This window comes from Rothia nasimurium, assembly GCF_928391935.1.
In the GTDB taxonomy this organism is placed as follows: domain Bacteria; phylum Actinomycetota; class Actinomycetes; order Actinomycetales; family Micrococcaceae; genus Rothia; species Rothia nasimurium_D.
In genome coordinates this window covers 1-56,521 of the sequence record NZ_CAKMTD010000010.1, presented here as the reverse complement: position 1 = coordinate 56,521, position 56,521 = coordinate 1, and the positions used below count along the sequence as shown (strand labels likewise).

General features: G+C 59.8%; 55 protein-coding genes, 3 tRNA genes, 2 rRNA genes and 1 pseudogene (1 of these 61 cut by a window edge). 37 read left to right on the top strand and 24 right to left on the bottom strand.

Annotated elements, in window-relative coordinates; all coding sequences use genetic code 11:
* Both trxB and trxA read left to right on the top strand, forming a co-directional pair.
* Positions 1-447 carry the end of a thioredoxin-disulfide reductase gene (gene trxB / locus L7A15_RS09495; protein ID WP_237208991.1) on the top strand. It extends 588 nt beyond the left edge of the window, so only the last 447 of its 1,035 coding nucleotides appear in the window; its start codon lies beyond the left edge, outside the window; its stop codon occupies positions 445-447.
* Positions 448-478: 31 nt separating this feature from the next.
* Entirely contained in the window at positions 479-799 is a 321-nt protein-coding gene (gene trxA, locus L7A15_RS09490) for a thioredoxin (protein WP_237189728.1), read from the top strand.
* A gap of 819 nt (positions 800-1,618) precedes the next feature.
* On the opposite strand, the gene L7A15_RS10710 is transcribed toward trxA, so the two are convergent.
* Together L7A15_RS10710 and L7A15_RS09485 are read right to left on the bottom strand one after the other, a co-directional pair.
* Positions 1,619-1,750 (bottom strand): hypothetical protein, encoded by a 132-nt coding sequence (locus tag L7A15_RS10710; RefSeq protein ID WP_272878636.1) that lies wholly within the window; start codon positions 1,748-1,750, stop codon positions 1,619-1,621.
* Positions 1,751-1,931: 181 nt separating this feature from the next.
* Entirely contained in the window at positions 1,932-2,243 is a 312-nt protein-coding gene (locus L7A15_RS09485; protein ID WP_237212465.1) for a hypothetical protein, read from the bottom strand.
* A gap of 984 nt (positions 2,244-3,227) precedes the next feature.
* Here L7A15_RS09485 and L7A15_RS09480 point away from each other — a divergent pair.
* Positions 3,228-4,682: a glycoside hydrolase family 16 protein gene (locus L7A15_RS09480; protein WP_237208989.1), complete on the top strand. Its 1,455-nt coding sequence runs from the start codon at positions 3,228-3,230 to the stop codon at positions 4,680-4,682.
* Positions 4,683-5,005: 323 nt separating this feature from the next.
* Here L7A15_RS09480 and L7A15_RS09475 read toward each other — a convergent pair whose 3' ends face one another.
* Complete coding sequence (locus L7A15_RS09475; RefSeq protein ID WP_237189731.1) at positions 5,006-6,088, bottom strand: ParB/RepB/Spo0J family partition protein; 1,083 nt, start codon at positions 6,086-6,088, stop codon at positions 5,006-5,008.
* Between the two features lie 152 nt (positions 6,089-6,240).
* Positions 6,241-7,239, bottom strand: coding sequence for a ParA family protein (locus L7A15_RS09470; RefSeq protein ID WP_272878638.1), 999 nt, complete (start codon positions 7,237-7,239; stop codon positions 6,241-6,243).
* 161 nt (positions 7,240-7,400) lie between these two features.
* On the opposite strand from L7A15_RS09470, the gene L7A15_RS09465 reads away from it, so the two are divergent.
* Positions 7,401-7,916: a GNAT family N-acetyltransferase gene (locus L7A15_RS09465; protein ID WP_237208988.1), complete on the top strand. Its 516-nt coding sequence runs from the start codon at positions 7,401-7,403 to the stop codon at positions 7,914-7,916.
* A gap of 68 nt (positions 7,917-7,984) precedes the next feature.
* Here L7A15_RS09465 and rsmG read toward each other — a convergent pair whose 3' ends face one another.
* The 6 genes from rsmG to rpmH form a co-directional block, all read right to left on the bottom strand.
* Positions 7,985-8,614 (bottom strand): 16S rRNA (guanine(527)-N(7))-methyltransferase RsmG, encoded by a 630-nt coding sequence (gene rsmG / locus L7A15_RS09460; protein ID WP_423817293.1) that lies wholly within the window; start codon positions 8,612-8,614, stop codon positions 7,985-7,987.
* 24 nt (positions 8,615-8,638) lie between these two features.
* Positions 8,639-9,151, bottom strand: a complete 513-nt coding sequence (locus L7A15_RS09455; RefSeq protein WP_237208986.1) for a protein jag — start codon at positions 9,149-9,151, stop codon at positions 8,639-8,641.
* Between the two features lie 21 nt (positions 9,152-9,172).
* Entirely contained in the window at positions 9,173-10,144 is a 972-nt protein-coding gene (gene yidC / locus L7A15_RS09450; RefSeq protein ID WP_237208985.1) for a membrane protein insertase YidC, read from the bottom strand.
* 60 nt (positions 10,145-10,204) lie between these two features.
* On the bottom strand, positions 10,205-10,600 hold the full coding sequence (yidD, locus tag L7A15_RS09445) for a membrane protein insertion efficiency factor YidD (protein ID WP_237208984.1): 396 nt from the start codon (positions 10,598-10,600) through the stop codon (positions 10,205-10,207).
* 4 nt (positions 10,601-10,604) lie between these two features.
* Positions 10,605-10,988: a ribonuclease P protein component gene (gene rnpA, locus L7A15_RS09440; RefSeq protein WP_237208983.1), complete on the bottom strand. Its 384-nt coding sequence runs from the start codon at positions 10,986-10,988 to the stop codon at positions 10,605-10,607.
* Between the two features lie 91 nt (positions 10,989-11,079).
* Entirely contained in the window at positions 11,080-11,217 is a 138-nt protein-coding gene (rpmH, locus tag L7A15_RS09435; RefSeq protein WP_083091541.1) for a 50S ribosomal protein L34, read from the bottom strand.
* A 531-nt stretch (positions 11,218-11,748) separates the two neighbouring features.
* Between rpmH and dnaA the strand changes: the two genes are divergently transcribed.
* The 18 genes from dnaA to L7A15_RS09350 all read left to right on the top strand — a co-directional run bounded on the left by dnaA (position 11,749) and on the right by L7A15_RS09350 (position 29,654).
* The gene (gene dnaA, locus L7A15_RS09430; RefSeq protein ID WP_237189643.1) at positions 11,749-13,251 is read left to right on the top strand and encodes a chromosomal replication initiator protein DnaA; all 1,503 of its coding nucleotides are present in this window, start codon (positions 11,749-11,751) and stop codon (positions 13,249-13,251) included.
* A 497-nt stretch (positions 13,252-13,748) separates the two neighbouring features.
* A complete protein-coding gene (gene dnaN / locus L7A15_RS09425) occupies positions 13,749-14,876 on the top strand; it encodes a DNA polymerase III subunit beta (protein ID WP_237189634.1) in 1,128 nt (375 codons plus the stop codon).
* A 38-nt stretch (positions 14,877-14,914) separates the two neighbouring features.
* Positions 14,915-16,105 carry a DNA replication/repair protein RecF gene (gene recF, locus L7A15_RS09420; RefSeq protein ID WP_237209009.1) on the top strand — a complete coding sequence of 397 codons (1,191 nt, stop codon included), beginning with the start codon at positions 14,915-14,917 and terminating at the stop codon, positions 16,103-16,105.
* A complete protein-coding gene (locus tag L7A15_RS09415) occupies positions 16,106-16,717 on the top strand; it encodes a DUF721 domain-containing protein (RefSeq protein WP_237189635.1) in 612 nt (203 codons plus the stop codon). It abuts the gene before it with no gap.
* A 325-nt stretch (positions 16,718-17,042) separates the two neighbouring features.
* Complete coding sequence (gene gyrB / locus L7A15_RS09410; protein WP_237189636.1) at positions 17,043-19,070, top strand: DNA topoisomerase (ATP-hydrolyzing) subunit B; 2,028 nt, start codon at positions 17,043-17,045, stop codon at positions 19,068-19,070.
* Positions 19,071-19,145: 75 nt separating this feature from the next.
* Entirely contained in the window at positions 19,146-21,797 is a 2,652-nt protein-coding gene (gyrA, locus tag L7A15_RS09405) for a DNA gyrase subunit A (RefSeq protein ID WP_237208982.1), read from the top strand.
* A complete protein-coding gene (locus tag L7A15_RS09400; RefSeq protein ID WP_237189638.1) occupies positions 21,787-22,299 on the top strand; it encodes a DUF3566 domain-containing protein in 513 nt (170 codons plus the stop codon). Before gyrA ends, L7A15_RS09400 begins: the two co-directional genes overlap by 11 nt.
* Positions 22,300-22,459: 160 nt before the next feature.
* Positions 22,460-22,536, top strand: a tRNA-Ile gene (locus L7A15_RS09395).
* A gap of 31 nt (positions 22,537-22,567) precedes the next feature.
* On the top strand, positions 22,568-22,675 hold the full coding sequence (locus tag L7A15_RS10705; RefSeq protein ID WP_237189639.1) for a hypothetical protein: 108 nt from the start codon (positions 22,568-22,570) through the stop codon (positions 22,673-22,675).
* A 12-nt stretch (positions 22,676-22,687) separates the two neighbouring features.
* Positions 22,688-22,760 (top strand) — tRNA-Ala (locus L7A15_RS09390).
* Between the two features lie 3 nt (positions 22,761-22,763).
* Positions 22,764-22,880, top strand: a 5S ribosomal RNA gene (rrf, locus tag L7A15_RS09385).
* Positions 22,881-23,511: 631 nt separating this feature from the next.
* Complete coding sequence (locus L7A15_RS09380) at positions 23,512-24,276, top strand: IS6-like element IS6100 family transposase (RefSeq protein ID WP_001389365.1); 765 nt, start codon at positions 23,512-23,514, stop codon at positions 24,274-24,276.
* Positions 24,277-24,882: 606 nt separating this feature from the next.
* Positions 24,883-26,079, top strand: a complete 1,197-nt coding sequence (locus L7A15_RS09375) for an inorganic phosphate transporter (protein ID WP_237201094.1) — start codon at positions 24,883-24,885, stop codon at positions 26,077-26,079.
* Positions 26,079-26,363 carry a hypothetical protein gene (locus tag L7A15_RS09370; protein ID WP_237201095.1) on the top strand — a complete coding sequence of 95 codons (285 nt, stop codon included), beginning with the start codon at positions 26,079-26,081 and terminating at the stop codon, positions 26,361-26,363. Before L7A15_RS09375 ends, L7A15_RS09370 begins: the two co-directional genes overlap by 1 nt.
* 128 nt (positions 26,364-26,491) lie before the next feature.
* Positions 26,492-27,226, top strand: coding sequence for an ATP-binding cassette domain-containing protein (locus L7A15_RS09365; protein WP_237208981.1), 735 nt, complete (start codon positions 26,492-26,494; stop codon positions 27,224-27,226).
* Positions 27,227-27,349: 123 nt separating this feature from the next.
* A tRNA-Ala gene (locus L7A15_RS09360) sits at positions 27,350-27,422 on the top strand.
* Positions 27,423-27,425: 3 nt separating this feature from the next.
* Positions 27,426-27,542: ribosomal RNA gene (gene rrf / locus L7A15_RS09355) — 5S ribosomal RNA — on the top strand.
* 1,065 nt (positions 27,543-28,607) lie between these two features.
* The gene (locus tag L7A15_RS09350; protein WP_237209055.1) at positions 28,608-29,654 is read left to right on the top strand and encodes a hypothetical protein; all 1,047 of its coding nucleotides are present in this window, start codon (positions 28,608-28,610) and stop codon (positions 29,652-29,654) included.
* 141 nt (positions 29,655-29,795) lie between these two features.
* Here L7A15_RS09350 and L7A15_RS09345 read toward each other — a convergent pair whose 3' ends face one another.
* Positions 29,796-30,341, bottom strand: a complete 546-nt coding sequence (locus tag L7A15_RS09345; protein WP_237201098.1) for a hypothetical protein — start codon at positions 30,339-30,341, stop codon at positions 29,796-29,798.
* 226 nt (positions 30,342-30,567) lie between these two features.
* Positions 30,568-31,170, bottom strand: a complete 603-nt coding sequence (locus L7A15_RS09340) for a class I SAM-dependent methyltransferase (RefSeq protein WP_237209054.1) — start codon at positions 31,168-31,170, stop codon at positions 30,568-30,570.
* Positions 31,171-31,397: 227 nt separating this feature from the next.
* Here L7A15_RS09340 and L7A15_RS09335 point away from each other — a divergent pair, with 227 nt between their 5' ends.
* The 3 genes from L7A15_RS09335 (at position 31,398) to L7A15_RS09325 (ending at position 34,108) form a co-directional block, all read left to right on the top strand.
* Positions 31,398-32,588, top strand: a complete 1,191-nt coding sequence (locus L7A15_RS09335; RefSeq protein ID WP_237209053.1) for an ATP-binding protein — start codon at positions 31,398-31,400, stop codon at positions 32,586-32,588.
* A gap of 89 nt (positions 32,589-32,677) precedes the next feature.
* Positions 32,678-33,202: a peptidylprolyl isomerase gene (locus tag L7A15_RS09330; RefSeq protein WP_237209052.1), complete on the top strand. Its 525-nt coding sequence runs from the start codon at positions 32,678-32,680 to the stop codon at positions 33,200-33,202.
* Positions 33,203-33,316: 114 nt separating this feature from the next.
* Positions 33,317-34,108: a rhomboid family intramembrane serine protease gene (locus L7A15_RS09325; protein WP_237209051.1), complete on the top strand. Its 792-nt coding sequence runs from the start codon at positions 33,317-33,319 to the stop codon at positions 34,106-34,108.
* A gap of 391 nt (positions 34,109-34,499) precedes the next feature.
* Here L7A15_RS09325 and L7A15_RS09320 read toward each other — a convergent pair whose 3' ends face one another.
* The 3 genes from L7A15_RS09320 to L7A15_RS09310 form a co-directional block, all read right to left on the bottom strand.
* Positions 34,500-34,667: a ribosome recycling factor gene (locus L7A15_RS09320; protein WP_237209050.1), complete on the bottom strand. Its 168-nt coding sequence runs from the start codon at positions 34,665-34,667 to the stop codon at positions 34,500-34,502.
* Between the two features lie 130 nt (positions 34,668-34,797).
* Positions 34,798-36,171, bottom strand: coding sequence for a galactokinase (locus L7A15_RS09315; protein WP_237209049.1), 1,374 nt, complete (start codon positions 36,169-36,171; stop codon positions 34,798-34,800).
* A gap of 10 nt (positions 36,172-36,181) precedes the next feature.
* Positions 36,182-36,757, bottom strand: a complete 576-nt coding sequence (locus L7A15_RS09310) for a TetR/AcrR family transcriptional regulator (protein ID WP_237209048.1) — start codon at positions 36,755-36,757, stop codon at positions 36,182-36,184.
* An 81-nt stretch (positions 36,758-36,838) separates the two neighbouring features.
* On the opposite strand from L7A15_RS09310, the gene L7A15_RS09305 reads away from it, so the two are divergent.
* From L7A15_RS09305 to L7A15_RS09285, 5 genes are all read left to right on the top strand, one after another.
* On the top strand, positions 36,839-37,525 hold the full coding sequence (locus tag L7A15_RS09305; RefSeq protein ID WP_237209047.1) for a hypothetical protein: 687 nt from the start codon (positions 36,839-36,841) through the stop codon (positions 37,523-37,525).
* Positions 37,526-37,662: 137 nt separating this feature from the next.
* On the top strand, positions 37,663-38,868 hold the full coding sequence (gene bioB, locus L7A15_RS09300) for a biotin synthase BioB (RefSeq protein ID WP_237209046.1): 1,206 nt from the start codon (positions 37,663-37,665) through the stop codon (positions 38,866-38,868).
* A gap of 94 nt (positions 38,869-38,962) precedes the next feature.
* Positions 38,963-40,729: a cation:proton antiporter gene (locus L7A15_RS09295; protein WP_237209045.1), complete on the top strand. Its 1,767-nt coding sequence runs from the start codon at positions 38,963-38,965 to the stop codon at positions 40,727-40,729.
* A gap of 182 nt (positions 40,730-40,911) precedes the next feature.
* On the top strand, positions 40,912-41,289 hold the full coding sequence (locus tag L7A15_RS09290; RefSeq protein ID WP_237209044.1) for a hypothetical protein: 378 nt from the start codon (positions 40,912-40,914) through the stop codon (positions 41,287-41,289).
* A 22-nt stretch (positions 41,290-41,311) separates the two neighbouring features.
* Positions 41,312-41,554 (top strand): hypothetical protein, encoded by a 243-nt coding sequence (locus L7A15_RS09285; protein WP_237188345.1) that lies wholly within the window; start codon positions 41,312-41,314, stop codon positions 41,552-41,554.
* Between the two features lie 80 nt (positions 41,555-41,634).
* Here the strand turns inward: L7A15_RS09285 and L7A15_RS09280 are convergent, their stop codons facing one another.
* The 3 genes from L7A15_RS09280 to L7A15_RS09270 all read right to left on the bottom strand — a co-directional run bounded on the left by L7A15_RS09280 (position 41,635) and on the right by L7A15_RS09270 (position 44,322).
* Positions 41,635-42,114 carry a MarR family winged helix-turn-helix transcriptional regulator gene (locus L7A15_RS09280; protein WP_237209043.1) on the bottom strand — a complete coding sequence of 160 codons (480 nt, stop codon included), beginning with the start codon at positions 42,112-42,114 and terminating at the stop codon, positions 41,635-41,637.
* 321 nt (positions 42,115-42,435) lie between these two features.
* Positions 42,436-43,224 (bottom strand): CE1759 family FMN reductase, encoded by a 789-nt coding sequence (locus L7A15_RS09275; RefSeq protein ID WP_237188347.1) that lies wholly within the window; start codon positions 43,222-43,224, stop codon positions 42,436-42,438.
* A gap of 12 nt (positions 43,225-43,236) precedes the next feature.
* On the bottom strand, positions 43,237-44,322 hold the full coding sequence (locus L7A15_RS09270) for an LLM class flavin-dependent oxidoreductase (protein ID WP_237209042.1): 1,086 nt from the start codon (positions 44,320-44,322) through the stop codon (positions 43,237-43,239).
* Between the two features lie 438 nt (positions 44,323-44,760).
* Between L7A15_RS09270 and L7A15_RS09265 the strand changes: the two genes are divergently transcribed.
* Complete coding sequence (locus L7A15_RS09265) at positions 44,761-45,615, top strand: hypothetical protein (RefSeq protein ID WP_237209041.1); 855 nt, start codon at positions 44,761-44,763, stop codon at positions 45,613-45,615.
* A 98-nt stretch (positions 45,616-45,713) separates the two neighbouring features.
* Here L7A15_RS09265 and L7A15_RS09260 read toward each other — a convergent pair whose 3' ends face one another.
* Positions 45,714-46,568, bottom strand: coding sequence for a PRD domain-containing protein (locus L7A15_RS09260; protein WP_237209040.1), 855 nt, complete (start codon positions 46,566-46,568; stop codon positions 45,714-45,716).
* A gap of 145 nt (positions 46,569-46,713) precedes the next feature.
* On the opposite strand from L7A15_RS09260, the gene brnQ reads away from it, so the two are divergent.
* From brnQ to L7A15_RS09235, 6 genes and pseudogenes are all read left to right on the top strand, one after another.
* The gene (gene brnQ, locus L7A15_RS09255; protein WP_237188355.1) at positions 46,714-48,060 is read left to right on the top strand and encodes a branched-chain amino acid transport system II carrier protein; all 1,347 of its coding nucleotides are present in this window, start codon (positions 46,714-46,716) and stop codon (positions 48,058-48,060) included.
* 450 nt (positions 48,061-48,510) lie between these two features.
* Positions 48,511-48,687, top strand: a pseudogene (locus L7A15_RS09250) (DNA-binding response regulator); the annotation flags it as partial.
* Positions 48,688-48,691: 4 nt separating this feature from the next.
* Positions 48,692-48,814, top strand: coding sequence for a hypothetical protein (locus L7A15_RS10700; protein ID WP_272878637.1), 123 nt, complete (start codon positions 48,692-48,694; stop codon positions 48,812-48,814).
* Positions 48,815-48,838: 24 nt separating this feature from the next.
* A complete protein-coding gene (locus tag L7A15_RS09245; RefSeq protein WP_237188356.1) occupies positions 48,839-49,240 on the top strand; it encodes a fluoride efflux transporter FluC in 402 nt (133 codons plus the stop codon).
* Positions 49,237-49,617: a fluoride efflux transporter FluC gene (locus L7A15_RS09240; protein WP_237209039.1), complete on the top strand. Its 381-nt coding sequence runs from the start codon at positions 49,237-49,239 to the stop codon at positions 49,615-49,617. Before L7A15_RS09245 ends, L7A15_RS09240 begins: the two co-directional genes overlap by 4 nt.
* A gap of 232 nt (positions 49,618-49,849) precedes the next feature.
* Positions 49,850-50,812, top strand: a complete 963-nt coding sequence (locus tag L7A15_RS09235) for an MIP/aquaporin family protein (protein WP_237188360.1) — start codon at positions 49,850-49,852, stop codon at positions 50,810-50,812.
* A gap of 4 nt (positions 50,813-50,816) precedes the next feature.
* On the opposite strand, the gene L7A15_RS09230 is transcribed toward L7A15_RS09235, so the two are convergent.
* From L7A15_RS09230 to L7A15_RS09210, 5 genes are all read right to left on the bottom strand, one after another.
* Entirely contained in the window at positions 50,817-52,142 is a 1,326-nt protein-coding gene (locus L7A15_RS09230) for a hypothetical protein (protein WP_237212464.1), read from the bottom strand.
* Between the two features lie 34 nt (positions 52,143-52,176).
* Positions 52,177-52,536 carry a hypothetical protein gene (locus tag L7A15_RS09225; RefSeq protein WP_237188364.1) on the bottom strand — a complete coding sequence of 120 codons (360 nt, stop codon included), beginning with the start codon at positions 52,534-52,536 and terminating at the stop codon, positions 52,177-52,179.
* Positions 52,536-53,777, bottom strand: a complete 1,242-nt coding sequence (locus tag L7A15_RS09220; RefSeq protein WP_237188366.1) for an acetylornithine deacetylase — start codon at positions 53,775-53,777, stop codon at positions 52,536-52,538. The genes L7A15_RS09225 and L7A15_RS09220 overlap by 1 nt, the downstream gene beginning before the upstream one ends.
* A 149-nt stretch (positions 53,778-53,926) precedes the next feature.
* Positions 53,927-54,448: a flavin reductase family protein gene (locus L7A15_RS09215; protein WP_237209038.1), complete on the bottom strand. Its 522-nt coding sequence runs from the start codon at positions 54,446-54,448 to the stop codon at positions 53,927-53,929.
* A 217-nt stretch (positions 54,449-54,665) separates the two neighbouring features.
* Entirely contained in the window at positions 54,666-56,330 is a 1,665-nt protein-coding gene (locus L7A15_RS09210; protein ID WP_237209036.1) for an alpha-keto acid decarboxylase family protein, read from the bottom strand.
* Positions 56,331-56,521 lie beyond the last annotated feature (191 nt).

Below are 56,521 nucleotides of genomic sequence, written 5' to 3'. Positions count from 1 at the left end.
GCCCTGTTCTTGACCTCCTTTGCCTCCAAGGTCTACCTGGTTCACCGCCGCGACTCCTTCCGCGCCTCAGAAATCATGGCCCAGCGGGCCCTGGCCCACGAGAAGATTGAGGTCATCTGGGATTCCGTCGTTAAGACCATTGACGGCGACGACAAGGTCTCAGGCCTGACCCTGACCAACGTCAAAACCGGCGAAGAGTCTGTGCTGGACGTTGAAGGCGTCTTCGTTGCTATCGGCTCAGACCCCCGCACCGCCCTAGTCGAGGGCAAGCTGGAGCTCACCGAAGCCGGCACCATCGCCGTCGACGGCCGCTCCTCCCGCACCTCCGTCCCCGGCGTATTTGCCGCCGGCGACGTCATCGACCCCACCTACCGCCAGGCTATTACCGCCGCCGGGTCAGGCTGCGTCGCCGCTATCGACGCCCAGCACTACCTGGAATCCCTCTAAATTTTTCACCCCCGAGAAAAGGAAAATCATTATGGCAGCTCAGGTTACTGACGCTACTTTCGCTGACGAAGTTCTCAAGTCAGACAAGCCCGTTATCGTTGATTTCTGGGCAGAATGGTGCGGCCCCTGCCGCATGGTTGGCCCCATCATCGACCAGCTGGGCGAAGAGTACGGCGACAAGGTCAAGGTTCTCAAGCTGGACGTTGAGAACAACCCCGCCACCGCCATGAAGTACGGCATTACCTCCATCCCTGCGATTTACGTCTTCAAGGACGGCGAGGTTGCCAAGCAGACCGTCGGCGCCAAGCCCAAGGCTGCCCTGGAACAGGAATTCGCAGAGTTCCTCAAGTAGGCCCCGAGCCCCTATGAGGGCCTAGCCCCACGGGAAGCGGGTTCTTATCTAGAAACCGACCATAAAGCCCCTCAGAGCAATCTGAGGGGCTTGTGTGCATTCCGCTCCTCTAGGGCTTATGCCAGGCCGTAAGGCTAGGGGCAGGAGGACAGGTGACGTTTCACGTGAAACAGGAGAAGGTGACCACTAATAATGTTGCGCACACGCAACAGGTGGTGCATGCGTGCAACAGTTTTCTCAATTTAACACCACGCACCACCCTACCTACACCCACCCATAGATAAAGCTAGAATATAGAATTTTATTCAGAGAGAACCTGGCAAATGCAAAATAATAAATACATTTCAAAACCTTGATGGGTTATATAGAATTAGCTAGACTCAATTAGCATTCCTGTATTTTCCTTAAAATACCATGTTTATTTATTTTAAATTCTTGCCATCCACCCAAATTAGCTATCCTGCAAGGTACCCAACTCAAAGAATTTTCTATTCCTATACCCAAAAGGTGACACCCCATATCCAGACTCTCAAACCCCAAACATTCACCTAAACACCAAGATATCTCAGCCACAAGACACTATGAGAAACCTTGGCCACCAGTCCGAGAAAGGTTCGAAAAAACGCTCAAGGGGTTGATTTTGCATACTAATCACCATTTTTACACCCCTTCGAGCTACCCCCTTAAATGTGCATTATTAGAGGCAATTTATACTGCTAATCACTGATTTCCAATTTATTTCTTAGAACAAAATTATTTTTCCTTTCTTCAATGATTTTTTATACATCAATTTTTCTTATTGCCAATTATTCTCACATCTCACCCTCCACCCTTGAGTCGTTTCCCCACGCCACTTTTTCCACCCACTTCCCCTCCCCTTATAAAGACAAGAAGAATATACTTAACATCTTTTTGTAAGATAAAAATAAACTCCCCGAGGGGAGTATTCATTTAATTTCTTTGCTTTATTCTAGTATTTAGCACTTGCCTTTCTGGAATTCTCTAAACCCTGAACAGAAGGCAGAAACGCAGAGGAACAGAAGCCCACGCCCCTAGCAAACTAGGGGCATGTTTCACGTGAAACAGGGGAGCCAGGGGGCCTATAAGTGATGGGGAAGCCCCCAGGGCTTACCTATGGGAGGGGATCTTCTTGATTCGGTTCATGCACCAGGGAGGTCGATCTTGAGCTATCTACCGGCTTTTCATAGGACGCAGACCGCCCAGGAGCAACAACAGAACCAAAAGGTTGCAGAGACTCCCCCAAACCGTCAGCAGATTGCCCTATCGAGGCCCGTCCGCCAACCTTATCCCCCTTCCTAGAGCTCACCAGAACCCTTTTCTTCACAACAAGAGCCCAAAGACCCCAGGGAATCAGCAGGAGGAAGACACCAAAGCTCCATCCAAAAATCTCAATAAACACCGGATCCATGGCCTGCAGGGACATCACTATAACCTCCTCTTGTACTGGTTTACCCCAGTCTAACGGCAGGGCCCACAAGCGCCCCGCAAGAGCAAAATCCCCCAGGGCAGCTCACACCTGCTAAGAGCCACAAAGCTCACCCCACCTGGCATCCTATACGGTATTTTTATACATATTTTGCGTCCCGCCCCTAAAAATCGCCCCCACAGAAGCCCCTCTCCGGGCCAAACAAGCCCCTCCTGAAGTATTTACCCACTCCCGTCCTATTCGGCCCGCAGAAAGCCGCCTGGGGCTTTTTCCACCTTCCACCCCCATCAAAAACCAAGCCCTCATCCGGGAACCCAACCAGCTTTAGGGGACAAAAGGGGGACATATAGGGGGACAAACCCCCACAGGCCCACCAGGACCCCCAGGGGACCACAGAAAGGATAGGTAAAGCTGAAAAACAGGGGGACAACACACCCCCAGGAAGTAAAAATGGGGGACAAGGCGGGGCCGAAAGGGGGCAAATAACCTAGTCAGCAACTTTTAGGGGACAAATATCCCAACCATTTGCCTCACTGTCCCCCACCAGGGGAGTCAAAACCACCCCAAACCCTGTCCCCACATCCACCCAGGTAACTCTTTTATCTGTTCATTGTTGCGTATTTTGTCCAAATAATGCACTTTAGGGGACAAGATTCAAAAAATCTTCAAAAAATTTTTCCACCAGATAACAATGGCTTGACATGGTAAAACATTTTAACTTTCGCGTGAAAGTATCAATTTTGTCCCCCATTTGACTTGTCTTGTCCCCCAAACGTCCGTAAAGTTATCTACCGAAGCACGACGGGGCAAACCCCAAAGCCCCGAGGCTCCCACCCAGGAGCCAGCACCAAGAACTCCCCAAGTTCTTGAGACCCCTCCCCAAGGGGTCACCCCGGAAGCCTCCCCAAGGCAACCACCCAACACCCCAAAAGGTTCCACCCAGAACCTCCCACCCAAACAACTGAAAGCGAAACCCAAACCATGATCTCCGTATCACGTCGCAACTTCCTCTCCCTGACCGCCGCAACCGCAGTAGCAGTCGCACTGACCACCCAGTCAGCCCAAGCAGCCACCGTCGCAACCCCCCTCAACGGTGCCAACCTCAAGTCAGGAACCATGCGTGTAGTCCCCCTGGCAGACGTCAACTACACCTCCCCCTTCGCCCAGGCCTTCACCAACGCAGCAACCTTCACCGCTGCAGGCCTCAAGGCATCAGACGCTCTAGTGGAAGCCACCTTCACCACCTCCCGTCCTGCAACCGGCGCCATCTACACCCGTGTCCACGCCCGCCGCACCACCGACGGCCGCAACAACTACGCAGCTCTCATCGAGCTCAACAATGCCGGACGCCTGCGCCTCATCATCGAGCGCACCATGGCAGGACGCACCACCGTCCTGGCCCAGAAGATTCTGGCCGCCAAGGCACCCGCCGGCACCTTCTCCTTCGACCTGGCCCTCTCCGTCCGCGCAACCCGCCTCGTTGCCCAGGCCATCGTCAATGGTGTAGCAGAAAACCTGATTTTCGACGATAACAACGTCCCATTCACCTCCACCCCCGCAGGCGTCGGCACCGCTGCCTCCGTCTACGCAGGCAAGACCGCTCCCGCAACCCACGCCATTGAGCTGACCGCCGCTAAGGCTGACAACTGGGGCGAGCACCGCGGCTCCCTGACCGCCGCTGGCTGGGGCAAGATGATCTTCGAAGACGACTTCAACAACGGTGCCATCGACGGCACCAAGTGGAACGTCCGCGATAAGAAGTACCTGAACTACGACTCCGGCGTCAACCTCAAGGAAGCCGTCACCATGGGCGATTCCTCAGCCAAGATCTGGCTCAAGAAGCTGGCTACCCCCGTCACCTACAAGGACGGCAAGCTGCGCGAATGGGGCACCGGCTACATCGACACCATGGGCAAGTTCTCCTCCGAGTACTTCCGCCTGGAATACCGCGCCAAGCAGCCTGCTTCCACCGTTGAGCACATCGGTGCCTGGGGCGGCATCTGGATGCGCCCCGACAAGACCTCCCTCCTGGGCGAGATCGACATCTCCGAGTCCTACGGCTACACCTCCGGCAAGCAGAAGGTTGACATCTCCAACCGCTCAGAAGGCACCGTCCACTACGGCCAGCAGCAGGGCAACACCGCTAAGAAGTCAGCGATGATCCCCGTCCTCGGCCAGAACCTGGCAGACGAATACCACACCTGGGCTATCGAGAAGACCCCTGCTGGTATCAAGTTCTTCTTCGACGGTGTTGAGTACCTCTTCGTCTCCTCTGAAGACCCCCGCTACCAGGCAGCCCTGCCCAAGGGCGAGAAGTTCAACATCCGCCTCTGCATGCAGGCAGGCAACGCCTACTGGGGCGGCCTGGCCTCCACCACCGCTGACTGCGCCGTTGAGGTTGACTACGTCCGCGTCTGGGAATACACCGGCAAGTAAGCCGCATAGATTTCAAATCCCCTGGGAAGGATTTGTTACAGGCAGATTCGGGGCCTAAGCCCCCTGCTTGAAGAGCTCACCGAGCTCATCTGGGAATGAGAGCCTACCGCTGTTTGGGTGCGGTAGGCTCTCGCTTTATGTAGGCACTGCAGCGCCTAATGTTTCACGTGAAACAAGGACGACGCCCACCGACTTTCGCACCCCAGGCAGGGTATGGGGACGTCCGCACAGCAGGGGTAGACTCCCCAACCACGACCAAGAAAAAGCGGCCCCCACCGATCAAGGTGGGGGCCGCGTCGTCCTGGTCGAGGGAAGCGGTGAGGCTACTTCTTAAGGCTGGGGTTGACGAGATCAATAATCCGGTTGAGGTCTTCAACCGAGGCAAATTCTATGGTCACCTTGCCCTTGCGGGCACCCAGGTTAATCTTGACGTTGGTATCGAGGTAGTCACCCAGGGCATCAGCGAGGTAATCTAACCGTTCAGTGTGGCTCTGGACCTTAGGGGCCGTGCGGGTCTTGGCAGGGCCAGCGTCAGGAGTCTGCGCCACCAGCTCTTCTACCGCACGCACCGAGAGGCCTTCATTGACGATCTTCTGGGCCAGGGTCTCAATATCAGCTGCCTTCTTCAAACCCAGCAGGGCACGGGCATGGCCAGCAGACAGGGTACCTGCAGCAACACGCCGCTGCACCAGGGCAGGCAGCTTAAGCAAACGGATAGTATTGGAAATCTGAGGACGGGAACGGCCAATCCGCTGGGCTAGCTGCTCCTGGGTGGTACCGAATTCCTCAAGAAGCTGCTGATAGGCGGCAGCTTCTTCGATGGGGTTGAGCTGGGAGCGGTGCAGGTTTTCCAGGAGGGCATCGCGCAGCAGATCTTCGTCCTGGGTGTCACGGATAATGGCGGGAATGGTGGTGAGTCCGGCCCGCTGGGTTGCTCGCCAACGACGCTCACCCATAATCAGTTCGTATTTCTGCTCCCCGTCTTCACGGCTGGGGCGCACCACGATCGGCTGCAGAATGCCGATTTCCTTGATGGAATGGACGAGCTCCTGCATGTCGTGCTCGTCAAAGTCAGTTCGGGGCTGCTTGCGGTTGGGGTGAATGTCGGTGACGTTGAGGGTGGCGAAATCTGCACCGGGAACGGGCACCAGGCCATCACCAGCTGCGGCGGTCTCGTCGCCAAAGAAGAAATCAACTGGACGGCGGGAGGCGGTGGTAGAGCGCAGGGCGGCACCCATATCTGCCCGCTTCTTCTTTGATGTTTCACGTGAAACCGGCTTCTTGACGCCCCTCTTTACTGCGGGAGCCTCAACGCCCAGGTCCAGCTCGTCCTGAGGCTGAGCCAGGGTGCTTTCCGGAATAAGGGCCCCCAAGCCGCGTCCGAGTCCTCGCTTTTTTTCTGCCATGGCTTCCTCCATCGTCGTGTAGTCCTCCCCCAGTTTAGTAGAGAAAACCTTGAAACCCGAACAAAAATTCCGTCCCCGGCGCTGTGCTGGGAACGGAATTTTTCTGGGCCCTTTATGGGGAAATATCGAGAAGAACTACCTTTATCTACTGTTTATGCTTTTTCTGCGATCTCAATTGCGGCCTTGAGGTAGGCGATGGCACCGGGTGAGGCAGGGTCATAGCTAATGACGGTCTGCTGGTAGCTGGGCGCCTCAGAGATACGCACCGAGCGCGGGATGGAGGTTGAGAGGACCTGATGGGGGAAGTGCTCACGCACTTCGTCAGCGACCTGCGATGACAGGTTGGTGCGGCCGTCGTACATGGTCAGAAGGATCGTGCTGATGACCAGGTGGGGGTTCAGGTGCTTCTGGATCATGGTGATATTTTTGAGCAGCTGGCTCAGGCCCTCTAGGGCGTAGTACTCGCACTGGATTGGAATGAGGACCTCGCGGGCGGCACAGAAGGCGTTGATAGTCAGCAGCCCGAGGGAGGGAGGGCAATCAATGAAGATGTAGTCCAGGCGGGGCTGGCCGGCAGCTTCCCGGGCTGCGGCGTAGTCCGCGATTGCTGTAGCAAGTCGGCTTTCACGCGCCATCATGGAGACCAGCTCAATTTCTGCACCGGCGAGGTCAATGTTGGCGGGGGCGCACCAGAGGTTTTCTAGGTCGGGGCAGGGCTTGACGATATCGGCGAGCGGGGTGTCGTTGATGAGCACATCGTAGGTCGAGGGGACGTCTACACCGTGTTCGATGCCTAAGGCAGTTGAGGCGTTCCCCTGGGGGTCGTTATCAATGACGAGGACGTTCATGCCCCGGCTTGCGAGTGCTGCTGCCAGGTTGACGGCGGTGGAGGTTTTACCGACCCCGCCCTTTTGGTTGGAGATTGTAAAGATGCGGGTTTCGCGGGGACGACTCAGGGTTCGATTGGTTAGTTCGTTGAGCTGTTTGCGGGCGCTGGCGACCTGCTGGCCCAGGGGGCTTTCAGACAGGGCTGCGGCATCTGAGCGGCCCAGTTTTTCTAGCGTTTCACGTGAAACGGCAGAGCCTTTATCTGGCTTACTGGATGCGGCAAGCGGTTCGGGTGGGAGTCCAAAATCAGGAATGGTAGGCATAGTGGGCACGGGCTTCTCCCCTGGGGTTTGCTCAGATTGCTGTTCCCTACAAGACTACCCGTTCCCCTGCTTCACACCAACCATCTACAGATAAACAATGCATGTAGAATGTTTATAAAATGTTTCACGTGAAACACGGCGGCCGACTATAATCACGAATCATGACAACCATTCGCCCTGCCACTCCCGCCGACGCCGCCGAACTGGCCGTCCTGTCTGCTGAGACCTTCTCTGAAACCTTCACCTACTACCCGCCTGAAGATTTAGCCGCCTACCTTGCCGAGGCGTATACAGAAGAAGGCTATACCCATGAGATCACCAGCTCCGACTATGGCATCTGGGTGGCTGAACAGGAGGGCAGCCTCATCGGCTATGTAGTAGCTGGCAGCGCCCACCTCCCCCACCCCGAGCTCTCAGAAGCTGACGGGGAAATCAGGCGGCTCTACGTGCGTTCTAACCACCAGGGGCAGGGCCTAGGCTCCCAACTCCTGGAGCAGGCCCTCCAGTGGCTCCTGAAAGACAATCACCAAAGAACCCTCTGGCTAGGGGTCTGGTCTGAAAACTATGGGGCTCAGCGCCTCTACCAGCGCTACGGTTTCGAGCGCGTGGGCGACTACTACTTTGAGGTGGGAAAGACCCGGGACTTTGAGTTTATTTTGCGACGACTCCCCCACTAAAACCCACACAAAAGCCCGGCTTCCCCTCTGCAGGGGAAGCCGGGCTTTTCGTCCTGAGGCGGATAATCCTAGAGGGTTACTCGCACAACAGTGGTGGGCTCTTCAAGGAGGCCCTCGCCAGCAACCAGGATCTCGGTGTCGCGGGCACCGTACTTGTTGAGCTTCTTCTTGGCCTTGTCGATTTCTTCGGCGGCGCTGCGGCCCTTGAGGGCAAGGAGCTGGCCGGTGCCGCGCAGGATCGGCAGGGTGATGTCCAGCAGGCCAACGAGAGCTGATACAGCGCGGGCGGTGACGTAATCAGCGTCAACGTACCCGACGGCCTGTTCAGCGCGGGAGCGCATGATGTCCACGTTATCTAGGCCGAGGTCGTCTACCACCTCGGTGAGCCAGATGACGCGGCGCTCCAGGGGCTCAATCAGGGTGAGTTTGAGGTCGGGGCGGGCAATGGCCAGGCAGAGGCCGGGAAGGCCTGCACCGGAGCCGACGTCAGCCACGGAGGCGCCTTCTTCGATGTACTCTTCGACGACGGCGCAGTTGAGCACATGGCGCTCCCAGAGGCGGGGAACCTCGCGGGGGCCGATCAGGCCGCGTTCGATGCCGCTGGTGGCCAGGTGTTCGACGTAGCGTTCTGCCAGGGGCAGGCGGTCTCCGAAGATTTGGTCGGCGGCGACGAGGGTGGGGCCTGCGAGCGCGGGGATTTCAGTGTTGGTTTCGCTCACGGTTTAGTCCTCTGCGGGCATGATGACGATGTGGCGGTCTGCCCCGGCGCCTTCAGATTCTGAGTAGAGACCGGCTGCTGCGACGATGTCGTGGATGAGTTTGCGCTCGTAGGAGCCCAGGGGTTCGAGGTGGACTTCGTCGCCGGTTTCTTTGACCTCGGCGATGGCGGTTTCGGCCATGGTGACGAGAGCTTTTTGGCGGTCTGCCCGGTAGCCTGCGATGTCGAGGATGAGGCGGGTGCGCTGGCCGGTGGCGGCAAGGACGGAGAGGCGGACGAGTTCCTGGAGGGCGTCGAGGACTTCACCGTCGTCGCCGACGAGGGCGTCGAGTTCGTCGGTGTTTCCGTCTTCGGTGACGACGGAGAGGTAGGTGCGGCCGTTGCGGATTTCGATGTCGATGTCGCCGTCGATGTCGGCGATGTCGAGGAGTTCTTCGAGGTAGTCGGCGGCGATGTCACCTTCGTCTTCAAAGGCGCCTGCGGGGGTTTCGTCGAGGGTTTCGGGGGCTTCAGTCATGGGGTGTTCCTCCTTTGCTGGCTAGTTCTTTTTCTTCTGCTGCTTTTGGCGTTTTTTGCTCATGGGCTGCTGGCGCTGGCCGCGGTTAGCGCGTTCACGCTGGGCTTCGAGTTCAGCTTCGTGCTGTTCCTTGGTTTTGCCAACGGGGGGCAGGCCCTTGGCTGCGCGGCGTTCGTTGAGTTCACGCTCGGCCTGGGAGCCGGGGGTGGGGTTATTCTTGATGACCCAGTACTGCTGGCCGAGGGACCAGAAGTTGGAGACGGTCCAGTAGACGAGCACGCCGAGGGGGAAGTTGATGCCTGATACCGCGAAGATGAGGGGCAGGACGTAGAGCATGATCTGCTGCTGGCGGTACATGGGGGACTGCTTGGCGGCGTCCGACATGTTCTTTACCGAGAGCTGCTTGGTGATGTAGAACTGGGTGGCGCTCATGAGCACAACCATGATGGCGGCAATGATGATGGTGGCGGCGTGGTTGCCGTTGCCGGGGTTCAGCATGGTGGAGAAGAGGGGGGCGCCGAAGATGTAGGCGTTGTTGAACTGCTCTACCTTGTCGTTGGAGAGCATGAGGATGCTCTCGTTGTTGGCTGCTGCGGCGGGAATGCCGTTGAGTACCTGGAAGAGGCCGAAGAAGATGGGCATCTGCACGAGGATGGGCATGCAGGAGGCTAGGGGGTTGGAGCCTGATTCGCGGTAGAGGGCCATTTGCTCTTGGGCCATGGCCTGGCGGGAGAGCTGGTCGGTTTTGCCCTTGTATTTGGCTTGAAGCTTGGCGAGTTCGGGCTGCAGTTCCTGCATGCCGCGCATGGCCTTGATTTGCTTCATGAAGAGGGGGATGGTGAGGGTTCGCATGACGATGGTGAGGCCGATGATGGCGAGGACCCAGGTGGTGCCGGAGGCGGGGTCCATGCCGATGGCTGCGAACAGTTCGTGGAATGCCCAGAGAATCGCTGAGACGATCCATTTGAAGGGCCAGAGAATGATGTCGAACATGGTTCTCTTCCTGGCTCGGTGTGGTGAGCCGGTTGTTGGGGCACGTCAGCGTCGGTGCTTTTAGCGGCTGGTGTGCTGGTGGGGGTGGTTTAGAAGAATGATTTTGGGTTCGGTGCCGGGTGTGAAGGTGCGGCGGCCGGTGGGGACGGGGTCGAGCCCGCCGGTGGCCCAGGGGTGGCAGCGGAGGATCCGGCGGACGGTGAGGGAGAGTCCTCGGACGGCGCCGTGGGTGGTGAGGGCTTCGAGGCCGTAGGCGGAGCAGGTGGGGTAGTACTTGCAGACGTCGCCGTAGAGGGGGGAGATGATGGCCCGGTAGAGCTTGATGAAGGCGATGAGGGCGTTTTGGGGCAGGGTGATGAGGGCCTGCGTGAGGGTGGTGGGGACGACGAATTCGTGGGGGGCGTTGTTGAGTAGGACGTCGTTGTTCTTCTCGGGGGTGGGGTGGGAGGTGCCCATGGTGTTAGAGCTCCTCTCGGGTGGTGGTGGGGGGAGCGGTCTGCGGGGTGCTGAGTTTTTTGAGGGCGGTGGTGAGTGCTCCGGTGAGGTCGGCGTTGAGGTCCCGGTAGGACGCTGTTGCGGCGGGTGGGAGGGCTCGGATGACGACTGAGTAGCCGGTGGGGTTTTCGGCGACGAAGGGCGCGATTGCTTCCCGTAGGCGGCGTTTGGTTTTGTTGCGGGTGACGGCGTTGCCGACGGCTTTGGAGACGATGAAACCGATGAGGGTTGGTTCTTCGCCTGTTTTGGCTGTATATAGAACTAAGTTCCGACGCCCTGAGCGGGCGCCGGAACGTGTAGTTGCTGAGAATTGAGCCGAAGCTCGCATCCGGTGCTGTTGTGCCAGCACGTATTCTCCTTTTCGGGTTCGGTCGTCTCTTGGCGGGCTGCGTTATCACGCTGGCCTGCGAAGCTAGGCCGAGGCGAGGAGATGAAAAGCCTTATGCTGAGAGGCTTGCGCGGCCCTTTGAACGACGGTTCGCGAGGATGGCGCGGCCTGCACGGGTACGCATGCGAAGACGGAAGCCGTGCTTCTTGGCGCGGCGGCGGTTATTCGGCTGGAAAGTCCGCTTGCTCATTTGGTTACTCCAAAAATGGTTGGTACGGGGGCCAACCTTTCAACAGTTCTTCGAACAGGTTGACGCTTCTTGCTGGTGTGCTGCCCTTAGGGTGCGCTGTGGTGCGCGATCTAAGGTCATGCCCCGCGTGTGGGCATAGTTTTAGCACACTTTGACTAATCAACTCTAGAAGAGGTGTTGATACAAGGTCAAGCCCGCACGCGGTAGGTCTTTAATCACAGGCTGGCAAGAGAGTTTGGGCACACCTGTGGATAGCGGTGGTCAACCTTGCCCCTAGCGGGAGTTATCCACAGGGGTGCGGCAGGTTTTGTAAGTTACAAGTTTTTCAGCTTTAGAGCTAGCGGTGCGAGGTTTAATCACATACTGTAAACAGGTATCCCACCGATAAATCACAAGTTTTCCACTCTGTGGATAAACCTGGTGATAACTGTGGAGAACCGCCCGATGGTGTGGATATCATGTTGATAAATTTTTTTGTATGAGGAGGCCTGCGTGGGCGATTATCTGGATCCTGAGTTGCAGAAGCAGTGGATGCGTTTGGTTGCGCTTCTGCGTGCGGATACCTCGGTTGCCCAACGGCACCGGGCCCATATTGGGTTGGCTCAGCCTCATGCTTTTATGGGGAATGTGCTGCTGATTGCGGTTCCGAGTGAGTTCACACGCGACATTTTCCAGCACGAACTCAAGGACACCCTGCAGGAGGCCATTACGGCTACTTTTGGTCAGGGGGTCACGGAGGCTTTCATTATTGATACCAGTTTGGAGAGCTCCCCGGAGAAGGCCGCCCCTGCGGTGGAGCGGGTTCTTCCTGCCCAGCAGGCCCCGGTAGCTCCTGCCCCGGTGGCGTTTGAGGACGCCCCGGCCCCCGTCGCTGAGGACGAGGATTTTGCCCCCCTTCCGGGTGAAGAACCGGCTTCTGCTGAGGAAGAGGAGGCTGCAGCGTCCGCCCCCGGTGCCCCTGCTGAGGCAGCCGGTGCGACCGTCACGACCTGGGATTCCACCGCCCGCCTGAACCCCAAGTACACCTTTGATAGCTTTGTGATTGGCCAGTCCAACCGCTTTGCCCACGCGGCGGCCTTCGCGGTCTCTGAAACCCCGGCCTCAGCCTATAACCCCCTCTTTATTTACGGGGGTTCGGGCCTGGGTAAGACCCACCTGCTGCACGCTATCGGCCACTATGCCAAGAGCCTCTACCCTGGCCTGCGCGTGCGCTACGTGAATTCTGAGGAGTTCACGAACGACTTCATTAATTCCCTGGCCAATAAGAACGACAATTCTTTCAAGCAGATTTACCGCAATGTCGATATGCTCCTGATCGACGACATCCAGTTCCTGGCGGGTAAGGAAAGCACGCAGGAGGAGTTCTTCCATACCTTCAATGCCTTGCACAACCACCAGAAGCAGGTGGTGATTACTTCTGATTTGCCGCCTAAGCAGCTGACTGGTTTTGAGGAGCGCATGCGCTCGCGCTTTGAGTGGGGGCTGATTACGGATGTGCAGCCGCCTGAGCTTGAAACCCGAATCGCGATTCTGCGGAAGAAGGCCCAGAATGAGGGCCTGGACGTGCCTGATGACGTTATGGAGTACATTGCGTCCCGTATCTCGACTAATATCCGCGAGTTGGAGGGCGCTTTGATTCGGGTGACGGCCTTTGCGTCCTTGCAGCAGCAGGCTGTTGATATGCAGTTGGCTGAGCAGGTACTCAAGGATCTTCTTCTGGACGATGGGGTGCAGGAGATTACGGCATCCCAGGTTTTGGCGGCTACTGCTGAGTATTTTGAGGTGACGATTGAGGATTTGCGCTCGAAGTCTCGTAGCCGCACTCTCGTGAACGCCCGTCAGATTGCTATGTACCTTTTGCGGGAGCTGACGGATATGTCCCTGCCTCGGATTGGCCAGGAGCTGGGAGATCGTGACCATACGACTGTGATGTACGCAGACCGTAAGATCCGTAGCCTGATGGCTGAGCGTCGTCCGATTTTCAACCAGGTGACGGAGCTGACCAACCGCATCAAGCAGGCTTCTAAGGAGTAAGTCCGGCCAGGAGCAGGGTCTGACCTGGGGAAATACGGGTTATGCCCTGTTTTTGGGGGCTGTGGATAACTTAATGAAGAAGGCCTGAATTAATGTGGACGTTAAGTGCATAGATATGCAGAAGTTGTGCACATCAGTGAGTGCATAAATATCCATCCACTATTCATTCACAGATGGAGCTGTCCTTATGCACAAGCAGTTCACACGCTCTTCCTTGAGTTTGCAAGGCTGTGGCCGGTTTTCCACAGTTTTCACAAGGGCTATTAACACTACTTTCCTTAAAGAAAAAACGTCAAATAACAAAAAATGCTCTGCGGACGGCGGCGGGTGGGCTGGTTTCTGTAATTACAAGTTCGGCTGGACAGGCATCAGGTTCAGGGGTGTCAGATTCTTGAAATTACACAAAATCCCTCAAGCTCTGTTCGGGTAGACTGAAAGACTGAGTTATGCCCTGCGCTCTGCACGGCTTTGTCTTTGTTCATCTGAAAGGTGCTCCAGTGAAATTTACTGTTGAACGCGATACTCTGGCCGAGGCGGTAAGCTGGACCGCTCGATCCCTCTCCCCCCGCCCTCCTGTGCCTGTCCTGTCAGGCCTCATGATCAAAGCAGCAGCCGGGGAAGTATCAATCGCCAGCTTTGACTACGAAACCTCAGCCAAACTCACCATCGAAGCTGACATCGCAGAAGAAGGCGAAGCTCTCGTCTCCGGCCGTCTCTTGGCCGACATCTGCCGCTCCCTACCCCGCGCCGACGTCCTCTTTGAACTACGCGACGGTAAGGTTCATCTCTCCTGCGGCTCATCAAACTTCAACCTGGCCTCCATGCCGGTAGCTGACTACCCCGAACTTCCGGCCCTCCCTGCCCTTTCAGGTACCGTCGAGGGCAGCGAATTTGCAAAGGCCGTGAGCCAGGTATCGGTAGCAGCCTCCAAGGACGACACCCTACCGATTCTGACCGGCGTCCGTATGGAAATCGAAGGTGACCAGATCACCCTGCTTGCCACCGACCGCTACCGCCTGGCCATGCGTGAACTCACCTGGTCCCCGGCCGACAGCTCCATCTCAACTGCAGCCCTGGTCAAGGCCAAGACCCTCTCTGAAGTTGCTAAGACCCTCGGCGGATCAGGCGACCTCTCTATCGCCCTGTCAGACGCCCACGAGCTCATCGGCTTTGAATCAAATTCTCGCCGGACCACCAGCCTCCTCGTCGACGGCGAATACCCCAAGATCCGTTCCCTCTTCCCCGAGGTCACCCCGGTTCACGCTATCGTCCGCACCTCAGACCTCATGGAAGCTGTCCGCCGCGTCTCCCTGGTCGCTGAGCGCAATACCCCCGTCCGCCTGGCTTTCACCCAGGGGCAGGTCACCCTGGACGCCGGCACCGGCGAGGACGCCCAGGCTACCGAAGTCATCCAGGCCCAGCTGCACGGGGAGGACATCACCGTCGCTTTCAACCCCAGCTACCTCTCAGAAGGCCTGAACACCTTCACCGCCAACAAGTTCGTGCGGTTCTCCTTCACCGACCCCCGCAAGCCCGTCGTGCTCTCAGAGCAGGACGACTGGCAGGCCGACGACGAAAAGAACTACCGTTACCTGCTCATGCCGATCCGCCTCCAGAACAACTAAGGCCACCCCGGGCCCACCCCTCATCCAAGGAGTAAGCGCTGTACATCGACCACCTATCGTTGATGGACTTCCGCACCTACCGGCTCCTGAACCTGCCGCTCACCCCCGGTGTTACGGTCTTTCTCGGCTCTAACGGAGTCGGTAAAACCAACATCGTGGAGGCTGTGGACTACACCGCCCAGCTTTCCTCCCACCGGGTCAGCCAGGATTCCCCGCTGGTACGTGTGGGCGCTGACCGCGCCTACATCCGCACCCGCACCATTCGGGGCAACCAGCAGACCATCCTGGAATTTGAGCTGGCCCCGGGCAAAAGCAACCGGGTGCGGATCAACCGGGCAGCCCCCGTCCGGGCCCGTGAAGCACTCGGAGTAACCCGCACCGTGCTTTTCTCCCCCGAGGACCTGCAACTGGTCAAGGGAGATCCGGCAGGGCGCCGCCGTTTTCTGGATGACCTAGCTGTTTCCCTCCGCCCCTCGGTTGCTTCCTACCGGGCTGATTACGAGAAAATCCTGCGGCAACGCAACTCCCTGCTCAAATCCATGCGCTCGCGTCGGGTTTCGGCGGGGGATGACCTCTACACGCTTGAGGTGTGGAATAAGCAGCTTGCGGACGTCGGTGCCCACCTCTTGCAGGCCCGGTTGCGTACGCTTGACCTGCTTCTGCCCCAGGTGCAGAAGGCCTACCAGCAGCTGACTGATGGGTCTAAAGCTGTGGGGGTGACGTATGAATCCACGATTTTTCCGGCGATTTCAGGGGAGGTGCTCCCCCGCGCTGCCCTGATGTCTGTTGAGGATATGCGTCAGGCTATGATGCGTAGCTTCGTAGAGAAGCGTAGTGAGGAGCTGGAACGGGGCGTGACCCTGCTGGGGCCCCACCGGGATGATATCGCCCTGGAGCTGGGGAATATTCCGGTCAAGGGGTTTGCCTCCCACGGGGAAAGCTGGTCCTATGCCTTGGCCTTGAAGCTGGGGGCCTGGTACGTCCACCTGGCAGATAACGATGCTCCGGGCTCCTCCCCCATCCTGATTTTGGATGATGTCTTTGCAGAGCTTGATACTGCCCGCCGTCACCGGTTGGGGGCTATTGTCGCTGGGGCTGAGCAGGTATTGGTGACCTGCGCTGTGGCTAGTGATATTCCGGAGGAGTTAGGGGAGATTACCCTGGTGAAGGTAGAGCCTGGCCAGGTCCATATCCAAACCCCACCAGGAAATATGAGCGGTGGGGAATAAATGAATCCCGTCGAAGATATATACAATTCGGAATATTCCGATGAGGCTGTAGACGCCCCACACGCCCTGCTATCCCGCATCCGGGCTGCCAAAGAAGCCCGAGGAGAACTCAGGGTGAAGGGCGCCGCCGGGCGCAAAATCATCAAAGACTTCAGCAAGGTCATGACGGCCGAACCCGGCACGAAAGTCCGCACCTACCGCTCCCCCGGCTCAAGCGACCAGCTCGGAGGGTACACTGGCCCCGGCCCCAGTGCCCGGGACCCCCAAGCCCTCAGCGGCCTCATCAACCGGATCATCATGGAACGAGGCTGGACGACCCCGCTCGCCGTGTCATCTGTCATGGCCCGATGGCCTGAACTGGTAGGGCAACAAATGTCTGACAAAACCACCCCCGAGAGCTTCGACCAGGGCGTGCTGACCGTGCGCTGCGAATCGACCGCCTGGGCGGTACAAATCCGCCACATGAAATACGACATCATGCGCCGCTTCAACAGCGAACTGGGGGATGACGTCGTTACCGACATCAAGGCCTTTGGCCCCAACGCCCCCACCTGGAAGAAGGGCCGCTACCGGGTGCCCGGCGGGCGAGGCCCCCGCGACACCTACGGATAAGCTGCCGCGCCGCCGTCCTTGTCTCCCTGGCCCCCACAGCGGCCCCTGAAAAATCGCTTCTGCGCCCCCGACCCCCGTTGCCTGTATGAACCCACAGCCAACGGGGGTTATTCGCTCCCGCGGCCAGCCAGGGCGGTTTAAACCGATAGGCCCCTTCTGAAACATCACAAAACCGGTTAGAAAAGGCTATTTTGCGGTAGAATTAGCAGAGAATACGCGCACCTATCTGCGGGCCCTCCAGGCACTCCCCACCCCGGGGAGGTGAGCCTCGGTTATCTTTCCCTGGCCTGGTGCGATACCGACCATGCAAGGAGCCTAACCACCTGTGGCAGCTGAAGAAACAACCCACGAATACGGCGCGGCCGACATTACCGTCCTTGAGGGCCTCGAAGCGGTCCGCAAGCGTCCCGGTATGTATATCGGCTCAACCGGCGAACGCGGCCTGCACCACCTGGTCTACGAAGTCGTCGACAACTCCGTCGACGAAGCCCTGGCCGGGCACGCTGACCTGATCGAGGTCGTCATTCAAAAGGACGGTGCCGTTCGGGTTGCCGACAACGGTCGAGGCATCCCGGTCGATGAACACCCCACCGAAAAGAAGCCCACCGTTGAAGTGGTCATGACCATCCTGCACGCTGGCGGCAAGTTCGGTGGCGGCGGCTACGCTGTCTCCGGCGGCCTACACGGCGTGGGTATCTCCGTCGTTAACGCACTCTCTACCCGGGTCGAAACCGAGGTTCGCCGCCAGGGCTACAAGTGGCACATCAGCTACGCCAACGGCGGCAACACCGTCAAACCCCTCACCCGCGGGGAAGCGACCGACGAAACCGGCACCACCCAGACCTTCTACCCCGACCCCGAAATCTTCGAAACCGTCGAATTCGATTTCGAGACCCTGCGTGCCCGCTTCCAGCAGATGGCCTTCCTCAACAAGGGCCTGACTATCCAGCTCACCGACGAACGCGAGCTGCACGAAGGCGACGAAGTCACCGGCGAAGAGAAACCCGAAAAACTACCCCTCAACCAGGTTGGGGCCGACGCCAACGGCTACAAGACCGTCACCTACATGTATAAGGACGGCCTCTTCGACTACGTGAACTTCCTGAACACCTCCAAGAAGCTCACCACGGTGCACGATGACATCATCGCCTTCGAAAGCGAAGATACCGACCGCATGATGAGCCTGGAAGTAGCCATGCAGTGGACCACCGCCTACAAGGAATCGGTCCACACCTATGCCAACACCATCAACACCCACGAGGGCGGCACCCACGAAGAAGGCTTCCGCACCGCCCTCACCACCCTGATCAACCGCTTCGCCCGCGACAACAAGCTCCTGCGCGACAAGGACGACAACCTCACCGGTGAAGACGTCCGCGAAGGCCTGACCGCCGTCGTCTCCGTCAAGATCTCCGAGCCCCAGTTCGAGGGCCAGACCAAGACCAAGCTGGGTAACTCCGAAGCCAAGGCCTTTGTGCAGCGCGAAACCATGGACCAGCTGGGCGACTGGCTAGAGCGCAATCCCAGCACCGGCAAGGAAATCGTCCGCCGCGCCATCACCGCAGCCCAGGCCCGCCTGGCCGCTCGCAAGGCCCGCGAAACCACCCGCCGCAAGGGCCTGCTTGAAACCGGCTCTATGCCCGGCAAGCTCAAGGACTGCTCCTCCAAGGACCCCTCCATCTCAGAGATTTACCTGGTGGAGGGTGACTCCGCAGGCGGTTCGGCCGTGCGCGGCCGTAACCCCGAAACCCAGGCCATCCTGCCCCTGCGCGGTAAGGTGCTGAACGTGGAACGCGCTCGCCTCGACCGCGCCCTCTCCAACGCTGAAATCCAGTCGCTGATTACCGCCTTCGGTACCGGTATCGGCGAGGACTTCGACATTGAAAAAGCCCGCTACCACAAGGTCGTCCTCATGGCCGACGCGGACGTCGACGGTCAGCACATTACCACCCTGCTGCTGACCCTGCTCTTCCGCTACATGCGTCCCCTCATTGAGGCTGGTTATGTCTACCTGGCCCAGCCCCCGCTCTACCGCATCAAGTGGTCTAACGCCCCGCACGACTACGTCTTCTCAGACGCCGAGCGCGACGCCGCTCTGGAGGCCGGCTACGCCAAGAACCAGCGCCTGCCCAAGGACAACGGTATTCAGCGATACAAGGGTCTGGGCGAGATGGACTACACCGAGCTCTGGGACACCACCATGGACCCCGAGCGCCGCACCCTCCTGCAGGTCAAGATGGAGGACGCCGCAGCTGCCGACCAGATCTTCTCCGTGCTGATGGGTGAGGACGTCGAGGCCCGCCGAGAATTTATCCAGCAGAACGCAAAAGACATCCGATTCCTTGATATCTAAAGGGTTTGCGCATGAAAAATGCGATATATAACCCTTAAGGAATAAAAGAAGTCAAGGATACGAACAGAGGAATTTATGAGCGACGAGAACACCACTAGCTCACACCAGCCCGTCGACGGCGAGATCATTCCCGCCACCACCGACGCCGCACCCCCCGGGGGCAACGTCGAGGTTGTCGACCTGCGTTCAGAAATGGAACGCTCCTACCTGGACTACGCCATGGCCGTCATCATCGGCCGCGCCCTACCCGACGTCCGTGACGGCCTCAAGCCCGTCCACCGTCGCGTCATCTACGCCATGTACGACGGCGGCTACCGCCCCGAGCGATCCTTCAACAAGTGCGCCCGCGTCGTCGGCGAAGTCATGGGTCAATACCACCCCCACGGCGACGCCGCTATCTACGACACCCTGGTGCGCCTGATCCAGGACTGGGTCATGCGCTACCCGCTGGCTCTCGGTCAGGGTAACTTCGGCTCCCCCGGTAACGACGGTGCAGCGGCTCCCCGTTACACCGAAACCAAGATGGCCCCCCTGGCCCTCGAAATGGTGCGAGACATCAACGAGGACGCCGTAGACTTCCAGCCCAACTACGACGGCAAAAACCAGGAACCGGTCGTCCTGCCCTCCCGTATTCCCAACCTGCTGGTCAACGGCTCCTCGGGTATTGCCGTCGGTATGGCCACCAACATTCCGCCGCATAACCTGCGCGAGGTGGCCGACGGTGTGCAATGGTTCCTGCAGAACCCCGACGCCACCAATGAGGAACTCCTCGAAGCCCTTATTGCCCGTATCAAGGGCCCCGACTTCCCCACCGGCGCCACCATCCTGGGCCACAAGGGAATCGAACAGGCCTACCGCACCGGTCGCGGCTCCATCACCATGCGGGCTGTGGTCAATGTCGAAGAAATCCAGGGCCGTACCTGCCTGGTCGTCACCGAACTGCCCTACCAGGCCAACCCCGACAACCTGGCCATCAAGATTGCCGAACTGGTCAAGGACGGCAAAATCACCGGCATTGCTGACCTGCGCGATGAAACCTCCGGTCGCACCGGACAGCGCCTGGTGATCGTCCTCAAGCGCGACGCCGTGCCCAAGGTGGTGCTGAACAACCTCTACAAGCACACCCAGCTACAGGAAAACTTCTCAGCCAACATGCTGGCCATCGTGGACGGCGTGCCCCGCACCCTCTCCCTGGATGCCTTCATCCGCCACTGGGTCAACCACCAGCTCGAAGTTATCGTGCGCCGCACCCGCTACCGTCTGCGTCAGGCCGAAGAAGAAGCGCATATCCTGCGCGGCCTGCTCAAGGCCCTCGACGCCCTCGACGAGGTTATCGCCCTGATCCGCCGCTCCCCCACCGCCGACGACGCCCGCACCGGCCTCATGGACTTCCTCGACATCGACGAAGCCCAGGCCCAGGCAATCCTGAACATGCAGCTGCGCCGCCTGGCCGCCCTGGAACGCCAGAAGATCCAGGACCGCCACGACGAGCTCATGCGCATGATCGACGAATACAACGCAATCATTGCCTCTGAAGACCGCCAGCGTGCCATCATCTCCGAAGAACTGGCCGAAATCGTCGGCCGATTCGGCGACGAACGCCGCACCAAGATCCTCATGGGTTATGACGGCGACATGTCCATGGAAGACCTCATCCCCGAGGAAGAAATGGTCGTCACCATCACCCGCGGCGGCTACGTCAAGCGCACCCGCAGCGACCAGTACCGCTCCCAGCACCGCGGCGGCAAGGGCATCAAGGGTGCCTCCCTGCGCGGGGACGACGTCGTCCAGCACTTCTTCGTCACCTCCACCCACTCTTGGATCCTCTTCTTCACCAACCTGGGTCGCGTCTACCGCACCAAGGCCTACGAACTCATGGAAGCCGGCCGCGACGCCAAGGGCCAGCACGTGGCTAACCTCCTGGCCTTCCAACCCGAAGAAACCATCGCCAAGGTCATGGAACTCAAGTCCTACGAGGACGCCCCCTACCTGATCCTGGCCACCAAGAACGGCCTGGTGAAGAAAACCGCCCTGTCGGACTACGACACCAACCGCACTGCCGGCGTCATCGCCATCAACCTGCGCGACGGCGACGAACTCGTCTCAGCCCAGCTGGCCAGCGCCGAAGACGACCTGCTCCTCATCTCCCGCCAAGGCCAGTCCCTGCGCTTCACCGCCACCGACGAAGCCCTGCGCCCCATGGGCCGCGCAACCTCCGGCGTCACCGGCATGAAGTTCCGTGACGGCGACGAGCTACTCTCAGCCAACGTCGTCACCGACGACTCCTACGTCTTCGTCGTCACCGCAGGCGGCTACGCCAAGCGCACCCAGGTCGACCAGTACCGCGTCCAAGGCCGAGGCGGCCTCGGTATCAAGGTCGCCAAGCTGGCAGAAGACCGCGGCGACCTCGTCGGCGGCCTTATTGTGAGCGAAGAGGACGAAGTCATGGTCGTCATGCAGTCCGGCAAAGTCGTCCGAACCGCAGTCTCAGAAGTACCCGCCAAGGGTCGCGACACCATGGGCGTCATCTTCGCCAAACCCGGCAAGAACGACGAAATCCTCGAAGTTGCCCGCAACTACGAACGTAACCTCGATGAGTCAGACAACACCGACGAAAACAGCGCCGAAAGCGACGAAAAGTCGGTAGATGAAGTAACTTTAGAAAACAAGACCATACCGGCGGACCTAGAAACCGCAGACACCACTGGAGGTAAGAGTGAGCAGTAACAGCACCGCAGCCCGCCCCGCGCCGCGCACAGGAACCCCTCGCGCAGCCCAGGGTAAGGGCCGCCCGCAGGCTCGCCCCCAAGGCGGCGTCGCCCCCGGAGGCCAGCGCAAGCCCCTCGTACGTCCTGCGCCCCGATCCAAGATCCGCCGCGCCCGCCTGGTCGTCGCAAAGGTAGACACCTTCTCCGTCGCCAAGCTGGCTTTCCTGCTGTCGGTAGCCATCGGTATCGTTACTGTCGTAGCAGCCGTTATTCTCTGGCTCGTCATGCAGGCCACGGGCGCCTTCCAGAGCCTCAACGACCTACTGCAGCTACTCGGCACCACCAGCAACGCCGTTGACATCTCTGAATACCTGTCACTCGGCCAGGTGGCTCTCTACAGCACCATCATTTCTGTAGTGAACGTTGTTCTGATAACGATTCTCGGAGCCCTCGCCGCCATGCTCTACAACGTAGCAGCCCGCCTCGTCGGCGGTATTGGTGTGACCCTCACCGACGAATAAGCCCAGTGAGACACTCTTGAAACCCGTGGCGCCCTGCCTCAAGTAGGGCGCCACGAACCTTTTAAACACCCCGAAAGGACTGTGTCTCAGAACACGCCGTTTCAATTTGGCAAGGGGTGAAAACCTGTGTAAAGTTATATCTCGTTCTGATGAACACCAAGGGCGTATAGCTCAGACGGTTAGAGCGCTACACTGATAATGTAGAGGTCCCAGGTTCAATTCCTGGTACGCCCACCACCTTGGTTGAAAGGTTGACATGAAGAAATTTATGACAATCGCAATCGCCGCAGTCCTAGCAACTGTCGCAGCGAAACAAGCCAAGAATTCTCAAGAGAATAAAAAGACTTGGGAAGAAGCTACAGACAAAATTTCATAGGTAGCACCCGATGGGGGCGTGGCGCAATTGGTAGCGCACCTGCTTTGCAAGCAGGGGGTTAGGGGTTCGAGTCCCCTCGCCTCCACTCTTCGGTGATTATAGCAAGAGGGAAACACCCGGTCCCATCCCGAACCCGGAAGTTAAGGCTCTTAGCGCCGATGGTACTGCACTGGCGACGGTGTGGGAGAGTAGGTCATCGCCGAATTAAATTTGGTAAGGAACCCCAGTCGAAAGACTGGGGTTCCTTTTTTGTATGCGCGGGGCAGTGCCTGGGGTGGCACGGGGCGCCGACGGCCTCGCAGGCTCGGCCGATTCGCGCCGGGATTATTCTTCCTCGCTCGCTCGGAATCCCGGCGCTCATCCGCACAGGCGACAGCAGGAGAGTGGATTATCGCCGAATTAAATTTGGTGAGGAACCCCAGTCTGATGGCTGGGGTTTTCTGTTTCTTCTTGGTTGTTCATGCCCGGGTGTGGACGGTTTGTGGCTCCTGGTGTGTGTTTCTAACGGCTTCGTCGATTCGGCAAACTTTTATTTTCCTCGCTCGCTCGGAAAAGTTTGCCTCATGGTGTGGGAGAGTAGGTCATCGCCGAATTAAATTTGGTGAGGAACCCCCAATCGAAAGACTGGGGGTCCTTTTGCATGCGCAGGATGGTGGGGTTCTGGGCACCTTGGGGGCTCTGTTGCAAAAATCGTGAAGCTTGAGCATGCTTGGCGGAGATTGGACGGACGGAACGATGACGGATTTCAAGTGGCGCCATTTCCAGGGTGATGTGAGGCTCTGTTGCAAAAATCGTGAAGCTTGAGCATGCTTGGCGGAGATTGGACGGACGGAACGATGACGGATTTCAAGTGGCGCCATTTCCAGGGTGATGTGATCCTGTGGGCGGTGCGCTGGTATTGTCGCTATCCGATCAGCTATCGCGACCTTGAGGAAATGCTGGCGGAACGCGGCATTTCGGTCGACCATACGACGATCTATCGCTGGGTCCAGTGCTACGCCCCGGAGATGGAGAAGCGGCTGCGCTGGTTCTGGCGGCGTGGCTTTGATCCGAGCTGGCGCCTGGATGAAACCTACGTCAAGGTGCGGGGCAAGTGGACCTACCTGTACCGGGCAGTCGACAAGCGGGGCGACACGATCGATTTCTACCTGTCGCCGACCCGCAGCGCCAAGGCAGCGAAGCGGTTCCTGGGCAAGGCCCTGCGAGGCCTGAAGCACTGGGAAAAGCCTGCCACGCTCAATACCGACAAAGCGCCGAGCTATGGTGCAGCGATCACCGAATTGAAGCGCGAAGGAAAGCTGGACCGGGAGACGGCCCACCGGCAGGTGAAGTATCTCAATAACGTGATCGAGGCCGATCACGGAAAGCTCAAGATACTGATCAAGCCGGTGCGCGGTTTCAAATCGATCCCCACGGCCTATGCCACGATCAAGGGATTCGAAGTCATGCGAGCCCTGCGCAAAGGACAGGCTCGCCCCTGGTGCCTGCAGCCCGGCATCAGGGGCGAGGTGCGCCTTGTGGAGAGAGCTTTTGGCATTGGGCCCTCGGCGCTGACGGAGGCCATGGGCATGCTCAACCACCATTTCGCAGCAGCCGCCTGATCGGCGCAGAGCGACAGCCTACCTCTGACTGCCGCCAATCTTTGCAACAGAGCCACCTTGGGTGTGCTGTGTGCCCACCTTTCTTTCAAGCGTCCGTAAAATTTACGGGCATTCGAAAGAAAGGTGGGCGTTCGTCGTTTTCAACACTTGAGTGCCCAGCTGACAGGCCGCAACCTCTCGTCGTGCCCCGGGTGGCCCCGCCCGCGTCCGTTCAGGGAACTGAGATGGCGGGGTTAGATGACTGGCTGGTCTTGGCAGATCACCTAGCAGGTTTCAAGTATCGCTTGAAAGTCTTTTGCGTCCGGTGGGCGAAACCACAGGCTTTAAAGGTGAACAATAGGTAAACAAACCTTGGCAGGGCGGTGCGAGTCACCCCGGGGGCACTCTCGTCCTCTCAACAAACCCATGCAAAACCACACAAGATGTGGGAATGCCTGCCCCCACATCCCCCTCATATCCAGGAAAAACACTCCCATCCCCCTGAGGGGCCACCAAATCGTCTTTGGTTATGTGGGTTTAAGAAAACTTAACCAACATTTCAGAATCTAGCAACACCTCAGTTCCCTGATGTTTCCCAAAATAGGCTGAACCCAGAACAATAGAGGCGTGACTACAGAACTCATCATCCTAGTGATCGTCGTACTGACCGCCCTGGCGTTCGACTTCACTAACGGCTTCCATGACACCGCTAACGCCATGGCGTCCTCAATCGCCACCGGCGCCCTCAAGCCCAAGGCGGCAGTCGCCCTCTCAGCTATTCTCAACCTCATCGGCGCTTTCCTCTCCATCGAGGTCGCTAAAACCGTCGGCTCCGGCCTCATTGACCTAGAAACAGCAGGTGGCGGCCCCAACCTCATGCTGATCGTCTTCACAGGTCTGGTCGGCGCGATCCTCTGGAACGTCTTCACCTGGCTGCTGGGCCTACCCTCCAGCTCCTCTCACGCCCTCTTCGGCGGCCTGATCGGCGCCACCCTGGCCTCCCTAGGCACTGACGGCGTGCTCTGGAACGGCGTCCTCATGAAGATCATCGTCCCCGCCCTCATGGCTCCGCTGATTGCCGGCATGGTTGCCTGCATCGGTACCGCCACCATCTACGCCCTCACCAACAAGGTCTCTGAGAAGAACAAGACCAAGAACTTCCGCTTCGGCCAGATTTCCGCAGCGTCCCTCATGTCCCTGGCACACGGCACCAACGACGCCCAGAAAACCATGGGTGTTATCTTCCTGGCCCTGGTCGCTGCCAACGAAATCGACCCCGAGGCTGACATCCCCTTCTGGGTTCGCTTCGTCTGTGCCGTCGCTATCGCCCTCGGCACCTACCTGGGCGGCTGGCGCATTATCAAGACCATGGGTAAGGGCATCGTCGATATCGACGGCCCCCAGGGCTTCGCAGCGGACGGCTCCTCAGCGGCTATTATTCTGACCTCCTCCCACTTCGGTATGGCCCTGTCCACCACCCACGTCGCTACCGGCTCCATCATCGGTTCCGGTGTTGGCCGTCGCGCCAAGGTGAGCTGGTCAACCGCCCGCCGCATGGTTATCGCCTGGATCATTACCCTGCCTGCCGCTGGCTCCGTCGGCGCTATCACCTGGTTTGTGGGTAACGGAATCAACTCAGTGACCGGTAGTGCCTGGATGGGTGAGGCAACCGTCTTCCTGATCCTGGTCGGCTTCTGCTTCTGGATGTGGGCCCACTCCCGCAAGAACGCAGTCACCCACCTGGACATGCACTCCGGTGAGGCCCGCAAGCTGCGTGAGGTTCACACCGAGTCCCTCCCCATCGTTGAGAAGGCAGGTTCCTAATGCTCATCGTTGAAATCTTCCACAAGATTTACCCTGTGTTCTTGGCTGGGCTCTTCTTTGGCGCTGGCCTCCCGGCCCTGTACGCCCTGGGGGTTCGCCTACTGAGTGGGACCGCCGCTGACGGGGACGGCACTGTAGTCACCCAGGTGAACCCCGTCGCCCGCGTCCTTGCCTACCTTATTTTTGCGGTGCTGGTCCTGGCTGTTCTCAGCGGCATCCTGTGGATCGCTAAGGACTTCCTCTACGCCTACACTGGCTTCAACTTCCTGGGAGTTGCAGGCTAAGAGTTCTGTTATCACACGGCTGGGTCGGTGGTTTCATGTGAAACCACCGGCCCTGTTGATTTAAGGGGCGGACGTCGGTGCCCCCGGAGTCTTGTGTTGTTGGGGGGAGTGCAGGTAGGGTGCGACGTATGGTGCTCAACGACCTCCCCCTACGCAGTATTGCTGCCCGTAGCGACTTCGAGCCGCTCACCGGCGTCCGCGCCCATGCCTGGCCCTATCACCTGGCCGTCACTCGGGCGGCGCTCGCAGGGCTCACCTTTGGGCAACTCACTATCATCGTGGGAGAAAACGGGGCCGGTAAATCCACCCTCGTGGAATCCATCGCAGAAGCCTACGGCCTGCCACTCGGGGGCGGGGATAACCGGGTTGCCCGCCTAACCTACGAGCAGGCCTCCGCCTTTGGTGCTGACCTCCAGGTCGTACGCGGGGCCGCCGGACGCCGGGCAGGGCTCTTCCTGCGAGCTGAGGGAATGCTGGCCCACCTAGAACACCTGGCCAACCTCAAATCACAGCAGGCAGCCGATATTCTGCGCCTCTCCCACGGGGAGGGCACACAGCGCTTACTTGAAGAATCCTTCGATGATTACGGCCTCTGGATCCTTGATGAACCCGAATCAGGCCTATCTTTCTCGGGGCAACTTGAACTGTGCGCCCGCGTCCTCGCCTTTCTCGAGCGAGGCGGGCAAGTAGTGCTCTGCACCCACAGCCCACTCCTTGCTGCGCTCGCTGCACGCCGCAACGAGCTGGTGTGGGACATAGGGGAGTGGGGGATTCAGAGACTGGCCTGGGCTGAACTTGATATGACCACCCACTGGCGCAACATGCTCGACGACCCCGACATGTACCTACACCACCTCGGATAAACCTGGGTGCTGTGCTGATTTTTCAGGTTTTTACTCAAAACCTGTGGTGGAGCTAACCGCGCATTTGGTAGAATTAGTTTGCGCGTGCAAAAAACCTGTAGTAAGGTTGAAGCATAACACCACGGGGGCGTGGCGCAATTGGTAGCGCACCTGCTTTGCAAGCAGGGGGTTAGGGGTTCGAGTCCCCTCGCCTCCACTCTTCGGTGATTATAGCAAGAGGGAAACACCCGGTCCCATCCCGAACCCGGAAGTTAAGGCTCTTAGCGCCGATGGTACTGCACTGGCGACGGTGTGGGAGAGTAGGTCATCGCCGAATTAAATTTGGTAAGGAACCCCAGTCGAAAGACTGGGGTTCCTTTTTTGTGTACGCGGGTGGTGTGAGGTTCGGGGGTTATAGGGTTATAGGCAGAAAAGTGTGTCCCACTCCGGGTGCGTCACCCCGGGGCGACTTGGGTGGCTCTGAGCGCCGACGGCCTCGCAGGCTCGGCCGATTCGCGCCGGGATTGTTCTTCCTCGCTCGCTCGGAATCCCGGCGCTCATCCGCACTGGCGACGGTGTGGGAGAGTAGGTCATCGCCGAATTAAATTTGGTAAGGAACCCCAGTCGAAAGACTGGGGTTCCTTTTTTGTGTGCACCGGTGGTGTGGGGTTCTGGGTGGGTTATAGGCAGAAAAGTGTGTCCCACCCCGGGCGAGTCACCCTGGGGTGGCTTTGAGCGCCGACGGCCTCGCGGGCTCGTCCGATTCGCGCCAGGATTGTTTTTCCTCGCTCGCTCGGAATCCTGGCGCTCATCTGCACAGGCGACAGTAAGAGAGTGGATTATCGCTGAATTAAATGTGGTGAGGAACCCCAGTCGAAAGACTGGGGTTCCTTTTTTGTGTGCACCGGTGGTGTGGGGTTCTGGGTGGGTTATAGGCAGAAAAGTGTGTCCCACCCGGGCGAGTCACCCTGGGGTGCTTTGGGCGGCTCTGGGCGCCGACGGCCTCGCAGGCTCGTCCGATTCGCGCCGGGATTGTTTTTCCTCGCTCGCTCGGAATCCTGGCGCTCATCCGCACAGACGACAGCAGGAGAGCGGATTATCACCGAGTTAATTTTCAAGGAAAACCCCAGCCTGATGGCTGGGGTTTTCTGTTTCTTCTTGGTTGTTCATGCCCGGGCGTAGATGGTTTGTGGCTCCTGGTGTGTGTTTCTAACGGCTTCGCCGATTCGGCAAACTTTTATTTTCCTCGCTCGCTCGGAAAAGTTTGCCTCATGGTGTGGGAGAGTAGGTCATCGCCGAATTAAATGTGGTAAGGAACCCCAGTTGAAAGACTGGGGTTCCTTTTTTGTATGCGCGGGGCAGTGCCTGGGGCCTTGGGCGCCTCTGCTAGGCTAAAACCACCATGACCGACGTACACCCCGCCCCGCCCTACGGCCCACCGCCTGAAAGCTCCCCACCCGCTGATAAGCCGCAACCTCCCGTCACGCCCCCGGCAGCCCCGTCCGCACCCGTCGACAACGCAACCTACACCCGGCGCAACGCCCTCATCCTGCTCGGAATACTGGCAATACCCACCCTCCTCGCCCTAGCTCTTATCACCTACTACTCCGGCGCCCGCAGCCACCTCACCCTTGATGGTGAGAGTATCTGGGACTCATCCCTACTCACCGACAGCGGCCTCGCAAACGCAAAAACAACCTGGCTCGACGTCACAGACACACAGACAATCGAAACCGGGGCCCTCGCCGAGCACCTGGCTGAGGCAGTGCCTCACCTGGGTGGCACCAGCGGAATCTTCCGGCGGGAAGCAACCCACTCCACCACCATCTACCTGCCCGACGGCGGCTATATCGACATTGCCAGCCACGAAGACATGCCCATCAGTCTCTCTACCCAGAGCTGGCAGAACCTGCTCCTGCGGGCCTCTGACGAGCGCCTTCAATCGGTGACCGTCTCAGCCCACGGCGCTGACTACTACGGCGATGACTCCCCCTGGGTTGAGGTTAGATACTACCTCTACGGGGAACAAGGGGACGACCGGCAGGACCTCCTGACGGAGATGGCCGCGTGGGAACCGGTAGGGCCGGTTGATGTCGAGAGTGTCTCTTATATGTACGACCTTGATCTTGACTCCCAGGAAGTTCAGATTTTTGCCCTAGGGCCCCTGAGCGAGGTACAGGCGTGGTCGCGCTCAGCTACCCCGATTGCCCAGGTTTTTGCGGAGCACACTGAGGGGCTGCAGGTGGTTAGCGTCAATAAGTACCGGGACGCTACAGACTACTTTGTGAGTGCCCGTTTTGAGGGTTACACGGGAGATGCGGACGCCGCCCGCCAGGCCATGGTCGCGGGTGTTCAAGGAACTGAGGTGGGCAGAGTCCTTGGGATGGACCTGACAGACGCCACCGGTTCCGCCTACTACTTTGAGGGGCAGTGGGAGGTCACCCCCTGAGCGTAGGCCTGTGCCGTATGCCCGGTCGCAGATAGGAACAAGCCCCGGCTCCCACACAAGGGGGGCCGGGGCTTGAAGCCGGGGCGGGCGTCCTGACCGCCAGGCCGGGGTCAGGACGCCCACCGGGAAGGTCATGCAGACCTAGGCGGCAGGAGTCTTCCAGGGATCCTCAACCGGGCGGGAAGCCTTGAATGCAGCCGCACCAGCAACAGCACCAGCAACCAGCAGACCAAAGACCAGCAGGCCCTTGCCGCCGCTCTTCGAAGCCTTCTTCTGCTCCTTAGCGTAGGACTTAGCAGCCTTAACAGCAGCCTTCTGAGCCTGCTTCAGGGCCTTCTTATCGCCAGTGACCTTAGCCGCCGCGGTGTGGGCAGCAGCGGGGGCCTCAACCTCAGCCAGCTTGCCAGCAACGGTTTCAGCAACATCGGCAGCCTTAGTGCGGGCTGACGCTACAGCGTTCTCAACAGCGGGGGTAACGTCATCAATCTTTGCCTGAAGCTTCTCAGCCAGGGAAGACTGGACCTCTGCAACCTTAGCGCCGGTGAACTTCTGGGCGCGGGCGGTCTTCTTCTCAGCGAGCGCAGTCAGCTTATCAGCCTTCTTGCCGGTGGCCTTAGCTGCCTTGGCCAGGAACTTCTCTGCCTGCTTCTGAGCTTTCTTAGCCTTGCTCTTCTTGCACAGTGCCATGATTACCTCCAGGGTGGGCCCGCACCGTCGCCCCGCTTCTCGGGGTGGGGTGGTAGGCGGGTTATCGTTAGTATCAGCTTACTTTCTAAAACCTTAAAAGTGCTCTGAGGGGGCACAAAAACCCTCATGTTTCTCTGCCCGCTAAAGTTAAGCGTCCCTGAAGGGTGCGCGGACGGCCCCGCCCCGGGCGCTCGCCGTCGCCCCGGCTGGAGTGGCTGGCCCCGGTCTATCGCTGGGCGATCAGAGTGAAAATATGCCAGAACTTTTCACCGGTAAAGGTTTTCCCATGGTGGGCTTTCTCGTCAAACTGCACCAGAGTGAGGTTTTTTAGGGACTGCTCAAGCCAGGTGCGCTCAACCGTAGAAATCGAAGGTTGGGTTGCCCAGGAGTCCTTGGGGCCGAGTAGGTCAACGGCGAGAATGCCTCCGGGAGCTAGGGCGTCTAGCAACTGGGACCAGACGGCGGGGAAGTGCTCTGGTGGGCAGAAAGGAAGCGCGAAGCCGGAATAGATGAGGTCATAGCTGTGCTGCTCGTAGGTGAACTCTTGGGCGGTTGCTACAGTGTGGGACCAGTGCTCTAGGGTGTCGGGGGCTTTCTGCTCGATGGTGTTTTGGATAAGACTCTTGCTTCGTTCGTCAGGTTCGACGGAGTGGACCTGGAAACCGTGGGCGAGGAGTTCGGCTGTTTCTATGCCTGCCCCGGCTCCCAGGTCGAGGGCCCTGCCCGGTGTGTGGCAGTAGCCCAGGGCCTGGGTCAGGAGTGGACGCACGGGGCGCCCTGCCTGCGCCTGGTTGTAGGTAGTCCAGTGGTTTTCGTCAGAGGAAAGCATGTTTTGATAGTAGGTCAGGAGAAATAGGCCCCACAAGGGGGCAAGTACCAGGTAGGAGGTAAGGTGCGGACGGCCCCGCCCCGGGCGCTCGCCGTCGCCCCGACGGTTTGCCCCCTGCCGCTGGCTACTACCGGGTGTAGACCGCAGAAGGGGCTATTCTAAATCTTTCTAAGGCGTTCTAAAATATTTTTTAGAACGCCTTAGAAAGATTTAGAAAGCAGTGAACGATGAATCAAGACCTCAACCCCTTCACCCCCGGAGCAGGGCTCACACCGCCTGAACTCACAGGTCGAGACCAAGAAATCATCGACTTCGACAGGCTTGTAGCCCGCAGCAAAATGCGCCTGACCGCTAGAGGGCTTATGCTCTACGGCCTGCGCGGAGTCGGTAAAACCGTCCTTCTACGCAGACTAGAAACCCATGCAGAACGCTCCGGCTGGCTCACGCTCAGACTTGAAGGGAGCCTTACCTCCTCTGCCCAGAAACAGCTTCGTATCAAACTCGCACGAGATCTTGCCCAGCAGACCAGGGTCGCCACCCAGGGGCATACTGGAAGCGCAATACAGCGAGCAATCGCCTCCATTGCCGAACTATCACTCACGCTGGGCTTTGCCCAAGCCCGCCTAGTGCTCAAACCCAAGACTGACGAACCCGCCCTCACCACAGGCGTCCTCGATATAGACTTCCCCGAAGCAATCCTGAACCTGGCAGAAGCCCTCAAGGAACTCCCCCAGCCCAAAGCTATCGGTTTTTTCATTGACGAAATCCAAGACCTCGACAGCGAACTGCTCGATATGCTCCTGACAACCCAGCACGAAGCAGGACAACGGGAACTACCCTTTTACATCATCGGAGCCGGCCTGCCCTCAGTACCCACCCGGCTAGGGGAAATCAAAACCTACGCCGAACGCCTCTTCAGCTACCGCGAAATAGGTGCTCTTAGTCCCGACGCAACCCGACGAGCTTTCGTAGAGCCCATCCGCAAACCCGGCGGCCACATCGTAGAAAGCGCCCTCGAAAAAGCAACCGTAGCCTCGCAGGGCTACCCCTACTTCATCCAGCAATACGGGCAGGCTATCTGGAATTCTGCCGCCCAACAGACCATCACCGACGACGATGTGCTTGCTGGCCTTGCCGTAGGGCGAAGCGAACTAGATAGCGGCTTTTACCTCACCCGCTGGCAGCGGACCACCGAGTCAGAACAGGACTACCTCGTTGCAATGGCCAGCGTCATGAAAGGTCAGGCCGCCCGCACTGGAGAAATCGCAGAGGCCCTGGATAAGACAGCTAACGGAACCAGCGTGGTGCGTAAATCCCTCATCGAAAAAGGCCTGGTGTACTCGCCGGGTGTGGGCCAGCTGGCCTTTACGGTGCCGGGAATGCAGGACTTCGTGCTGAGACAGGCAGGGCAAGTGTAAGCCGCGCCCCGGCGTCCGCCCCTTTCACTCACCGCAAAAGGTCAGGTCATATCTAGCGGGCACCCACCTAGCCGTGCAAGAATAGGGGCATGACTGCAACTGCAAAAGCAACTATTCACACCAACCACGGTGACATCGTCGTTAACCTCTTCGGTAACCACGCACCGCTGACCGTCAAGAACTTCATCGGCCTGTCCGACGGCACCCAGGAATGGCGCCACCCCCGCACCGGCGAAGTGCAGGAAGGCCCCCTCTACAAGGACGTCATCTTCCACCGCATCATCCGCGACTTCATGATCCAGGGTGGCGACCCCCTCGGTCAGGGTATCGGCGGCCCCGGCTACCAGTTCAAGGACGAAATCCACCCCGAACTGAGCTTCAACAAGCCCTACCTGCTGGCTATGGCCAACGCAGGCCCCGGCACCAACGGCTCCCAGTTCTTCATCACCACCGTTGAAACCCCCTGGCTCAACGGCCGCCACACCATCTTCGGTGAGGTCGCAGACGAAGACTCCAAGAAGGTCGTTGACGCCATTGAGGGCGTAGCCACCGGCGCTATGGACCGCCCCGTCGAGGACGTCGTCATCTTCTCCATCGACATCGAAGAGCTCTAAGACTTTTAGCTCTAGACAGCATAAGGCCCGCCCGCCCTGGGTGGGCCTTTGCTCTACCCCCTAGAAAAAAATTTTTGCGTGAGCGGCTAACGCCGCAGGTGAAAGGACGAGCGCGTGAGCGAGCAGGCAGGCCAATTTGGCTATAACAGCGGGGACGTATCGGTGTGCCCGCGGCACCCCGACCAGGTGACCTATGTGCGGTGCGGACGCTGCGGGCGGCTAGCCTGCGGGGCCTGTCAAGTGCCGCTTGAGGTGGGCATGATGTGCGTGGACTGCCTGGCCGCTGCCCAGAAAGCAGCCCCCAAGGTTCGGTACGCTACGGCCAAGCCACTTGTCACCTACACCCTCATCGGGGGGAACGTGGCACTCTGGCTCCTGCAGCTCATATTCCCGGCGGTGACCCGGGCCGGTATCTACGTCCCGCTCTACGTTGAGGTAACGGGAGAGTGGTACCGCCTGCTGACGGCTGGCTTCTTACACTCACCCAGCAACTTCACCCACCTGGGCCTCAACATGTTCACCCTCTACCTCTTCGGCCAGGCCCTGGAGCCGGTTCTGGGCCGCTGGAAATTCCTGGCCACCTACCTGGGCTCAATTCTGGGTGGGTCAGTAGCCGTTCACCTCATCGCTGCCTTTGTCACAGGTGATATGAATGTCGCTACCCTGGGTGCTTCTGGCGGTGTCTTCGGCCTCTTCGGGGCTTTCTTTGCGATTGCCCGGGCCCGCCAGCAGAGTACCAACAGCATCATCATCCTGGTTGCGATTAACTTTGCTTTTGGCTTCCTGATGCCCGGCATCTCCTGGGAGGCCCACCTGGGTGGTCTGGTGACAGGTGCCCTCATTGCTTCAGCGCTCGACCGCCTGCCTAGCTCCGGGCAGAGGGGGCGTGGTCGTCCTTCCCGCTAAAAAAAGGGGGGTGAGGACGCGACCGGGGTCAGGGATTTACCTGGCCCCGGTTTTTTGGTGGTTTGGGGCTGCAAGCACGTTCTCCACAGGGTTTATCCACAGCTGTTGATAAATACAAGAGTGTAATTCCACAGATGTTAAAAAGCTGTGTATAGCTCAAAAGAGCCTTAAAAACAGGGTGAATTACACGGGTGTAAGAGATTTCCCCAGTTTTATCCCCACCTGTGGATAACTTTCATTCGCAGCCTGTAGAAAACCTGTAATTTCAAAAAATTCTTCCCTCCGGGGAAGACCAGACCCCCACAGCCCCGACAACCCAGCCCCACACAGGGCACAAGAAAGGGAGGCCCCACGGGGGAGCCTCCCTCACACAAGATCTAAAAACTAGAACTTACTGGCCACCGAACTTTTCGGTCAGCTTGCCAGCAACGCCAGCAGCAGCGTCCTTAGCCTGCTGGGCCTGCTCTTCGTTGACAACTTCCTGGCCAACCTTCTCGTTAACGATGTCCTTAGCCTTGTCGATACCGTCGTTGATTGCGCTGTTGAGATCGAAACCCATGAGGTTCCCCTTTCATCTAAAAATGCGAGATACAGAAAAACGAATCGTTCTTCCTGTTCACAGTGTAGAGCTCCACGATGAGAAAAACCCCTGAAACCTGTTCGGCACGCCCAAAATCACAGGAGAGTTTTTAGAGGTCGCGGTCAGCCGGGCTTCCTGCCACCATCGGGAGGAACTCAGGGTCTGCAAAGCCCCGCTGGGCGTAGGCTAGGGTCACCTGTTCCGCTGCAGACTCGACCAGGTCAGCCGGCATAAGTGCCATGACGGCCCCGCCAAAACCACCGCCAACCAGGCGGGCGCCCAGAGCCCCGGCCTTCAGGCAGGTGTCAACCGCCACATCAATCTCAGGGCGCGACACTCGCAACTCATCGCGCATTGATACAAAGCTCTCGGTGAAGAGGCGGCCCAGCTCCTTCCATGCCACCTGGCCGGTAGTATCCGGGGTTTTGAGCAGGTAGGCGGCCCGCTCTACCAGGGTCATGTCATGCAGGGTATGGCGCACCCAGCCGCGCGGAAAATCCAGGGGGACCCCGGCCTCTTCTAGGGCGTCCAGGGCCCGGTTGACGGTGTGGTCTACCAAATCCAGGCGGTGCTGCTTGGCTTCACGTTCGTTCAGGCCAGCGCAGGTCAAGTCCCCGGGGAGGGCGTTGCGGAGGTAATCAAGTCCCATAGCGTCGGTGACGGCTTCGTTGGCTGCCCGGCGGGCAGCAAATTCGCCCCCGGCAAGCTCATGCGGGGTGTTGGTATTGATCACCAGCCACCCCAAATCGGCGCTCGCCACATCGACGGTGAGCGGTTCAATGGAGAAGTCCCGGAAATCTACCACCAGGGCCTTGCCCGGTTCTGACCGCAGGGAGGCGGTTTGGTCCAGGCCGCCGGTGCGGGCCCCTGCCACCTCGTTCTCAGCCCGCATGCAGACGGCGGCAAGCCGGGTGCGGAGGGCGTCGTTGCGGGGGGAACGGTCATCGGGAATGGCCTCGGTGCAGTCGCAATCCTTGCGGAGGGGGCAGGAGAGCTCTAAGAGGGCAAGGGCGGTGGAACATTCAAGGGCAGCCGATGAGGAGAGCCCGCCGCCCACCGGAACCTGGGAGGTAATCAAAAGGTCAGCGCCGAAGGCGTGGGGGAGGGAGATATCCTTGCCCCCTTCCTGGTTCATGGCCCAGGCAACGCCTGCAACGTAGGTGAACCAGCCCTTGAAGGTGCCGGGGGTGATTTCGCGGATCACGACGGTGCGGTCGTCCCCGGGCATTTGGAGGGAGGTGGCGCGTAGGACGCCGTCCGTGCGGAGCCTGCCTGCCACATAGGTGCGGTAGGGCAGGGGCATGGGCATGCAGGAGCCGCCTAAGAAGTCAATGTATTCACCCAGGAGGTTGAGGCGGCCGGGGGCCGACCAGACGCCGTCGGGCTCTACCCCGTACTTGTCGATGAAGGCTAATCGGGCTGCTTCGATTTGCTGCTGGTGGTTGGGCAGGGTGGCCCAGGTGGGCTCTACACGAAAGGTCACGGTGGTCTTCTTACTGGTTGGTGAGGTGGGTGTAGCCGGTGATGAGGGCGGTGAGCGTGAGCTGGTAGGACGCCGGTGGCTCGGCGGGCGGGGTGCTGCTGGTGAGGAGGGCCCGGGTCTGTTCCTGCTCAATGAGGCTCAGGGCCAGGTGGAGGAGGCTTTCAGCAGCTAGGGCGCTATATTCCGGTGGGGTAATAGATGATAAGTGGTCTGCAAACAGGCCCAGGAGGGTGAGCTGGTCCCTGGACTCCATCTCAGGCGATAGGGCCAGGGCAAGCCGGATGACTTCGGAAGATTCCTTAATGGGAATAAGTTGCCGGTAGAGATTCCCGGTGGCGTCCAGCAGGGCCGGGCGGGCGCGTCCTGCCCCCTCAGCCCCACCCGGGGCAGGCTCCACCGGAACCGCCTCCAACATGCGGGAAGCCAGGGACCCCAGCAGCTCCTGCTTGTTCTTCACATGGTAGTAGAGGGCCCCAGGTGCCACCCCCAGCTCAGTCGCCAACCGGCGCATAGACAGGTCAGCCAAGCCAAAAGAGCGGAGCACCTCAAGGGCAGTCTCAAGAATTTTTTCACGGGTTAAAGCCACCCCCTCATTGTGGCCTACTTTGCAGGCGGTGAACAGCCAGTCCGGCCCGATGTGCCTCACATCAGGAGTAGATTGGAGGGTATGACACTCAACTTTTCAGACCTCACCCGCCGCCTCCGCGCCGGAGAAGCCGCTACACCCGACGACCTCCACGACATCCTGACGGCCAGCCCCGCCGCCACCTTCGCCCTCATGGAGTTCGCCGCCGAGCTGCGTAACACCCACTGCGGGCCCACCGTGACTGTCACCAACCTGCTGGGGGCGGAAAAGCCGGGGGCAGGCGTCCTGGTGGAAGTTGCCGCCCCCTTCGACGCCGACGCCCTGACCGCCACTCTGCTTGATACTGCCGATGACGCCCTGCGCGTGGACTTTGTGGCCGGGGAGGCCTCCCTGATTCCCATGGAGGCCCTGCGGGTGCTGGCGGCGGCCCGCGTCGCCAACCCTGCCCGGAGCTTGCACCTGGGGCTGAGCCGCGAAACCACCCTGCGTTCCCTGCAGCCGCTGGCTATGGGGGCTGTTGATTCTCTTGAGCTGAATGTTAGCCAGGATGAGCCGCGCCTGGTGTTTGAGGATTTGAAGCTGATTGTTGGGGCTGGCTTGACGATTGCTGAGGCGGGGGAGCGGGATCTGGTTGCTGAGTATGTTCAGCATCTGGAGGGCCTGGGTGTTGAGGATGCTGCCGCCTACGCTGAGGTGGTGCTGGCCGGTGCCCAGGCGGGCGGCTGCGGGGGCAACTGCGCCTGTGGCTCTGGCGGTTGCGGCTCCTAGCCCTCCCCCCGATCGAGTAGGTACCATTTCAATCGGAAAAACCCACCTGGCTGGTGGGTTTTTCCGTTTTAAATGGTACCTAGGGTCATAAAGCCCCTTAATTTGAACACTGTTCAAAAAAAGTGTTCACTAGTTCCATGACCGACTTTTCAGCTATCGCAGACCGCGCCCTGGCTGGCCAGCCCGCAAGCCGCGACGAAGCCCTTGCCATGCTCACCGCCACCGACGCCGAAACCTTCGCCCTCGTCGACGCCGCCTCCCGCCTGCGCCGCCACCACTTCGCCAACACCGTCAAAGTAAACTACCTCGTCAACCTCAAATCCGGCCTCTGCCCCGAAGACTGCACCTACTGCTCCCAACGCCTCGGCTCCGAAGCTGAAGTGCTCAAATACACCTGGATCAAAACCGACGAAGCCATCAAACAAGCCGGCTACGGCATAGCAGGCGGCGCCTCCCGCGTCTGCATGGTCGCCTCCGGCAAAGGCCCCACCGACCGCGACGTCGAACGCGTCGCCAACATGGTCGAAGGCCTCAAAGAAGAACACCCCCAGGTAGAAGTCTGCGCCTGCCTCGGCATTCTCAAGGACGGCCAGGCCGACCGCCTCAAACAAGCCGGAGTGGACGCCTACAACCACAACCTCAACACCAGCGAAGACCACTACGCCGACATCTGCACCACCCACACCTACCAAGACCGCCTCGACACCGTCGCCCGCGCCCACGACGCCGGACTTTCCGCCTGCTCCGGCCTCATCGTCGGCATGAAAGAAACCGACGAGCAACTCGTCGACGCCATCTTCGCCCTACGCGACCTAGGCGGCGACTCCATCCCCGTCAACTTCCTCATGCCCTTCGAAGGCACCCCGCTAGCTGGCACCTGGGAACTCACCCCCATGCGCTGCCTCCGTATCCTAGCCACCGTCCGCATGGTCGCCCCCGACAAGGAACTCCGCATGGCAGGCGGCCGCGAAATGCACCTTCGCACCCTCCAACCCCTGGCCCTGCACGTCGTCAACTCCCTCTTCCTGGGCGACTACCTGACCTCCACCGGCCAGTCCGCCCTCGACGACCTGAAAATGATTCGGGACGGCGGGTTCGTCGTCCTCGGCGCCGAAGACCGCGACCTGGTCGCCGAACACGAAGACTACCTCCGCGCCCATGGGGTAGACCTAGCCCAAGAAACCGCCCCGGCCCTCGCCCCCTGTGGGGCCTCCGGCGGCTGCGGCGGGTGCAGCTCCGGGGCCTGCGGCACCCATACCCCCGGGCAGGACGGCAGCGGGGAGGTCATCGTCCCCGAAATCCGCCGCCGGGGCGTCGGGACGGACGCTACCCCCAACTTCTAACCTCACAGGAAACCCTGCCCCGGGCACAGGTTTAACTGAGGTTAAGGCACTAGAGTTAAACCTGTAGGTTGGGCCGACAGAGAGGGATTAGAACGTGGAAGTTCTCATAGTGATAGCCGTGGTGCTCCTGGCAACCGTGGTGCTGGTGAGTGTGGGGGACAGGCTCAACCTGCCCTGGCCCGTCCTCTTGACCCTCGTGACCGGCGTCGTCATTGTGATTCCACAAATGCCCACCCTGCATATCGAGCCCGAGATTATTCTTCCGATCTTCCTCCCGCCCCTCCTGTGGGCTATCGGCCAGCGGGTGACCTGGGGCATGCTCCGCCGATCCTGGCGGAGCGTGCTGATTTACTCCCTGGCCCTCACCGCCGTCTCTGCCCTCGTGGTGGGGTGGGCCACTTGGATGATTGTGCCCGGTATCAGCCTGGCCCTGGCCCTGGCCATTGGGGCGGCCGTCGCCCCGCCCGACCCGGTAGCGGTTGAAGCGGTAGCCGAGCCCGTAGGGATCCCCCGCCGGGTCATCTCAAACCTGCAAACCGAGGGCATTTTCAACGACGCCGTCTCCCTCGTAATCTTCCAGGTGGCCCTAGCGGCCCTGACCGCCGGAACCGACCCCGAACCCGTCTCTGCCCTGGGCCGCTTCGCCTACAGCGCGGTGGTTGCCGTGCTACTGGGCCTAGCCGTGGGGTGGGCAGGAAGCGCCCTGCGCCGCAACCTGTCCGACCCGGTTGGCCGAAGCGCCCTGACCCTGGTGATCCCCTTTGGTGTCTACATCATCGCTGAAGAACTCCACGCCTCGGGCGTCGTGGCTGTGGTCATCGCCGCCATTCACATGGCCAGCTACAGCGCCGACCTCACCGCCGAAGAGCGCCTCTCCAACACCGCCTTCTGGAACGTGCTTGAAATGCTGGTCACCGGCCTAGCCTTTGGCCTGATCGGCCTGCAGGCTGGCGAACTCCTCTACACCGCTGACAGCAACGTGCTCACCATGATCTGGCACGGCGTACTGATCTCAGCCGTTGCCATCGGCACCCGCCTGGCCTGGCTGACCGGCATGTGGCTGTGGGGCGGCTGGCGGGGCTCCCGCCGCACCACCCCGCGCTCCTTTGCTGAGGTGCTGGTGATGACCTGGGCCGGTATGCGCGGCCTGGTCACCCTGGCGCTCGCCCTGACCCTGCCCGCCACAGCCGACGGCATGCGCACCGAGGCTGTCTTTATCGTGCTGACCGTTCTCTTCTTCACCATGGTCTTCCCCGGCCTGACCCTGCCCTGGCTGGTGCGGGTGCTGGGTGTGAGTGCCACGGCTGAAAAGGACGACCACGAGGAACAAGAGCTCATGCAGCTTGCCCAGCAGGCCATGTGGAAATCCATGTATAAGACGGTGTCAGAGAGCGGGGACTTGCGTTCCTTCGAGCAGTTCAAACAGGTTATGACCAGCATGATGGACCGGATCGAGGAGGGCCAGAAGTCCGGTGACTTCCAGGACCGCTGGGCCGAGCGCCAGCGTCAGCGGGAGTTTATGAACCTGGTGCGACAGCAGGCTGTGCTGGCTGCCCAGGCTGCCGTGCTGGAGGTCCGCAACAAGTACGACTACGAGGTGGTCAGCAACGTGCTCTACCAGATTGACGTGCAGGTGCAGGCTCAGGACGCCATGGACCAGGGGGCTGGGGTCCTGACTATGTCACTGCCTAAGTCCTTCATCAACGGCGAGCACAAGCTGGATCGGGAGAAGGCAGAGCAGCTCTTCAAGACCACCGAGATGCGCATTATCTCGGCCCAAAAGGAGATTGAAGAGGAGGCCCAGCGGGTGGCTACCCGCCAGCTCCCCCTGGTTGAGGACGTCCGCGCCCGCCCCGAGTAGGTAATGGTGGGTGATTCGGGGTACCGGGGAGGTAACTCTCAAGAAATTCTGAGGATAATCGCTTAGGATGTATAAGTGCTTATGCCCCAGGAGGCTTATGTTCTTGGGCAGGTAAGCCCACCCCAAATCATATATTCCTCACATGGAATCTATCCTGTGGGGGTACGACAGAATCAGGATCAATGGATACCTCAGACCTTTCCCCGGCCTACCTCACCTCCCTCGCAGCCATCGGCGCCGGCGCCTTGATGGGTGGCTCAAACACCACCTGGGTATGGGTGCTTGGCTGGATTATCATCGTCCTGGGCCTCGGTCTGAACGTCTTCTCAACCCTGGTCATTATCCAGCGCCTCAAGGGCGGGGCCCTGCCCGCAGTTCTCACCGGAACCCACGGCCCTGAAGGGGAGTCCGAAGAGGCAGAAGGCGCCGGCCCTGCCCACGACATCGAACCTGAACCTGTCACTGAAGCCCAGCCCATCGTCCATGCTGAGGCCAACCAGGCTACCGATGAAGACCGCATTTTCCGCCCCCGTCCGTCCGGCGCCCCCCGCGTCCGCTAGTTCTATCCTGTAGAGGTTCACCATGGATACCCGTTTCCTGCTGTCCCCGGCCTACCTGGTCTCCGTCACCGCCCTCATCGTTGGCGCAATCTTGAGTGGAACCTCCCTCATGGTCATCGGCTGGATTGTTTTCATCATCGGCCTGGCCCTCAACGCTATGGCCCTGGTGGTGCTCGCAAACCGGGAGCAGCTCTACAAGGCCCAGCGTGTCGGCATCGTCCCCAAGGCAGCCCCTGCCCCTGACGCTGAAAAGGGCGGCAACTAACCCCTACCCGAGGGCGTCAGACGCAAGCCGCCCCGGTAGCTCTTACGCTACCGGGGCGGCTTTTCCATGCTGTTGAGACGCTAATCTATTCTGGCGCGGACGCGACGGGTAAACTCAGCGAGCGCATGCTCCAGCTCCTGGGGAGCCCCGTCGAACATGAGTGTATATACCTCCCTGTTGTAGACGAGGGTTGCCTTGTTGTACTTTTTGCGCCCTTCCTCAGTGATAATAACGCCCTTGCCGCGCTTATCTGTAGGGATATCCACCTTCTGCACCAGCCCCAACTTCTCCAGGCTGTTGACCTGGTAGGTAAGCCGGGACGCTGAGACGTTGGTGGCGCGGGCCAGGGTCTGCATGCGGATGGGGCTCTCCGGGGATGAGCCGGGAGCTTCTTGAAAATCTATGATCGCGCCTAAGAGCCGGTACTCTGCCAGTTTGCTATCTACCTCGTGTTTAAGGTGGCGGTCGAGGTGGACGCTGAGGGTTGTAAGAGCCTCGGTGTAGCGTTTCCACAGATTTTCCTGGTCGGCGGTGAGCCCGCCTACTTTCGGTTCGATCATTGAACCTCCTCTCCTTGGCCTGCTGGGGCTGGCCTGTGGTTCAGGAGACTTTCAGGAAAAAATCTCTAATACAGATTCAGCGTAGCGCCTTAAATTTTTGGAGGGGAGTACATGAGTGAAATATTAATACAGGCACTCGGGGGAACCTGCCTGCCACGTGCACTTTCTTTTTAAATATGTTGTCAGAAATTTGCTTTCCTGACCTGAAAAAGTAGTCAAATTTTTGAAAACATAGATAATTCACGGCCACCCCGGGGTGGGTAGCCGTGAATAGTGCTGGTAGGGCTGGATGTTTTAGCTGGCCTGTCTGACCAGAAGAACCTACTGGCCAGCCTCACGAAGCAACTGCTCAAAAGGGGTGACCTGCAGGGCCTTGAGTCCCGGAGCCTTATAGGTCTCGGGTGAGGCATGGGAGGACGACGAGCCCTCCAGGGTTCCAAAGAAGAAGCCGGCATTGGCGGGGTTCTGGGAATCCTGGGGCTCCGGAGCCTCCTGGGCTGAGCCCAGCTCGCTGGCCTGGCCTGCCTGCCCCGGGGTGCCCGCGTCCTGCCCCGACATACCCGGGAGGTTGCGGGCCCACAAAATCATCTGGGCGAACTCGGCCGCTGCCTTAGCAACGCGCGGAGCCAGGTTGGTATCGGAGCCAAAATCGTCGGTAGCGGCAAAGACGCCCGAGGGGGCGACTGTTGCCTTGAGGTAGCTAAAGAGCGGACGCATGGCCGTCTCCAGCACCAGCGAATGGCGGGCGGTGCCGCCGGTGGCAGCAATCAGCACGGGCTTGCCGGCCAAAGAGCCGTCCTCCACTAAATCCCAGAAGCTCTTGAAAAGCCCCGAGTAGCTGGCCTTGAAGACCGGGGTGACTGCGATAATCGCGTCAGCATCGCGCACCTGATCCAGGGCGGTAGCCAGTGCCCCCAGGGGGAAGCCTGTGAGGTAGTGGTTGGTGATGTCCTTGGCTAAAGAGCGCAGGGAGATATGGGTGAAGTTCGCCTCAACTCCGGCTCGACCCAGGGCTTGCCCGGTTGCCTCGCTCAGGTTCTCACCCAGCAGGGCGGTGGTGGACGGCTCGCCCAAACCCGCTGTGACAACAACAATTGACGGGGTGCTCACGACTTGTCCTCCCTACTTGCCCTGCTCAGCCAGGTGGGCTGCGTAGCGGGGGTGGACGGGGGCCTCGGGTACACCGGCGGGGCGCAGCTTAGCGAACTCTTCGCGCAGGACGGGCACAACCTGCTCACCCAGCATGTCGATCTGGTTCAGAACTTCCTTGAGGGGCAGGCCTGCATGGTCTACCAGGAAGAGCTGACGCTGGTAGTCGCCAGCGTAGTCGCGGAAGGAGAGGGTCTTCTCAATGACCTGCTGGGGGGAGCCCACAGTCAGCGGGGTCTGGTCAGCAAAATCTTCCAGGGAGGGGCCGCCACCGTAGACGGGAGCGTTGTCGAAGTAGGGGCGGAACTTGGTGACAGCGTCCTGGGAGTTCTTGCTCATGAAGACCTGCCCGCCCAGGCCCACAATGGCCTGCTCGGCGGTGCCGTGGCCGTAGTGTTCGTAGCGCTCGCGGTAGAGGTTGATCATCTGCTGGGTGTGCTCCTTGTTCCAGAAGATGTTGTTGTGGAAGAACCCGTCCCCGTAGTAGGCGGCCTGCTCGGCAATCTCGGGGGTGCGAATCGAGCCGTGCCAGACGAAGGGGGCGGTGCCGTCCAGGGGCTGCGGGGTGGCGGTGAAGGAGTTGAGCGGGGTGCGGAAGTTGCCGGACCAGTTGACGACCTTTTCACTCCAGAGCTTACGCAGTAGGGCGTAGTTTTCGATGGCCAGGTTGACGCCCTGGCGGATGTCCTTGCCGAACCAGGGGTAGACGGGGCCGGTGTTGCCGCGGCCCAGCATGAGGTCCATGCGGCCGTCGGTCAGGTGCTGCAGGGTGCCGTAGTCTTCAGCAATGCGGACGGGGTCGGTGGTGGTAATCAGGGTGGTGGAGGTGGAGAGCAGGATGTTCTTGGTCTGGGCTGCGATGTAGGCCAAGGTGGTGGTCGGTGAGGACGCAATAAAGGGCGGGTTGTGGTGCTGGCCGACGGCAAAGACGTCCAGGCCAACCTCGTCTGCCTTCTTGGCGATTTCAACGATGGCCTTTTGGCGCTCGTGTTCGCTGGGGGTCTTGCCGGTGGTGGGGTCCATGGTGACGTCGCCGACGGAGAAGATGCCGAATTGCATGGTGGGGGCCTTTCATGATGGTGGTTTCGCTTCGATGGTTTTAACCTACCCTAAAATACTTTCGTTGTAAAGTATTTTCAGGTGTGGGATGGCGGGTCAGGTTACCCCCTAAGTTCTCTCACCACCCCCTTGAAATTCACGGGGGTGATGGGAGAAATGTGGGGGTGATGGGATCAGGACGACGGGGCGCAGGATTCCACTATCAGGGGGCTGTGGTGGGAAGTGGCGTCCGCACCTGCAGGGGCGTCAACCACTTGTGACGGGACTGTGACTCGGCGCCCCACATACGCCTGACTGGCTGAAATAAAAGTTATCCACAGGAGCTCTATGCCCGGTTTGATGAGGGGAATCAATATCTGTCAGGGTTTTTATATGGCTCCTGACTTCTCACAGATAGCTTCGTCGCTACGCACCCACCAGCAACTGGTACGAGCTGGAATGAGTAACAACCTCATCAGTTCGCAGCGCCGCCGCGGGGATATCGTGCGGCTGACCCACGGAATCTACCTTGTGGGCGACGTCGTCAAAGAATGTACCCAACCCGCTGACCGGGCTTTGGCGGTGACCGCTGCTCTTGCAAAAGTTCGCCCCACCGCAGTGGTGAGCCATCAGTCGGCGGCTCTCGTTTGGGGCGCCCCGCTTTTTGAGCTCCCTGCCAAGGTGCACCTCTCTTTGCCCAGGGCGCATAAGGCCGGGCATCCGCAGGCTGTTCTTCATAGCCCTCGACCTGAACTCTGTGACCGGGCCGTGGAGTTGGCTGGCCTGAAAATGACAAGTCCCCTCGACACCGTTGTGGACTGCGGGAAGAATATGCCCCTCCATGAGTCTTTGGCGATTGCTGATTACCTGCTGCGGCAAGGGCAGCTGGATGGGGTGCAGACCCGTGCCCGATTGAGTCAGGCCCAGGGGAAAGGGTGCCGGAAGCTCCGGGTGATTGCTGAGGTGATGAGCCCGCTGAGCGAATCTCCCCTGGAATCTTTTGCCTGCCTCCGTCTGTATGAGGGGGGTCTTGAGATGCCGGTGCAACAGTATGGTATTGAGACTCCCTCGGGCAGGTGGTACCGGGCTGATTTTGCCTGGCCACATCTGAAAGTGATTCTGGAGGTGGATGGCCTTCACAAGTACTACGGTGCCTACAGGCCGACCGATGCCCAGTTACGTAACGACGCCATAAGGCAGCGGGAACTAGAACTAGCAGGGTGGACTGTAGTCAGGGCGACCTGGGGGGACTTGGCGCAGCGGCCGGAGCTGCTCATGGGTAGGTTACGGTCCCTGGGCCTGGGCAACAGATAAAGAACACCCCCTAGGTTCTCTCACCACCCCCTTGAAAATCACGGGGGTCATGGGAGAGATACGGGGGTGGTGGTGACGGGGTGGACGCAGGGTGGGGCTTATGAGGTCCCGTACTGATCACGAGCCAGACGAGCAATATGAATCGTCAAATACGTCAGCTCATCATCCGTCAGCACCTGATCCAAATGATTCTCAAGCACCAACTTCACCTTCACCGCCACAGTAAAAGCCTTGGGGTGGGCGTCCTTCATGCTCTCCAAAAGAAGGGGGACGGCTGCGTCCGCCCCCACCTTACCCAACTGGGGGGCACGCACAAACAAATACCGCAAATGGGTCACAAAACGAGCCGCACTCATCAATGAACGATCCGTCGGCCCACCAAAACCAGCCCCAATCACCTCAAAAATCTCAGCAAAAATCTCGGTCATACGGTAGGTACCCGCCATGCCCGCAGACTCAAACTGCGAATTCACCAGATGCATCGCCAGGGGGATCGCCTCAATCTCAGGCAGTTCAACCCCCAGGCGCTCGCGAATCAACTGCAGGGCCCTCTCCCCAAAACGGACCTCCTGCGGGTACAGCTGCCGCACCTCCAAGGCCAGAGGATAATCCACATCCAGGGCGTTGCGGGCCCGCTCAACCGCGAAATTAACGTGATCTGCCACCGGAACCACAAAAGAATGGGCAATCGTAATGCCCTCGGCCTTCACCAAGGACTCAAGCTCAGTTGCAACAGCCAGAATCTCCGACGGAATCTTCGCCAAAGACCAGGCCAGGTTCTCATCAGAGGTACCCTGCTCGGGTACAAAAGTCTGCTCAATGAGGGTGGGGTCGAGCATATCGCCCTTACGCTTACCAAAGGCAAGGCCGCGACCAATGACCACCATCTCCTCGCCCGAATACGAGCGGGCCAGCGCCACATTATTGTTATAAATGCGTGAAATGCGCAACATGACCCCCTTCATGAAATGGGTAAAAACCGGCAGATATCCTTACTAGTTTACCGAGCGGCGTCACTCCGGCACTTAACCGCCCCTCGTCCGGTTTTATTCAACGGGAGTAACATAAACTCTCTAGTCCAAATAAGAAGCAGGAGTGATGAAACCACAAACCGCCCACCCCACACCCCTGACCACCGTCGTCATGACAGCCCTCATGCTGTTCTCCATGTTCTTCGGTGCAGGTAACCTCATTTTCCCTGCAAAGCTCGGTGCAGAAGCCGGAACCAACACCGCCCCTGCCATTACAGGGTTCTTGGCCACCGGCGTCCTGATGCCTATCTTGGCTGTCATCGCCCTGGCCGTCACCGGCCGCGACCTCACCGCCCTCGCAGGTCGGGGTGGTCGCCTCTTCGTCCTGCTCTTCCCGCCCCTGGTCTACCTCTCCATTGGCGCCCTCTACGCCCTGCCGCGCACCGGCTCCGTCAGCTACGCCATGGCTGTTGAACCCTACCTGGGAGGACTCAATCTGGAGGCAGGCCCCCTGCCCCTCATCCTCTTCGCAGCCCTCTTCTTCGGCCTATCCTTCGTGCTCGCCATGAACCCCACCGGCATCGTCGACGCCCTGGGCAAATACCTGACCCCGGCCCTCGTCCTGCTGCTGGCAGTGCTGGTAGTCGTCAGCTTCTTCACCCTCCGCACCCCTCCTGCCGACCCCCTGGAACACTACGCCACCGGCTCCTTCGCCACCGGCTTCGTGCAGGGCTATCTCACCATGGACTCCCTGGCCGGACTCGCCTTCGGCATTATTGTGATCGCCTCACTCCAGTCCCGCGGAATCACCGGACGCGGCGAACTCCTACGGGGCGTCGTTGTCTCCGGCACTATCGCCGGCCTGCTGCTAGGAGCGGTCTACCTGGGCCTGGCCTACATCGGAGCCCACCTTGATAACGGGCAAGGGTACAAGGACGGCGCCGCCCTCCTCACCGACGCCGCCTCCCTCACCATGGGCAAGGCAGGGGCCGTCGTCTTCGGCCTGATCGTGCTGCTAGCCTGCCTCACCACGTCAGTAGGCCTCATCGGCGCTACCAGCTCCTTCTTCGCCGAACTCATCCCAACCATCTCCTACCGCACCTGGGCCATCATCTTCACCCTCGTCGCCTTCATCCTGGCCTCCTTCGGCCTAGAAGGCATGATGAGCTTCGCTATCCCCATCATCACCACCCTGTACCCGCCCGCTATTACCCTGGTCGTCCTGACCCTGATTGAAGCAGCCCTTCGCACCCCCTGGATGCACTTCACCCACCGCCTAGCCCTCTGGGTTGCAGTGGCCTGGGCCCTCCTCATGACCCTGAACTCACACGGCGTAGGAACCGAAGCTATTGCCCCCATCATCAGCTGGGCACCGGGCCACGCCTACGACCTAGGCTGGTTCCTGCCAACCCTCATCGCCGCCGCCCTCGGAGCGGGAATCGACCTGGCACTAGGCCGAAACCGCACCAGATAACCCCGGGCAGAGAATAGAAAAAAGGGTCTTGCTCCGTAGAAGCGGAACAAGACCCTTTTACTTGAGAGGCTCGCGCTGAGGGGAACCACAACCATCAACGCGAGCCCGTCTCACGAGTTGCGAGGTGGTTCATTCAACTCAAACTTAGAAGGCCTCTAGGCAACCCGTCATAAAGTTTCTTCAAAAATAAACAATTGACAGCCTGTGCAAAACTTTACCTGATACCTGGCTAGAAATAAACTTGCCGGACACAACCATTACGACAGACGGTCATAAAGTGAATTGACCATGTCATGAGCCTAAAAAAGGCTATGTTGCAACCCCTAAAAAGTCCGGGGCGAATCATCCTCCCTATGAACCAGCTGAGAATCAAACAAGTTCTTACTGAGCAGTTCACAAGCAAGAGCCTTCTAAGCCACCGAGAGAGCTTCAATTAGTTACTCTTAGAATATGAGCAGCACAGCAACCGATATCGCCAAGAACCTTCCGGCCCTTGAACACCCCGACGGCTCCCCCATCCGCGCCCTCGTCGTCGACGACGAACGCATGCTCGAAGAACTAGTCAGCGTAGCCCTCAAAATGACCGGCTGGGAGGTGCGCTCCGCAGGGGACGGCCCCTCCGCCCTCGCCTATGACTGAAACACAAGAACTTTCCCTGGCCCCCGGAACCCCCGACATCGTTACCCCGCTCGCCTTCTACCTGGCCCTCATGCTCACCAGCGTGGCCGGGGCCGCCCTGACCCAGGTGCTCTAACCAGGGCAGTGGTAGCCTGAGGCTGTGACCCTGAAAACCCCTGATCTATGGCTTGTCTTTATCGGCGGAGGTACTGGCGCCCTGGCCCGGGCCCTCCTGCTGGCGGCCTGGCCGTCGCCCCTCTTCCCCCTGCCTGTGCTGGTGATCAACCTGGTGGGGGCCCTAGCCCTGGGGTGCCTGACGGGCTACCTGGCCCTGCGGGAGGCAGCCCCTAGGGTGCGAGCTGCCCGGCTTCTGCTGGGAACAGGCCTGCTGGGCGGGTTTACCACCTACTCCACCCTGGCCCTGGGCATGGTGCAGTTGGGGCAGGACGGACGCTGGGGTTGGGCCCTGCTGTATGGCGGGGCCTCGCTAGTGGGCGGCTACCTGCTGGCTGTGGTCGGCCTGAAACTAGGCCGGGTTTGGGCGGATCGAGGGGCGTTATGATCTACCTTCTTGTTTTTGTGGCCGGGGGTGCTGGGGCTGTTGCCCGGTATCTGATTGATTCCCTTTTTAAGCGGCTATGGCATGGGTCTATGCCGGTAGGGACATTCTTTCTGAACCTGACCGGGTCCTTTCTTTTAGGGGTGCTGACGGGGTGGCTGGCAGGGCCTATTCCACCTGCGGAAAGTTTTGTAATTACAGAAAATATCACCCTGGTCGTGGGGGTGGGGTTCCTGGGCGGGTACACCACCTTCTCCAGCGCCCTCCTCGAAGCTGCCCAGGCCCCCGCCCGCCGGGAGGCGCTCGTCCTGACCCTGGGCCAGCTGCTGGCAACAAGCCTGGCCGCCGCCGGTGGCCTGGGCTTGGGGGGCCTCTTCTAAGGGGCCTGAGACAGGACGCCCCGCCCCGGGTTTGTCTTGCTATGTGAGTCCTCGGCTGCGGGCTTAGTCACAGGGGTCGGGGTGGAGGGCTAAAAATGGCTTAAGGGTAAGAGAACTTTTACCCCTAAGCCTTGTTGGAAGAAACCCACTCGTTCACACTTAAAGCCAAGTAAAGCAATACCTTGGTTCTGGGGGCAGCCCCACCAAGCCCCCGACCCCGCCGGAGACACCCGTGAACACCATCAGCCCCTACCTGGCCGAATTCCTGGGCACCATGATCATGGTGACCATCGGCTGCGGCGTCATTGCCACCGTCGAACTACGCCGCTCCAAAGGCCACGGCGACAACTTCTTCACCATCGCCTTCGGCTGGGGCTTCGCCGTTACCTTCGGCGTCTACGCCTCCCACGCCTACTCAGGCGGCCACCTCAACCCCGCTGTGTCCATTGGCCTCGCCGCCTACGGGGAGTTCGACTGGGCCATGGTGCCCGGCTACATCATCGCCCAGGTTGCCGGTGCCATGGTGGGTGCGGGCTTCGTCTTCCTCAACTACCTGCCCCACTGGAAGGCAACCGCCGACCGCAAGATCAAACTCGGTGTTTTTGCTACTGTGCCGGCCATTCACAACTACTTCACCAACGCCCTGTCAGAGATTATCGGTACCTTCCTGCTGGTCTTCTCGGCCCTCTATGTGGGGGTTAACTTCACCCCCGTCCTTGAAGGTTCAGCCCTGGCCCTCAACCTGAACCATGTGCTCAAGCCCCTGGCCTTTGGCTTCCTAGTCACTGTGCTGGTGATTGGTCTGGGCGGCCAGACCGGCTTTGCCCTCAACCCGGCCCGCGACTTCGGCCCCCGCCTCATGCACGCCCTGTTGCCTATTCACGGTAAGGGTAGCTCCCGCTGGTACTACGCCTGGGTGCCGGTGTGCGCCCCCATCGCTGGTGGCATGATGGGCGGGTCCTTCTTCAAGCTCTACTACGACGGCCAGTTCTCTGTCTTCCAGGTGGTTTCAGCCCTGCTGGCCCTGGTTGTGCTCGGGTTTGGCCTGTGGGCTAACAAGCACATGTACCGGTCTAAGTCGGCTGAGGTGCTCCCCCAGGTGGAGGATACCGAGGCTACCGCCGCGTCCGCCGCCGCCACCTATGTGCCCACCGGCAAAATCCCGGTCGTGCAGAAGAGGGCTTTCTGGGAGTAGGTCGCTAGGCGCGGTCTTGCAGCTCGCTCCAGGGCTGGCTGCGGCTCACCAGATGGAGTTTGACGGTGTAGCCCGCACCCAGTTCGCTAGTGAGGGTCTCGCGCAGTCTCTCACCCAGCTGCCGCCAGGCCAGGGTTTTGCGGTTGGCGGGGTCTTCCGGGTCCATGTCCAGGTCTTCCCAGAGGCTGGCCCAGTTGCCCAGCAACTGCCGGGTGGACGGTGCCAGCTCAAGATCCTCTGCCAGACCTTTCCCGTCGGCGTACCAGAGGGGGAAAAATTCTCCCCAGTCATTGGCAAGGGCCAGGTGCACGGTCTGCGAATGCGGCCCGATACGCCACTGCGTTACCGGGGGCAGTCCGGGTTCCTCGTAGAGATCCCGGTGAATCGCCCGTACCAGGGGTTCTAGGGAAGATGCGGCGCGGACGTCCGCCACCTCGTACTTGCCCCTGGTAAAGGGGAGGTTTTCCTGGGCCCCTACCAGCGGGGAGCCGTAGACAATATCCCAGGTGCCGCTGCGCTGAACATACAGGGTCATGCTGTTGAGCCAACTCAGCTTCAGTACCCAGCAATCGGTATCGGTGCTGGCCACACGGCGCAGGGTGGCGGGTCGGTAGCCCTGTTGCGCCTGGGAGTAGTCCCTATAGAACCCTTCGGGCCACAGGCTCTCAGGCCGTGCCCTGCTGGCGGTTGCTGCTAGGCCCCGCACCTTGTCACAGGAGGGGCGGACGGGTACGAACCCCCACCAGCGCAGCGGAGAGGCGGGCAGGGCTAGGGTTAGATCGACCTCTGATGCCGCCTGGGTGGCAGAGGTGAGATAGGGCAGGTTGCTACAGCGGGTTACTACCCCGGGTGTGAGCCGGGGCCAGGCCGCCGGGTGGGGCTGGTTGCCCAGTTCCCGGTCAATCAGGGCGCGGACGCCCCGGCAAAAGCCAGCGAGAAGCTCCAGTTCCTCGGTGAGTTCATCACCCATAACGGCAGGTTGAAAGACGCCCGGGCTGGTTTCGGTTAGGACGGGGAGCCCCTCCCCACCGAGGAGGGGAGCCGACGAGGCGGTAATCTGCCAGGTGCCGGCGTCCGCACACTCTCCGTGCCCAGCGCGATAGAGGGCTTTGACCTGCACCCCTGCCACGGTGTCGGGTCGGTAGGTGACGGTAATCTTTCCCCGGCCGGGCGGCTGGGGCAGGTGCTGTTCCACCTCTCCCTGAAGATAGACCAGCAGGGAGGGTTCACCCGCCCGCTCAAGGCTGACGGGGACCGTCAGAATACCGGCCAGGGCCGGGTGCAGGCCCGGCGCCGACGGATAGGGGATAAAGTGATATGAGGCACTCATAGGGCCCAGTCTAGATACCCGGCCCTATTCCTGGCTAGCCCTCATAGATAATCTCGAAGTCATCCCCTAAAACTGCCCGCAGGTTCTCTACCAGGGTCTTACCTTGGTTCTTCCAGTCCAGTTCTTCCTGGTAGCGTTCCTGCTGGGTGAGGGGATGGGGAGGGATCTCACCCATCTCTTCAGCTGCCCGGGTCACCCACGCCTGTGACCAGGCTGCAAGCTCTTCCACCAGGTCAGACGGAACCTGGGGTAAATCGTCCGGGTCATAAGGGTAGGGGTACTCTCCGGCTTGCTCTAGCTCACTGGGAGCACCCCACAGGGGGAAATCCACTCCCCACTCCGGAAAAACCCGAATACGCCGACGGGGTCGCGCACCTGCGTCCTGGGGTGTCATCATCTTCTCCCTAATTCCTGGCTAGCCCACTCCAGTACCTTGAGCATGAAGCGGTCGCAGGCCTCAATCTGGGCCAGCTCAATCCACTCATTGGGGGTATGAGCCTGGGCGATATCGCCGGGACCGCACACCACCGCCTGCAACTCGCCATACAGGGCAAACTGGCCAGCCTCAGTACCGTAGGTAACCTTCTGGGCCTCCGTGGAACCGGGGCGCCCCGCCCACCCGTTAGCCAGGGCAATAATCTCAGCACCGTCAGGGGTTCCCAGGGCAGGCACAGCCGCCAGAAGTTCATGGGTGATACCCACGGCGTCCACAAACTCGCCAGACGCAGCGCCAGCCAGGGCCTCAGCGTCCGCAGCCCGCGCCTTGAGTGCAGGCAACAGATCATCTGAAATCTTGGCCTCAATCTGGGCAACAACCTCGCCGGTGGTCATCTGGGGAACCGTGCGGAAGTCATACTCCAACACCACATGCTCACCCACAATGTTGTACTGAATACCACCACGGGCAAAGTTCACCCCACCAGTGGAATGGGCAACCACAAACCCCTCATCAAAGGGGCCGTTCTCCCGCCAATGCCCGGCCAGTTGCTCAAAGAAAGTAATAAACTCTGCCGCCGGCGCCAGGGCATTCACCCCGTGTGGGCCCAAAGAGGCGTGCTTGGCAATGCCCGTGAAAGTCACCCGGCCCCGGTGGGCCCCCTTATGGGCAGAAATCACCTGCATCATGGACGGCTCACCAATCACCGCAAAATCCGGGTTAATGCCGCGATCCTTAAAATCTCTCACCATGGCAGGCGCACCCACGCAACCAATTTCCTCGTCATAAGAAAAAGCGAAATGAACGGGCTTCACCAGCTCCGCTTCACGCAACTGGGGCAGCAGCCACATGGCTGACCCAATAAAAGACTTCATATCCGACGCCCCGCGTCCGTAGAGCCTGCCGTCCTTCACCAGGGGAGTGAAAGGGTCGGTGACCGTCCAGGCCTGGCCCTCAACCGGCACCACGTCCGTATGCCCCGACAGCACTACGCCACCGTCCGTCGAGCCGTCCGCGGCAGGGACGGTCACGAACAGGTTGGCGCGTTCGCCGTCCTCGCTGTAGGTGTAGTGCGGGGTCAGGCCGTACTTCTCAAACTCAGCCGCCAGCAGGTCGAGGACGGGGCGGTTGCTGGTCTGGCTGATGGACGGGGCGGCAATGAGCTTTTCAATCCAGGGGAGGGAGGCGGGGGTGCTCACAGAAATTACCTTTCGGACGCAGGGGTGCAGACTCTTATCTTTAGCTTACTCGCGGGGTGGTGGTTGGGTACCCTAAGGGCATAAATACCCACATAAAAATATGCCCACTACGTCATATAAGGACGTGGCGGGCATATTCTTCAGAAGTATTACAGGGCCGAGTGGTCACCCAGGCCGTGGAAACGACGCGCGTGGTAGACCGTGGGGGTGGCGTTGGCGTCGTGGCGGATAAAGTCAGTGACCTCAGCGGTGAAGACGACGGCCGGGCCAGCATTCAGGGTGCCGATAGGCTTGACGCGCAGAACCCGGCTAATACCGTGCAGGAGGGGCTCACCGGTGGGTAGGCGATCCCAGGTGGAGGTATCACCGAACTTATCAGCCTTGCTGACAGCAAAGAGCTTGGCGGTTTCAACGTTCTCGGCACCGATCAGGTGAATCAGAAAAGAATCAGCGTCAACAATGCGGGCGGCGGAGCCGGTGCGGTCCTTGAAAGAGAAGGACACAATAGGGGGCTCAGCGGAAACCGATGACAGGGAGGAGATGGTCAAGCCGCCGGGTTTCCCGTCGGCACCCTCCGCAGTGATGATAGCGACGCCTGCTGCCTGGGCGCCGAAGGCCTCGCAGAAGAGGTCGGTTGCGGTCTTCTCGGTAATGTCGATATGGGTGCTCATGGGTTTGGTTTCCTTTGTGCGGCTGCTTGGGGACTACAGCGCATCAGCGCTTGGTTTTTAGCCTAGAACCCCCACGGGGCTAAACCCTAGCGTCGTCTCACATATTGCCCCTATGAGTAGAACTATGACTCTGTTACGCGAACCTGCTGTAACAAAAGGCAGAAACCTGCCCACTTAAGACGAATCCCCGCCCAGGGGGCGGGGACGTCCTCTTGCGCTACTTCTTCTTGTTGAGCTGGGCTGCCTGGGCGCCGAACTTTTCAAGCAGCTCAGGCATATCCATGGGGGCGGTGACTACCTCAATGAATACCAGCTTGTCACGGTTCTCCTTGGCCACCTGGCAGGCCTTGTTGAACTGGCTTACCGTCTTGGCCCGCAGGACGACGGTGTTCTCCTTGGTGCCGCCAAAGGCCGCCGGGATCTTAGACCAGTCGTAGGCGGTGATGTCGTTGTACTCGGCCTCAACACCGTGGATCGACCGCTCAATGGTGTAGCCGTCATTGTTAATCAGGAAGATCACGGGGTTGACCTTCTCCCGGATGATGGTGCCGAGCTCCTGGATGGTCAGCTGGGCTGAGCCGTCGCCCACCATGAGGACGCCACGCGAGTCCGTATCAGCCATGGCGGCACCCAGCAGGGCCGGAATCGAGTAGCCGATAGAACCCCACAGGGGCATACCGATGAAGCGGGAGTCGCGGGGGAACTTGCGGGTTGCCATGCCGAAGAAGGAGGTGCCCATATCGACCACCACGGTGTTCTTCTCATCCAGGTTGGAGGAGAGTACCTTCCACAGGGTGTCCTGGGTGAGGGCCTTGTTGGTGATCTTAGGCAGGGGCTCTTCATCAGCGGGGGCCTCAAAGGCTGTGCCCTCAAGTTTCAGGTCGAGGGCAACTTCCTTGAGGATATCCAGGGCCCGGGCCATGGTCAGCGGGGCATAGTGGCGGCCTGCGATGCTAGTGCTCTCAGCAGCAACATTAATAACCCGGCCAAAGTCAATCTGATGTGAGTATATGCCGGTAGTGGTATCAGTAAATTCAACACCGACACAGAGCAGGACCTCGGCCTCCTCAACCACCTTGCGGGTGGGCTCAGCCGACAGGCCACCCACATAGATTCCCGCGAAGTTGGGTTCGGTTTCGTCCAGCACGGCCTTACCCCACATGAGGGAGGCAAAGGGGAACTTGGTCTCGGTGACCAAGTCACGGACCTCGCCCACGGCCCCCAGGCGCTCAGCCATGATGTCGGCCAGCACGGTGACCTTCTTGCCCCGCATGAACTCGGCGGCGGCGTCCTTAAAGACAGCCTCGATGTCGGGGGAGGAGACGTGGCGGTTGACGTCCAGCGGACGGGCGGGAGGCTGGGTCGGCATAGTAGACACATCAACCGGCAGCATGAGGTAGCCAGGCTTGCGGTGGACGACGGCGGTGCGGATCACGCGGTCAATGTCGGACGCAGCGGTCGCCGGGTGAATCGCAGCAGCGGCAATAGAAACCTCGGAGGCCATACGCATGAAATGCTTGAAATCGCCATCACCCAGGGTGTGATGCATACGCAGGTGGGAGTTCTGAGCAGCCAGACTGGGGGCGCCCACAATATGAATGACGGGCACGTTCTCCGCATAGGAACCGGCGGTTGCGTTGATAGCTGACAGTTCGCCGACGCCGTAGGTGGTCACCAGGGCACCCAGGCCCTTGACGCGGGCGTAGCCGTCCGCCGCATACCCGGCGTTAAGCTCATTCGCGTTGCCCACCCAATCCAGCTTCTCGTGCGCCAGGACGTCGTCGAGGAAGAAGAGGTTGAAGTCCCCGGGCACACCGAAAACCTTGTCAACACCCAGCTCAGCCAGACGATCGAGAATGTAATTACCGACGGTATAGGTCATCATTGACTCCTTGGTAGCAAACACAGCAGGTTGTATGACCTGCAACATTCATAACTAGTGTAGTGAGGCTTATTCAAAAGTAGACACGCACCCCACACCCACCAACTAGACAACGGCCCCACCCGCGGCAAAAATATGAGCGTTAAATCTCTACAAATAACCTCAAGCCATACCGGACAAGACCGTTGCTA

What these genes read in the sequence shown, in the direction of transcription:
- L7A15_RS09340 (WP_237209054.1), bottom strand. Translation starts at nt 31,170, where the DNA reads ATGCTTTCCTCTGACGAAAACCACTGGACTACCTACAACCAGGCGCAG.
- brnQ (WP_237188355.1), top strand. Translation starts at nt 46,714, where the DNA reads ATGAAACCACAAACCGCCCACCCCACACCCCTGACCACCGTCGTCATG.
- L7A15_RS09415 (WP_237189635.1), top strand. Translation starts at nt 16,106, where the DNA reads ATGAATCCCGTCGAAGATATATACAATTCGGAATATTCCGATGAGGCT.
- L7A15_RS09320 (WP_237209050.1), bottom strand. Translation starts at nt 34,667, where the DNA reads ATGGGTTTCGATCTCAACAGCGCAATCAACGACGGTATCGACAAGGCT.
- L7A15_RS09485 (WP_237212465.1), bottom strand. Translation starts at nt 2,243, where the DNA reads ATGTCCCTGCAGGCCATGGATCCGGTGTTTATTGAGATTTTTGGATGG.
- L7A15_RS09380 (WP_001389365.1), top strand. Translation starts at nt 23,512, where the DNA reads ATGACGGATTTCAAGTGGCGCCATTTCCAGGGTGATGTGATCCTGTGG.
- L7A15_RS09215 (WP_237209038.1), bottom strand. Translation starts at nt 54,448, where the DNA reads ATGAGCACCCATATCGACATTACCGAGAAGACCGCAACCGACCTCTTC.
- L7A15_RS10710 (WP_272878636.1), bottom strand. Translation starts at nt 1,750, where the DNA reads ATGAATACTCCCCTCGGGGAGTTTATTTTTATCTTACAAAAAGATGTT.
- L7A15_RS10700 (WP_272878637.1), top strand. Translation starts at nt 48,692, where the DNA reads ATGACTGAAACACAAGAACTTTCCCTGGCCCCCGGAACCCCCGACATC.
- L7A15_RS09345 (WP_237201098.1), bottom strand. Translation starts at nt 30,341, where the DNA reads ATGGCACTGTGCAAGAAGAGCAAGGCTAAGAAAGCTCAGAAGCAGGCA.
- L7A15_RS09475 (WP_237189731.1), bottom strand. Translation starts at nt 6,088, where the DNA reads ATGGCAGAAAAAAAGCGAGGACTCGGACGCGGCTTGGGGGCCCTTATT.
- L7A15_RS09465 (WP_237208988.1), top strand. Translation starts at nt 7,401, where the DNA reads ATGACAACCATTCGCCCTGCCACTCCCGCCGACGCCGCCGAACTGGCC.
- L7A15_RS09270 (WP_237209042.1), bottom strand. Translation starts at nt 44,322, where the DNA reads ATGCAATTCGGCATCTTCTCCGTCGGCGACGTCACCATGGACCCCACC.
- L7A15_RS10705 (WP_237189639.1), top strand. Translation starts at nt 22,568, where the DNA reads ATGACAATCGCAATCGCCGCAGTCCTAGCAACTGTCGCAGCGAAACAA.
- L7A15_RS09455 (WP_237208986.1), bottom strand. Translation starts at nt 9,151, where the DNA reads ATGACTGAAGCCCCCGAAACCCTCGACGAAACCCCCGCAGGCGCCTTT.
- L7A15_RS09260 (WP_237209040.1), bottom strand. Translation starts at nt 46,568, where the DNA reads ATGTTGCGCATTTCACGCATTTATAACAATAATGTGGCGCTGGCCCGC.
- bioB (WP_237209046.1), top strand. Translation starts at nt 37,663, where the DNA reads ATGACCGACTTTTCAGCTATCGCAGACCGCGCCCTGGCTGGCCAGCCC.
- L7A15_RS09330 (WP_237209052.1), top strand. Translation starts at nt 32,678, where the DNA reads ATGACTGCAACTGCAAAAGCAACTATTCACACCAACCACGGTGACATC.
- gyrA (WP_237208982.1), top strand. Translation starts at nt 19,146, where the DNA reads ATGAGCGACGAGAACACCACTAGCTCACACCAGCCCGTCGACGGCGAG.
- L7A15_RS09470 (WP_272878638.1), bottom strand. Translation starts at nt 7,239, where the DNA reads ATGCCTACCATTCCTGATTTTGGACTCCCACCCGAACCGCTTGCCGCA.
- L7A15_RS09290 (WP_237209044.1), top strand. Translation starts at nt 40,912, where the DNA reads ATGGATACCTCAGACCTTTCCCCGGCCTACCTCACCTCCCTCGCAGCC.
- L7A15_RS09280 (WP_237209043.1), bottom strand. Translation starts at nt 42,114, where the DNA reads ATGATCGAACCGAAAGTAGGCGGGCTCACCGCCGACCAGGAAAATCTG.
- yidC (WP_237208985.1), bottom strand. Translation starts at nt 10,144, where the DNA reads ATGTTCGACATCATTCTCTGGCCCTTCAAATGGATCGTCTCAGCGATT.
- L7A15_RS09305 (WP_237209047.1), top strand. Translation starts at nt 36,839, where the DNA reads ATGACACTCAACTTTTCAGACCTCACCCGCCGCCTCCGCGCCGGAGAA.
- L7A15_RS09265 (WP_237209041.1), top strand. Translation starts at nt 44,761, where the DNA reads ATGAGTAACAACCTCATCAGTTCGCAGCGCCGCCGCGGGGATATCGTG.
- L7A15_RS09335 (WP_237209053.1), top strand. Translation starts at nt 31,398, where the DNA reads ATGAATCAAGACCTCAACCCCTTCACCCCCGGAGCAGGGCTCACACCG.
- L7A15_RS09350 (WP_237209055.1), top strand. Translation starts at nt 28,608, where the DNA reads ATGACCGACGTACACCCCGCCCCGCCCTACGGCCCACCGCCTGAAAGC.
- L7A15_RS09480 (WP_237208989.1), top strand. Translation starts at nt 3,228, where the DNA reads ATGATCTCCGTATCACGTCGCAACTTCCTCTCCCTGACCGCCGCAACC.
- rpmH (WP_083091541.1), bottom strand. Translation starts at nt 11,217, where the DNA reads ATGAGCAAGCGGACTTTCCAGCCGAATAACCGCCGCCGCGCCAAGAAG.
- L7A15_RS09210 (WP_237209036.1), bottom strand. Translation starts at nt 56,330, where the DNA reads ATGACCTATACCGTCGGTAATTACATTCTCGATCGTCTGGCTGAGCTG.
- yidD (WP_237208984.1), bottom strand. Translation starts at nt 10,600, where the DNA reads ATGGGCACCTCCCACCCCACCCCCGAGAAGAACAACGACGTCCTACTC.
- L7A15_RS09365 (WP_237208981.1), top strand. Translation starts at nt 26,492, where the DNA reads ATGGTGCTCAACGACCTCCCCCTACGCAGTATTGCTGCCCGTAGCGAC.
- dnaA (WP_237189643.1), top strand. Translation starts at nt 11,749, where the DNA reads ATGCGTTTGGTTGCGCTTCTGCGTGCGGATACCTCGGTTGCCCAACGG.
- L7A15_RS09285 (WP_237188345.1), top strand. Translation starts at nt 41,312, where the DNA reads ATGGATACCCGTTTCCTGCTGTCCCCGGCCTACCTGGTCTCCGTCACC.
- trxA (WP_237189728.1), top strand. Translation starts at nt 479, where the DNA reads ATGGCAGCTCAGGTTACTGACGCTACTTTCGCTGACGAAGTTCTCAAG.
- L7A15_RS09240 (WP_237209039.1), top strand. Translation starts at nt 49,237, where the DNA reads ATGATCTACCTTCTTGTTTTTGTGGCCGGGGGTGCTGGGGCTGTTGCC.
- L7A15_RS09225 (WP_237188364.1), bottom strand. Translation starts at nt 52,536, where the DNA reads ATGACACCCCAGGACGCAGGTGCGCGACCCCGTCGGCGTATTCGGGTT.
- L7A15_RS09230 (WP_237212464.1), bottom strand. Translation starts at nt 52,142, where the DNA reads ATGAGTGCCTCATATCACTTTATCCCCTATCCGTCGGCGCCGGGCCTG.
- L7A15_RS09370 (WP_237201095.1), top strand. Translation starts at nt 26,079, where the DNA reads ATGCTCATCGTTGAAATCTTCCACAAGATTTACCCTGTGTTCTTGGCT.